65 protein-coding genes (2 of these 65 cut by a window edge) are annotated in these 54508 nt (G+C 65.1%); 51 read left to right on the forward strand and 14 right to left on the reverse strand.

Going from position 1 to position 54508, the window contains the following annotated elements; genetic code table 11:
* From PZ895_RS17905 to PZ895_RS17935, 7 genes are all read left to right on the forward strand, one after another.
* A protein-coding gene (locus PZ895_RS17905) for an amidohydrolase (protein ID WP_275840593.1) crosses the window boundary here: on the forward strand, nucleotides 1-22 show its final stretch. The gene continues 1613 nt to the left of window position 1, outside the view; 22 of the gene's 1635 nt are visible here — the last part of the coding sequence; its start codon lies off the left edge, out of view; the stop codon is at nucleotides 20-22.
* 92 nt (nucleotides 23-114) lie between these two features.
* Nucleotides 115-1212, forward strand: coding sequence for an ABC transporter ATP-binding protein (locus PZ895_RS17910; RefSeq protein WP_275840346.1), 1098 nt, complete (start codon nucleotides 115-117; stop codon nucleotides 1210-1212).
* A complete protein-coding gene (locus PZ895_RS17915; protein WP_275840347.1) occupies nucleotides 1209-2153 on the forward strand; it encodes an ABC transporter permease in 945 nt (314 codons plus the stop codon). The genes PZ895_RS17910 and PZ895_RS17915 overlap by 4 nt, the downstream gene beginning before the upstream one ends.
* Complete coding sequence (locus tag PZ895_RS17920; RefSeq protein WP_275840348.1) at nucleotides 2146-2952, forward strand: ABC transporter permease; 807 nt, start codon at nucleotides 2146-2148, stop codon at nucleotides 2950-2952. The genes PZ895_RS17915 and PZ895_RS17920 overlap by 8 nt, the downstream gene beginning before the upstream one ends.
* Nucleotides 2953-2980: 28 nt before the next feature.
* Nucleotides 2981-4018 (forward strand): extracellular solute-binding protein, encoded by a 1038-nt coding sequence (locus tag PZ895_RS17925; protein ID WP_275840349.1) that lies wholly within the window; start codon nucleotides 2981-2983, stop codon nucleotides 4016-4018.
* Nucleotides 4019-4369: 351 nt separating this feature from the next.
* Nucleotides 4370-5047 (forward strand): LuxR C-terminal-related transcriptional regulator, encoded by a 678-nt coding sequence (locus tag PZ895_RS17930; protein WP_275840350.1) that lies wholly within the window; start codon nucleotides 4370-4372, stop codon nucleotides 5045-5047.
* Nucleotides 5047-5760: a helix-turn-helix transcriptional regulator gene (locus tag PZ895_RS17935; RefSeq protein WP_275840351.1), complete on the forward strand. Its 714-nt coding sequence runs from the start codon at nucleotides 5047-5049 to the stop codon at nucleotides 5758-5760. The genes PZ895_RS17930 and PZ895_RS17935 overlap by 1 nt, the downstream gene beginning before the upstream one ends.
* Nucleotides 5761-5905: 145 nt before the next feature.
* Here the strand turns inward: PZ895_RS17935 and PZ895_RS17940 are convergent, their stop codons facing one another.
* Genes PZ895_RS17940 through motA form a run of 6 tightly spaced genes read right to left on the reverse strand, consistent with a single transcriptional unit; the run spans nucleotide 5906 to nucleotide 10795 of the window.
* Complete coding sequence (locus tag PZ895_RS17940) at nucleotides 5906-6346, reverse strand: hypothetical protein (RefSeq protein WP_275840352.1); 441 nt, start codon at nucleotides 6344-6346, stop codon at nucleotides 5906-5908.
* The gene (gene flhB, locus PZ895_RS17945) at nucleotides 6343-7434 is read right to left on the reverse strand and encodes a flagellar biosynthesis protein FlhB (protein ID WP_275840353.1); all 1092 of its coding nucleotides are present in this window, start codon (nucleotides 7432-7434) and stop codon (nucleotides 6343-6345) included. Before flhB ends, PZ895_RS17940 begins: the two co-directional genes overlap by 4 nt.
* A gap of 12 nt (nucleotides 7435-7446) precedes the next feature.
* Entirely contained in the window at nucleotides 7447-8499 is a 1053-nt protein-coding gene (locus PZ895_RS17950; RefSeq protein ID WP_275840354.1) for a flagellar motor switch protein FliG, read from the reverse strand.
* Nucleotides 8499-8924, reverse strand: a complete 426-nt coding sequence (fliN, locus tag PZ895_RS17955; protein ID WP_275840355.1) for a flagellar motor switch protein FliN — start codon at nucleotides 8922-8924, stop codon at nucleotides 8499-8501. The genes PZ895_RS17950 and fliN overlap by 1 nt, the downstream gene beginning before the upstream one ends.
* Before the next feature lie 20 nt (nucleotides 8925-8944).
* Nucleotides 8945-9886: a FliM/FliN family flagellar motor switch protein gene (locus tag PZ895_RS17960; RefSeq protein ID WP_275840356.1), complete on the reverse strand. Its 942-nt coding sequence runs from the start codon at nucleotides 9884-9886 to the stop codon at nucleotides 8945-8947.
* Between the two features lie 30 nt (nucleotides 9887-9916).
* Nucleotides 9917-10795: a flagellar motor stator protein MotA gene (gene motA, locus PZ895_RS17965; protein ID WP_275840357.1), complete on the reverse strand. Its 879-nt coding sequence runs from the start codon at nucleotides 10793-10795 to the stop codon at nucleotides 9917-9919.
* A gap of 138 nt (nucleotides 10796-10933) precedes the next feature.
* Here motA and PZ895_RS17970 point away from each other — a divergent pair, with 138 nt between their 5' ends.
* From PZ895_RS17970 to PZ895_RS18140, 35 genes are all read left to right on the forward strand, one after another.
* Entirely contained in the window at nucleotides 10934-12049 is a 1116-nt protein-coding gene (locus PZ895_RS17970; RefSeq protein ID WP_275840358.1) for a DUF1217 domain-containing protein, read from the forward strand.
* Between the two features lie 9 nt (nucleotides 12050-12058).
* Complete coding sequence (flgF, locus tag PZ895_RS17975; RefSeq protein ID WP_275840359.1) at nucleotides 12059-12778, forward strand: flagellar basal-body rod protein FlgF; 720 nt, start codon at nucleotides 12059-12061, stop codon at nucleotides 12776-12778.
* A 1-nt stretch (nucleotide 12779) separates the two neighbouring features.
* Nucleotides 12780-14144, forward strand: a complete 1365-nt coding sequence (fliI, locus tag PZ895_RS17980; RefSeq protein WP_275840360.1) for a flagellar protein export ATPase FliI — start codon at nucleotides 12780-12782, stop codon at nucleotides 14142-14144.
* Nucleotides 14125-14664, forward strand: a complete 540-nt coding sequence (locus PZ895_RS17985; protein WP_275840361.1) for a hypothetical protein — start codon at nucleotides 14125-14127, stop codon at nucleotides 14662-14664. The genes fliI and PZ895_RS17985 overlap by 20 nt, the downstream gene beginning before the upstream one ends.
* 63 nt (nucleotides 14665-14727) lie before the next feature.
* Complete coding sequence (flgB, locus tag PZ895_RS17990; RefSeq protein WP_275840362.1) at nucleotides 14728-15108, forward strand: flagellar basal body rod protein FlgB; 381 nt, start codon at nucleotides 14728-14730, stop codon at nucleotides 15106-15108.
* Between the two features lie 5 nt (nucleotides 15109-15113).
* A complete protein-coding gene (gene flgC, locus PZ895_RS17995) occupies nucleotides 15114-15530 on the forward strand; it encodes a flagellar basal body rod protein FlgC (RefSeq protein ID WP_275840363.1) in 417 nt (138 codons plus the stop codon).
* Complete coding sequence (locus PZ895_RS18000; protein WP_275840364.1) at nucleotides 15530-15841, forward strand: flagellar hook-basal body complex protein FliE; 312 nt, start codon at nucleotides 15530-15532, stop codon at nucleotides 15839-15841. The genes flgC and PZ895_RS18000 overlap by 1 nt, the downstream gene beginning before the upstream one ends.
* A gap of 14 nt (nucleotides 15842-15855) precedes the next feature.
* Nucleotides 15856-16644 (forward strand): flagellar basal-body rod protein FlgG, encoded by a 789-nt coding sequence (gene flgG, locus PZ895_RS18005; protein ID WP_275840365.1) that lies wholly within the window; start codon nucleotides 15856-15858, stop codon nucleotides 16642-16644.
* Nucleotides 16645-16650: 6 nt separating this feature from the next.
* Nucleotides 16651-17109 carry a flagellar basal body P-ring formation chaperone FlgA gene (flgA, locus tag PZ895_RS18010; RefSeq protein WP_275840366.1) on the forward strand — a complete coding sequence of 153 codons (459 nt, stop codon included), beginning with the start codon at nucleotides 16651-16653 and terminating at the stop codon, nucleotides 17107-17109.
* Entirely contained in the window at nucleotides 17109-18209 is a 1101-nt protein-coding gene (locus tag PZ895_RS18015; RefSeq protein WP_275840594.1) for a flagellar basal body P-ring protein FlgI, read from the forward strand. Before flgA ends, PZ895_RS18015 begins: the two co-directional genes overlap by 1 nt.
* A 17-nt stretch (nucleotides 18210-18226) precedes the next feature.
* The gene (locus PZ895_RS18020; protein WP_275840367.1) at nucleotides 18227-18715 is read left to right on the forward strand and encodes a MotE family protein; all 489 of its coding nucleotides are present in this window, start codon (nucleotides 18227-18229) and stop codon (nucleotides 18713-18715) included.
* Nucleotides 18715-19416 (forward strand): flagellar basal body L-ring protein FlgH, encoded by a 702-nt coding sequence (gene flgH / locus PZ895_RS18025; protein ID WP_275840595.1) that lies wholly within the window; start codon nucleotides 18715-18717, stop codon nucleotides 19414-19416. Before PZ895_RS18020 ends, flgH begins: the two co-directional genes overlap by 1 nt.
* A 12-nt stretch (nucleotides 19417-19428) precedes the next feature.
* The gene (locus PZ895_RS18030; RefSeq protein ID WP_275840368.1) at nucleotides 19429-19917 is read left to right on the forward strand and encodes a flagellar basal body-associated protein FliL; all 489 of its coding nucleotides are present in this window, start codon (nucleotides 19429-19431) and stop codon (nucleotides 19915-19917) included.
* Nucleotides 19914-20648 (forward strand): flagellar type III secretion system pore protein FliP, encoded by a 735-nt coding sequence (gene fliP, locus PZ895_RS18035; RefSeq protein ID WP_275840369.1) that lies wholly within the window; start codon nucleotides 19914-19916, stop codon nucleotides 20646-20648. The genes PZ895_RS18030 and fliP overlap by 4 nt, the downstream gene beginning before the upstream one ends.
* A gap of 357 nt (nucleotides 20649-21005) precedes the next feature.
* On the forward strand, nucleotides 21006-21785 hold the full coding sequence (locus tag PZ895_RS18040; RefSeq protein WP_275840370.1) for a flagellin: 780 nt from the start codon (nucleotides 21006-21008) through the stop codon (nucleotides 21783-21785).
* Nucleotides 21786-21957: 172 nt separating this feature from the next.
* The gene (gene fliF, locus PZ895_RS18045) at nucleotides 21958-23589 is read left to right on the forward strand and encodes a flagellar basal-body MS-ring/collar protein FliF (protein ID WP_275840371.1); all 1632 of its coding nucleotides are present in this window, start codon (nucleotides 21958-21960) and stop codon (nucleotides 23587-23589) included.
* Nucleotides 23589-24221, forward strand: coding sequence for a hypothetical protein (locus PZ895_RS18050; protein ID WP_275840372.1), 633 nt, complete (start codon nucleotides 23589-23591; stop codon nucleotides 24219-24221). Before fliF ends, PZ895_RS18050 begins: the two co-directional genes overlap by 1 nt.
* Nucleotides 24218-25459, forward strand: coding sequence for a MotB family protein (locus PZ895_RS18055; RefSeq protein ID WP_275840373.1), 1242 nt, complete (start codon nucleotides 24218-24220; stop codon nucleotides 25457-25459). The genes PZ895_RS18050 and PZ895_RS18055 overlap by 4 nt, the downstream gene beginning before the upstream one ends.
* Nucleotides 25456-26610: a chemotaxis protein gene (locus PZ895_RS18060; protein ID WP_275840374.1), complete on the forward strand. Its 1155-nt coding sequence runs from the start codon at nucleotides 25456-25458 to the stop codon at nucleotides 26608-26610. The genes PZ895_RS18055 and PZ895_RS18060 overlap by 4 nt, the downstream gene beginning before the upstream one ends.
* On the forward strand, nucleotides 26610-27953 hold the full coding sequence (locus PZ895_RS18065) for a flagellar hook-length control protein FliK (RefSeq protein WP_275840375.1): 1344 nt from the start codon (nucleotides 26610-26612) through the stop codon (nucleotides 27951-27953). Before PZ895_RS18060 ends, PZ895_RS18065 begins: the two co-directional genes overlap by 1 nt.
* Nucleotides 27913-28482, forward strand: a complete 570-nt coding sequence (locus tag PZ895_RS18070; protein ID WP_275840376.1) for a transglycosylase SLT domain-containing protein — start codon at nucleotides 27913-27915, stop codon at nucleotides 28480-28482. The genes PZ895_RS18065 and PZ895_RS18070 overlap by 41 nt, the downstream gene beginning before the upstream one ends.
* 116 nt (nucleotides 28483-28598) lie before the next feature.
* Nucleotides 28599-29267: a response regulator transcription factor gene (locus PZ895_RS18075; protein WP_275840377.1), complete on the forward strand. Its 669-nt coding sequence runs from the start codon at nucleotides 28599-28601 to the stop codon at nucleotides 29265-29267.
* 78 nt (nucleotides 29268-29345) lie between these two features.
* Nucleotides 29346-30599, forward strand: coding sequence for a flagellar hook protein FlgE (locus PZ895_RS18080; RefSeq protein WP_275840378.1), 1254 nt, complete (start codon nucleotides 29346-29348; stop codon nucleotides 30597-30599).
* 31 nt (nucleotides 30600-30630) lie between these two features.
* Nucleotides 30631-32025: a flagellar hook-associated protein FlgK gene (gene flgK, locus PZ895_RS18085; protein WP_275840379.1), complete on the forward strand. Its 1395-nt coding sequence runs from the start codon at nucleotides 30631-30633 to the stop codon at nucleotides 32023-32025.
* Nucleotides 32026-32029: 4 nt separating this feature from the next.
* A complete protein-coding gene (locus tag PZ895_RS18090; RefSeq protein WP_275840380.1) occupies nucleotides 32030-33061 on the forward strand; it encodes a flagellar hook-associated family protein in 1032 nt (343 codons plus the stop codon).
* 54 nt (nucleotides 33062-33115) lie between these two features.
* Nucleotides 33116-33463: a flagellar biosynthesis regulator FlaF gene (flaF, locus tag PZ895_RS18095; RefSeq protein ID WP_275840381.1), complete on the forward strand. Its 348-nt coding sequence runs from the start codon at nucleotides 33116-33118 to the stop codon at nucleotides 33461-33463.
* Nucleotides 33460-33903 carry a flagellar biosynthesis repressor FlbT gene (gene flbT, locus PZ895_RS18100; protein WP_275840382.1) on the forward strand — a complete coding sequence of 148 codons (444 nt, stop codon included), beginning with the start codon at nucleotides 33460-33462 and terminating at the stop codon, nucleotides 33901-33903. The genes flaF and flbT overlap by 4 nt, the downstream gene beginning before the upstream one ends.
* A gap of 4 nt (nucleotides 33904-33907) precedes the next feature.
* Complete coding sequence (flgD, locus tag PZ895_RS18105) at nucleotides 33908-34300, forward strand: flagellar hook assembly protein FlgD (RefSeq protein WP_275840383.1); 393 nt, start codon at nucleotides 33908-33910, stop codon at nucleotides 34298-34300.
* 18 nt (nucleotides 34301-34318) lie between these two features.
* Entirely contained in the window at nucleotides 34319-34585 is a 267-nt protein-coding gene (gene fliQ, locus PZ895_RS18110; RefSeq protein ID WP_275840384.1) for a flagellar biosynthesis protein FliQ, read from the forward strand.
* A 120-nt stretch (nucleotides 34586-34705) separates the two neighbouring features.
* Nucleotides 34706-36793 (forward strand): flagellar biosynthesis protein FlhA, encoded by a 2088-nt coding sequence (gene flhA, locus PZ895_RS18115; RefSeq protein ID WP_275840385.1) that lies wholly within the window; start codon nucleotides 34706-34708, stop codon nucleotides 36791-36793.
* A 6-nt stretch (nucleotides 36794-36799) separates the two neighbouring features.
* Nucleotides 36800-37558 carry a flagellar biosynthetic protein FliR gene (gene fliR, locus PZ895_RS18120; RefSeq protein WP_275840386.1) on the forward strand — a complete coding sequence of 253 codons (759 nt, stop codon included), beginning with the start codon at nucleotides 36800-36802 and terminating at the stop codon, nucleotides 37556-37558.
* A gap of 2 nt (nucleotides 37559-37560) precedes the next feature.
* Complete coding sequence (locus tag PZ895_RS18125) at nucleotides 37561-37947, forward strand: hypothetical protein (protein WP_275840387.1); 387 nt, start codon at nucleotides 37561-37563, stop codon at nucleotides 37945-37947.
* A 54-nt stretch (nucleotides 37948-38001) separates the two neighbouring features.
* Nucleotides 38002-38508, forward strand: coding sequence for a rod-binding protein (locus tag PZ895_RS18130; RefSeq protein WP_275840388.1), 507 nt, complete (start codon nucleotides 38002-38004; stop codon nucleotides 38506-38508).
* A gap of 28 nt (nucleotides 38509-38536) precedes the next feature.
* The gene (locus tag PZ895_RS18135; RefSeq protein ID WP_275840389.1) at nucleotides 38537-38953 is read left to right on the forward strand and encodes a hypothetical protein; all 417 of its coding nucleotides are present in this window, start codon (nucleotides 38537-38539) and stop codon (nucleotides 38951-38953) included.
* A complete protein-coding gene (locus tag PZ895_RS18140) occupies nucleotides 38950-39480 on the forward strand; it encodes a hypothetical protein (RefSeq protein ID WP_275840390.1) in 531 nt (176 codons plus the stop codon). Before PZ895_RS18135 ends, PZ895_RS18140 begins: the two co-directional genes overlap by 4 nt.
* Here PZ895_RS18140 and PZ895_RS18145 read toward each other — a convergent pair whose 3' ends face one another.
* Nucleotides 39481-40278, reverse strand: a complete 798-nt coding sequence (locus tag PZ895_RS18145) for a crotonase/enoyl-CoA hydratase family protein (protein WP_345803537.1) — start codon at nucleotides 40276-40278, stop codon at nucleotides 39481-39483.
* A gap of 154 nt (nucleotides 40279-40432) precedes the next feature.
* Between PZ895_RS18145 and PZ895_RS18150 the strand changes: the two genes are divergently transcribed.
* Genes PZ895_RS18150 through PZ895_RS18160 form a run of 3 tightly spaced genes read left to right on the forward strand, consistent with a single transcriptional unit; the run spans nucleotide 40433 to nucleotide 42416 of the window.
* Entirely contained in the window at nucleotides 40433-41452 is a 1020-nt protein-coding gene (locus PZ895_RS18150) for a TRAP transporter substrate-binding protein (protein WP_275840391.1), read from the forward strand.
* Nucleotides 41449-41910 (forward strand): DUF3237 domain-containing protein, encoded by a 462-nt coding sequence (locus PZ895_RS18155; RefSeq protein ID WP_275840392.1) that lies wholly within the window; start codon nucleotides 41449-41451, stop codon nucleotides 41908-41910. Before PZ895_RS18150 ends, PZ895_RS18155 begins: the two co-directional genes overlap by 4 nt.
* A complete protein-coding gene (locus tag PZ895_RS18160; protein WP_275840393.1) occupies nucleotides 41907-42416 on the forward strand; it encodes a MarR family winged helix-turn-helix transcriptional regulator in 510 nt (169 codons plus the stop codon). Before PZ895_RS18155 ends, PZ895_RS18160 begins: the two co-directional genes overlap by 4 nt.
* Here the strand turns inward: PZ895_RS18160 and PZ895_RS18165 are convergent.
* The 3 genes from PZ895_RS18165 to PZ895_RS18175 are packed head-to-tail and all read right to left on the reverse strand — an operon-like array spanning nucleotide 42413 to nucleotide 45976.
* Nucleotides 42413-42835, reverse strand: a complete 423-nt coding sequence (locus PZ895_RS18165; protein ID WP_275840394.1) for a thioesterase family protein — start codon at nucleotides 42833-42835, stop codon at nucleotides 42413-42415. The genes PZ895_RS18160 and PZ895_RS18165 overlap by 4 nt on opposite strands.
* 28 nt (nucleotides 42836-42863) lie before the next feature.
* On the reverse strand, nucleotides 42864-44105 hold the full coding sequence (locus PZ895_RS18170; RefSeq protein WP_275840395.1) for a thiolase family protein: 1242 nt from the start codon (nucleotides 44103-44105) through the stop codon (nucleotides 42864-42866).
* Nucleotides 44102-45976, reverse strand: coding sequence for a feruloyl-CoA synthase (locus PZ895_RS18175; RefSeq protein WP_275840396.1), 1875 nt, complete (start codon nucleotides 45974-45976; stop codon nucleotides 44102-44104). The genes PZ895_RS18170 and PZ895_RS18175 overlap by 4 nt, the downstream gene beginning before the upstream one ends.
* A gap of 147 nt (nucleotides 45977-46123) precedes the next feature.
* Between PZ895_RS18175 and PZ895_RS18180 the strand changes: the two genes are divergently transcribed.
* A complete protein-coding gene (locus PZ895_RS18180; protein WP_275840397.1) occupies nucleotides 46124-46402 on the forward strand; it encodes an SCP2 sterol-binding domain-containing protein in 279 nt (92 codons plus the stop codon).
* 51 nt (nucleotides 46403-46453) lie between these two features.
* Here PZ895_RS18180 and PZ895_RS18185 read toward each other — a convergent pair whose 3' ends face one another.
* Complete coding sequence (locus PZ895_RS18185; RefSeq protein ID WP_275840398.1) at nucleotides 46454-47017, reverse strand: N-acetyltransferase; 564 nt, start codon at nucleotides 47015-47017, stop codon at nucleotides 46454-46456.
* A 127-nt stretch (nucleotides 47018-47144) separates the two neighbouring features.
* Complete coding sequence (odc2, locus tag PZ895_RS18190) at nucleotides 47145-48278, reverse strand: ornithine/lysine decarboxylase (RefSeq protein WP_275840399.1); 1134 nt, start codon at nucleotides 48276-48278, stop codon at nucleotides 47145-47147.
* A 535-nt stretch (nucleotides 48279-48813) separates the two neighbouring features.
* Between odc2 and PZ895_RS18195 the strand changes: the two genes are divergently transcribed.
* The 4 genes from PZ895_RS18195 (at nucleotide 48814) to PZ895_RS18210 (ending at nucleotide 52720) form a co-directional block, all read left to right on the forward strand.
* Nucleotides 48814-49998 (forward strand): amidase, encoded by a 1185-nt coding sequence (locus tag PZ895_RS18195; RefSeq protein ID WP_275840400.1) that lies wholly within the window; start codon nucleotides 48814-48816, stop codon nucleotides 49996-49998.
* Nucleotides 49998-50897, forward strand: coding sequence for a LysR family transcriptional regulator (locus PZ895_RS18200; RefSeq protein WP_275840401.1), 900 nt, complete (start codon nucleotides 49998-50000; stop codon nucleotides 50895-50897). The genes PZ895_RS18195 and PZ895_RS18200 overlap by 1 nt, the downstream gene beginning before the upstream one ends.
* A gap of 78 nt (nucleotides 50898-50975) precedes the next feature.
* Entirely contained in the window at nucleotides 50976-51632 is a 657-nt protein-coding gene (locus tag PZ895_RS18205; protein ID WP_275840402.1) for a DUF1007 family protein, read from the forward strand.
* Nucleotides 51629-52720 carry a nickel/cobalt transporter gene (locus PZ895_RS18210; RefSeq protein WP_275840403.1) on the forward strand — a complete coding sequence of 364 codons (1092 nt, stop codon included), beginning with the start codon at nucleotides 51629-51631 and terminating at the stop codon, nucleotides 52718-52720. The genes PZ895_RS18205 and PZ895_RS18210 overlap by 4 nt, the downstream gene beginning before the upstream one ends.
* Here PZ895_RS18210 and PZ895_RS18215 read toward each other — a convergent pair.
* Both PZ895_RS18215 and PZ895_RS18220 read right to left on the reverse strand, forming a co-directional pair.
* Nucleotides 52710-52904 carry a hypothetical protein gene (locus tag PZ895_RS18215; protein ID WP_275840404.1) on the reverse strand — a complete coding sequence of 65 codons (195 nt, stop codon included), beginning with the start codon at nucleotides 52902-52904 and terminating at the stop codon, nucleotides 52710-52712. The two genes, PZ895_RS18210 and PZ895_RS18215, sit on opposite strands and share 11 nt — an antisense overlap.
* Nucleotides 52904-53590, reverse strand: a complete 687-nt coding sequence (locus tag PZ895_RS18220) for a GNAT family protein (RefSeq protein ID WP_275840405.1) — start codon at nucleotides 53588-53590, stop codon at nucleotides 52904-52906. The genes PZ895_RS18215 and PZ895_RS18220 overlap by 1 nt, the downstream gene beginning before the upstream one ends.
* Nucleotides 53591-53669: 79 nt before the next feature.
* Between PZ895_RS18220 and PZ895_RS18225 the strand changes: the two genes are divergently transcribed.
* Nucleotides 53670-54508: the 5' portion of a pyridoxal phosphate-dependent aminotransferase gene (locus PZ895_RS18225; protein WP_275840406.1), read on the forward strand. It continues 346 nt past the right edge of the window; the window shows 839 of its 1185 coding nt (coding positions 1-839); it begins with the start codon at nucleotides 53670-53672; the stop codon falls past the right edge of the window.

A 54508-nucleotide genomic window follows, 5' to 3' on the forward strand; every position in this document is an offset into this window, starting at 1 on the left:
CGCATCGACCACCTCCGGTTGAACGGGCAAAAATTCCCCAACTTCCTCATTTTTGGGGTGAATTCGAGTTCGAAACGGTTAGGCTAGAGCCATTCAACCGATACGGAGACGCGCTTGCCACCCTCAACGACCCGTTCGGACATCGAAGTCGAGAAGCTGAGCAAGATATTCGGTAGCGGCGACGATGCGGTTCGGGCGCTCGACGATGTCAGCCTGACCATACCGGAAAACGAGTTCTTCACGCTTCTGGGTCCATCGGGCTGCGGCAAGACCACGCTCCTGCGCATGATCGCCGGCTTCGAGCAGCCGACATCCGGCCGCATCAGGCTCGGCGGCTCGGACATCGCCGATCTGCCGCCCAACAAGCGGCCCGTCAACACCGTCTTCCAGTCCTACGCGCTCTTCCCGCACATGACGGTGGCGCAGAATATCGGCTTCGCGCTCAAGATGCTGGGCAAGCCGAAAGCCGAAATCGAGGCGACGGTTTCGGAAATGCTGAAACTGGTGAAGATGGAGCCGATGGCGAACCGCAGGCCGGCGCAGATTTCCGGCGGCCAGCAGCAGCGCGTGGCGCTGGCCCGCGCGCTTGCGCCGCGCCCACGCGTGCTTCTTCTCGACGAACCGCTTTCCGCGCTCGACCTGAAACTGCGCAAGGAAATGCAGGTCGAACTGAAGCGCCTTCAGGCCGAAACCGGCATCACCTTCATCTTCGTCACGCACGACCAGGAAGAGGCTTTGACCATGTCGGACCGCATTGCGGTCATGAGCGCGGGAAAGGTGCTCCAGGTCGGCCCGCCGCGCGAAATCTACAATCACCCGGCCGAGCGCTTCGTCGCCGACTTCATCGGCGACACCAACTTCATCGCGGGCAAGGTCGAGCGCGCGAACGGCCAGTCCGCAACGGTGCGGCTGTCGTCGGGCCAGGCGCTGGACGCCGGCCTGCCGAAAGGTCTGTCGCCGAGCGAAGGCGATCAGGTCACGCTGGTCGTGCGTCCCGAACACGCCAAGCTCGCCGCCGACGGCCCGCTCAAGGGCACGGTCGAGAACGCCGTCTATTTCGGCACCGACACGCATTTCCATGTCCGCCTCGACACGGGCGATCTCTTCATCCTGCGCAGCCAGAACGCGGCCATGCCCGCCGGCCTGCCCGACACCGGCGACGCCGTCTCGATCGCGATTCCCGAAGGCGCCGTCCAGGTGGTGCGCGGATGAGCGCGGTCGAACTGGCGCCGCACGGCGCGGACACGGCCAAGCCGAAGGCAGGGCGCGGCGACATCGCCTGGCGTTGGTGGCTCGTCGCGCCGGCGCTCGTCGTGCTGTTGCTCGCCGCCTCCGGGCCGCTTTTGATCGTGCTGGTCTATTCCTTCCTGGAGCCCGGCAATTTCGGCGGCGTGATCTGGAATTTTTCCACCGAAGGCTGGTTCCAGGTCTTCTTCACGCGCGACATTTTCGACGAGACGGTGGCGCCCGCCACCGCCCATCTCGACATCTTCTGGCGCTCGATCAAGCTGGCGCTCTATACGACCTTCTTCGCAGCCATCCTCGGCTTTCCGACGGCCTGGTTCATCGCCACGCGGGCGCCCGACGTGCGGCCGATCTGGCTCTTCCTCGTCACCATTCCGTTCTGGACCAATCTCGTCATCCGCACCTTCGCCATCCAGGAAGTCATCCGCAACGAGGGGCTGGTGAACAACGTGCTGCGCGGCCTGGGAATCATCTCCGCGCCGATCCAGATGCTCTACACCGATTTCGCCATCATGCTCGGCATGGCCTACGTCTTTCTGCCGCTGATGGTGCTGCCGCTCTATGCGAGCATGGAAAAGCTGGATTTCAAGCTGCTCGAGGCCGGCTACGATCTCTACGCCAGCCGCCTGCGCGTTCTCTGGCACATCGTCCTGCCACTGGTGAAGCCGGGCTTCATCGCCGGCTCCATCCTCGTTTTCATCCCCGCTATCGGCGCCTATGTGACGCCGCGCATCCTCGGCGGCGGGCGCAACCTGATGCTGGGCAATTTGATCGAGCTTCAGTTCGGCCAGGGCCGCAACTGGCCGCTCGGCTCGGCGCTCGCGCTGACGCTGCTCGTCATCGTCGTCTTTGCGCTGCTCTTCTACATCCGCTCGACTTCGCAGCCCGAGGGTCAGCGGCATGGGTAAGCGCAACTTCTCCATCGCCAGCCTGCCCGGCTTCGCGACGGTCGCGATGATCACCTTCGTCTTCCTTTATCTGCCGATCGTCACCCTCGTCGTCTATTCCTTCAACGAAGCCGCCTCGATGGCGCGCTGGGAGGGGTTTTCGCTGCGCTGGTACGAGGCGGCGCTGAACAACCGGCAGGTGCAGGACGTCTCCATCCGCTCGCTCGTCATCGCCGCGTGGGCGGCGACGCTGGCGACGATCCTCGCCACGATGGCCGCGCTCGCCACCACGCGAAACGAGCGCCGCTTTCCCGGCCAGACCATGGTCTATGCGCTGATCAACCAGCCGCTGATGGTGCCCGAAATCGTGACCGGCGTGGCGCTCCTGATCTTCTTCGCCATGATCAAGGTATCGACCGGCTATCAGGGCCTCGGCTATCTCGTCGCCGCGCACACGGCCTTTTGCATTCCCTTCGCCTATCTGCCGATCCGCGCGCGGCTGGAGACGATGGACCTGACGCTGGAGCGCGCCGCCGCAGACCTTTACGCCACGCCGTTCCAGTCATTTCGCCATGTGACGCTGCCGCTGCTCGTGCCGGGGATCATCGCCGGCTTCATGCTCGCCTTTGTCACCTCGCTCGACACCGTCGTCATCACCGAATTCATCAAATCAGCCGGACAGGATACGCTGCCGACCTACATGCTGGGTCAGATGCGCCGCGTCATCACGCCGGAGATGAACGCCATCTCCACGCTCTTCCTTCTCCTGTCCCTGATCGCCGTGACCGTCTTCTTCCTTTTGTCACGCAAGAAAGCCTGAAAACCGGAACCGAATGGGAGTGCCGAAGATGAGAACCACAGGACTGATATTGGCGGCAGGCGCGCTTGCCGCCTCGACCGCGCTCAGCGCCGCGCAGGATGGCGGCCAGCTCAACATCTACAATTGGGGCAACTATACGAGCCCCGAAATGATCGAGAAGTTCGAGGCCGAAACCGGCATCAACGTCACCGTTACCGATTTCGATTCCAACGACACCGCGCTGACCCGCATCCGCGCCGGCGGCCATGGCTTCGACATCGTCGTGCCGTCGAACAATTACGTCCCGATCTGGGTCGAGGCCGGGCTCCTGATGGAACTCGACCCGGAGGAAATTCCGAATATGGCGAACATCGCCGAGCGTTGGCGCGATGTCGAATGGGACCCGAACCGCACGCACACGATTCCGTGGCAGTGGGGCACGACCGGCGTCATCGTCAACACCTCCGTCTATGACGGCGACATCAACACCTCCGCCATCTTCCTCGACCCGCCGGACGAATTGAAGGGCAAGATCAACGTCATTCCCGAAATGACCGACGTGATGAACCTTGCCGTGCGCTATGTCGGCGGCGAACAGTGCTCGACCGACCGCGACGTCCTGCGCCAGGCGCGCGACAAGCTGATGGAGGCCAAGCAACACTGGATCGCGCTCGATTACGGCACGGTCGACGCCTATGCGGCCGGCGACATCGCCGCCGGCGTCTACTGGAACGGCGCCTCGATGCGCGCCCGACTCCAGAACGACGACCTTGCCTATGGCTATCCGAAGGAAGGCTATCCGGTCTGGATGGATTCGGCAGCGATCCTCGCCGATGCGCAGAACCCGGAAAACGCCAAGACATTCCTGAACTTCGTGCTCGAGCCCGAGAACGCCGCCATGATCTCCGAATTCGCGCGCTATGCGAACGGCGTCGAGGGCTCGGAAGAGTTCATGCCCGAGGACATGACCACGGCGCCCGAGATCGTCGTTCCTGCCGAACACGAGCCGGCCGGATATTTCTCCGTCACCTGCCCGGCCGAAACGCAGCAGATCTACACCCAGATCTGGACCGAACTTTTGCGCTAAGCCGTTCTTGCGTCTTGTCTTTTGAAAGCGCCGGCTTCCGAGCCGGCGCTTTTTCATGTGTTGCATGAAAGACTCACCCGTCCTCGCGGTCCGTGAACGCGCGAAACTTGTCGTGGCGAATCTTGACGCGAATCAAGCCTTTACGTAACTCTGTTGACAGGGACGAGTGGTGCTTTGCGATCGTTCAGCGCACCTGGCTTGGGTGACGGATCGCGCAAGGTCCCGCGGGGGCGACTTCGCTTTGTCGAGAGTTCAATGCGTTTTGCGACTGCCATGGCGACATGGCGGCGAGGGCTGGGTGCGTCCATGCGCTGGCCCGCCTGATATCGAATGGGACGACGACAGACCGCGATGACCGAAGCTTTCTCGACCTTTCGCACCGACCGCATCGCAGCTTCCGGCCTGCGTGAACTGGGCGTCCTGATGCGCGGCTTTGCGCGCCGCATCGGCGCCGATGCCTATCTGCTCTTCGAACACCGCCCGCAGACCGGCAGCGTCGGACTGATCGCCTGCGACTGGCCGTTCGACATGATCGCGGAAATCGGCTCGGACGGCCTCAATCGGCTCGCCGGGGCAGGAATCGCCTGCGCGCCAGGCGAGACCGCAAAGGCCATCGCGCTCGACGCACCCGCAATTCCCGAAGACGTTTCGCTTGCCGCGCGCGACAGCGGCTATTCGAGCCTCATCTGCCAGAGCCTTCCCGTCGGCGAGGCGCTTTTCATAGCCGTCTACTGCGCGGGCGACGACGGCGCATTGTGCGTCGAGGAAGCCGAACTTGCGCAGATGCGTTCCATCTACGCCATCTCGCAGCGGCTGAAGGCGAAGGCCGAGACCGCCTCGCCGCTCTCCGTGCGCGAAAAGGAGTGCCTGAGCTGGGTCGCCGAAGGCAAGACCACCGAGGAGGTCGCGATGATCCTCGGCGTCTCGGCCAACACCATCAATGCCTATATCGCCAAGGCGATCCAGAAGGTCGCGGCCACCAACCGCGCCATGGCGATCGCCACCGCGATCCGCTCCGGCATGATCTGATGCTCCAGGACGGCCCCGATCCGCATATCGCCGCAGACGGGATGGAACGCGAAGTCTCGCGCGCCTTCCTCGCCGTCGTCGAACGGGGTCGGGAACTTGCCGTGATGGTGGAGGCGAAGCGCTTCGCCATCGCCTTCGCCGCCTATCGTGACAGCCGCCTTTCGCTCCTGCCTTTCCTCGATTCGAGCTATCCCGGCCTCTCCGCCCTTTCGCGGGCGCTGACGGCGCCCGGCGAGAGCGCGGACCTTCAGCAGGCCGTGTCCCGCGCCCAGCCGACCATCTTTTCCGCCTCGCTCGAGCGTCCCGCCCTTCATGGCCAGGCTTGCGCGCCCGCACTTCCGGGCAATGAGACGAGCGTCGTCCTTCCCGTCCATGCGCCATGCGGGCGGCGCGGGCTCGTCGCACTCAGCGGCCCGGACATGAATGTCGGGGAGGAGCGCCTGATGCGCGCGCATCTGCGTGCCTTTTCGCTCTTCCGCGCCGCGTGCGACCTGCGCGCGCCCGAACCGCGCCTGCGCCACGGCCTGTCGAAACGCGACATCGAATGCCTGCGGCTGACCGCCGACGGACTGACCAGCGAGCAGATCGCCGACCGCCTCGGCCTGTCGGTGCATACGGCCAATCAGTATGTCGCCGCGGCCGCCGAAAAACTCGACGCGGTCAATCGGATGCACGCCGTCGCCAAGGCGCTGCGCGCCGGCATCATTTCCTAGGGTGTGTTGAAATTCGGGCCTGTGCGAGTCGAAAATGACAGCTTTCGAGAACCGGAGCGGAATGTACGTTCGGGTACATGAGCACCGGAAACGCAGGAAGCTGACATTTGCAGGCCGCTCAGGCTTGAATGTCGACGCATCCTGATCATCCAGCCTTGCGCAGCGGCTCGCTGGCTCTGAGGCGCGCATCGTCGAGGCTCGTCTTCAGCCGCATCGTGTTCAGGTCCGCATCGTCCGACGCATCGTCGAACGAGACATAGTTGAGTTCGACCGACGCCGTCTCGTCGGCCAGCGTCAGGGTGAAGAACACCTTGGCGCCGCGCGGGTGAAGTTCGAGATCGAGCGCGATGCGCGGCGGCAGCGTCCAGCAGGCATGAGCCTCGCCGCCATGGCCGAGCCTGAGCGTTCCGGGCATGAAATAGAGTTCCGCCGCCGAATCCACGAGGTCCGCCACGGAGGCGAACCGCTCCATGCGGATGAAGGCGATGTAGTCGGCGATGTCGACCAGGCGCAATTCGCTGACGACGTCGCGGATCGCATCGGCGACGATGATCTCGCGGGCTTCGGTGTGGGGCTGTTTTATCATTGTTGTCGGCTTCCCGCGGAAGGCTGCCCCTTCTGGCCGTAGACGATGCGGACCAGTTCGGCGACAGCCTGGTAGAATTCAGGCGGGATCACCTTATCGACCGAAACTTGCTTATACATGGAGCGGGCGAGATCGACATTCTCGAACACCGGCACGCCGTTCTCCTCGGCGATCTCGCGAATCTTCAGGGCGATCAGATCCTGCCCCTTGGCGACGACCGTCGGGGCGGCCATCTCGTCGCGCACATAGCGCAGCGCGATCGCATAGTGGGTGGGATTGGCGATGATCAGCGTCGCGGTCGGCACAGACGTCATCATGCGCTGGCGCGCGCGGTCGCGCTGCAACGAGCGCAGGCGCGACTTGACGATCGGATCGCCGTCCGTCTGCTTGATCTCGTCCTTGACCTCCTGCCGGGTCATCCTCAATTCCTGGCGCCAGTGGAAGCGCGACCACAGGAGATCGGCCGCCGCGATCACGACCATGATCAGGACGATCGAGACGACGATCTCGATGGCAACCTGCCGAATCGTGCTGGCGAAGACGTCGGGCGGCGTCAGCATCCCGTCGAGCAGCCGCGACTGCGCCTCGCGCATGGCGAAGACGACGAAGCCGCCGACGATGAAGATCTTGCCGAGCGACTTGCCGAACTCGACCCAGCCCTGCTGCCCGAAGAGCCTTTCCCAACCCTTCTTGAGCGAGATGCGCGAGAGTTTCGGCTGGATGCGGTCCGGCACCATTCGGGGCATGTTCTGCACGACCGAGGCGACGATCGCCGCCAGCATCATCAGGACCAGAAGGGCGACCAGCGCCTTCGCGATCTCCATCACGACGAGACGGTAGATGTTCACGGCATCGGGCTGGGTCGAAAGGCTCCATTCGTGGGGCCGTTCGAGGAAGATCGACAGAAAGGCGCCAAGCTGCATGAAGCCGCTCTGGGCAAAGAACATGAAGAAGGTCAGGATGGCAAGGAACGAGGCGACGGCCGAGATTTCCTTGGCGACAGGTATCTGTCCCTTGTCGAGGCTGTCCTGAATCTTCTTCTCGGTCGCCTCTTCTGTCTTGCTTTCCTTGTCCGCGCCCTCGCTCATCGCTCAGTGCGGTCAGGCCGCATTGTCGAGAACGGGCAACTCGACCAGTCCCTCGCCCGAAAGCTTGAGCGCGGTCGAGGCGATCGACTTGCGCGCATTCATGATCGCGTCGAGATTGACGTCCGCCGGCGCCGAAAGTTCGGATTCGATCATGCGCCGCGAGCGCGCGCCGATCGCCGACAGAGCCGCCTCGCGCAGCGCCGCATCGCATTCGCGTAGTGCCAGCGTCACGATCTCCGTCGACAGCCCGTCGAAGAGCGCCACGCGCGACTTCTGGTCCAGCTTGACGATGTCGTCGAAGGAGAAGAGCCGCGAGCGCAGCGCGGCGACGTCCGTCTGTCCCGATGCTTCGAGGTCCGACATGACCTCGTCGAGTTCGGATTTGTCGAGTTCGTTCAGCAGGCTTGCGACCCGCGCCTGCGCCACGCCGACATTCTTCGACTTCGACTGTTCGGCGATCCGGTTCTGCAACTGGCCTTCGATCAGCTTGTGGGCGGCCGGCTGGACGGTGTTGAGCGCCAGCATCCGCCGGATGATGTCGCTGCGCTCGGCCTTGCCGAAAGTCAGCACCACCTTGGCTGCGGCCGGCGGCTTCATGGAGGTCAGCACGACGGCGATCGTCTGAGGGTGCTCGTCGGCGAGCAGGAGATTGACCTTCGCGGGCTCCATGTCGTCGAGCTTCGACCAGATGGTGGGCGCGGCGTCGGCGATGACGCCCGGCTTGCCCCGCCCCATGATGACATCGACCTCGTCCTGCGAGAACGTATCGTTCAGGAGGCTGTTCATCTTGTCGCTGGAATCGAGCAGGCCCGCGCCCTCGGTGAACTCGCCCTCGAATTCGGCCACGATGCGTTCGAGTTCGCCTTGCGAGATCGTCTGCAACATCCGCGCGGCCTCGATCAGTGCCTTCAATTCCTCCTGCTTGAAGAACTTGAGAAGCTTGCCGGCCGAGGGCTTGCCCATGGCGACGAGAATGGCGGCGGCCTTCTGCGCCTTGGACAGCCCTTGCGTTGCCGCATGGGCGGAACTGCGCGGATCCTCTGCGGGGGCGTTGGCGTGTTTCATCAGCCTTGCTTGGTCGTGTCCACGATCTGGGTGAGCTTCACCCCGAAGCGCGACGGATCGTCTTCCAGAACGGTGATCTCGCCCGACGCGATCTTGCGGCCGTTGACGACGATGTCGACCGGCTCGCCGATGCGCCGGTCGAGCGCGACGGTGGAGCCCTTCTGCAACGCCATCAGCTCGGAAACCGGCATCTCGGTCGAGCCGAGCACGATCTGCACGTCGACGGGGATGTTCATGATGATCGAATTGCCGGCCGGCTCGCCAAGATCGGCCGCCGATGCGGGCTTGGCGCCGCCCGCGATCTTTCCGGTGTCGGCTGCTGCGGCGCCTTCGCTTTCGTTGAGCACGCCGCGCAGTTCCTCGATCGCGCGGTTGAGCTGCTCTTCCTCGATGTCTTCGGGCTTCGTCGCCTGCGCCTTGGTCATGTCGTCCCCAGTCAAGTCCTTCAGCCCGAGATCAGGCCGTCCATGAATTCCTTGCCCGCATCATAGGGATGACGGACGCGGACGGTGAAGTGATTCCCGAGCTTCCCGAACTCGCATACGAATACTGTCTTGCGCCGGGCTGACAGGCGCGTATTGGCCTGCGCATCCTGCGGAAATTCGATCACCTGCCCGACGCGCAGCCCTGTCAGCTCGGAAAGCGTCATTTTCGACAGCGGGATCGTCGCTTCCAGCGCGACGCTGGAGCGCATCACCTCCTCGCCGAACCGCGCCTTCCAGGCGCCGGGTGTAGCCGCGCCCGGTGCGGCGGCCTGCGCGGCATCGCCGCGATGCATCAGGAGCACGCGCTGCGGCATGGTCACGCTGAGCGTTCCGAAGCCGGCGGAAGACGAGAGCTTGAAGGTGATCTTGACCCCCGGACCGTCGCGCAGCACCAGCTTGCCGAGTTCCGCCCCGCTCGTGGGCGTTCCTACCGGAAAGCGCAGGTCCAGCGCGCGTTCGCCCGATCCGTTGAAGGCTTTGGCGACGCTTTCGAACAGCGAAGCGACCAGTTCGAGTTCGATGGGCGAAGGCTTGCGCGTGATCGGTTCGGCCGGAAGGTCCGGATCGCCGCCGAAGACGGCGCCGACGAGAAGCCCGACGAGATCGGCTCCGGCCAGGATCGCCAGCGCATCGGGCGAGGATTTCGACGGCACGATCGACATCGCCTCGAACTGCGGGCGCTTGGGCCGTGCCTCGCCGAAACGGACGACTTCGACGGCCTCGACTTCCATCTCCAGCGGGAAGGAGATCAGTTCCTCGATATCGCTCAAAATCCGGGGGATAACCCGCGTGCCAAGCGCCTGCGCCGCATCCGCCACGCGCTGCGGTTCGCCCGTTTCGCCGACGAGACGTTCGACGATCGGGCTGCGCACGGGCGCTGGCGACGTTTGAGCAGGCGACATTACTGGACCTTGACGAGAATCACTTGGCGATTAGGCAGCCTTTTTGGCCGCTTCGCCACCCATATTCAAAGTGCTTTGCTCCACTGCGTCGATCGTCGGGCGGTCATAGGCGGAAATCGTCTTGCGGCCGAATTCGAGCGCGACCTGCGGCAGCGAGCCGTTCATGTAGGCGAGCAGCGTCTGCTTGACGATGATGTAGAGCCTGTTCTTCTTCTCGCGCACCACCTTGATCTTGGCGGCGACCGGCGCAACGACCGCGTAGTTCAGGAAGATGCCGAGGAACGTGCCGACGAGGGCCGCGCCGACGAGGCCGCCGAGGATTTCCGGCGACTGGTCGATGGCCCCCATTGCCTTGATGACGCCGAGCACGGCCGCGACGATGCCGAGCGCCGGAAACGCGTCGCCGACCACGGTCAGCGCATGGTAGGATTTCAGCTTGTCGTGGCGGATGGTGTGGATTTCCTCGTCCATCAGCGCCTCGATCTCGAACGGGCGCGCGTTGCCGATGATGATGATGCGGCAATAGTCGCAGATGAAATTCGTCAGGTCCTTGTTCTTGATGACTGTCGGATAGGCCTGGAAGATCGCCGATTCTTCCGGGTTGTCGATATGCGCCTCGACCTCGTTGCGCGATTTGGTCTTCAACTCGCGCATCAGGGAATGCAGCACGCCGAGAACTTCGAGATAGTCCTGTTCCTTCGGCACCGCGCCCTTGATCGCCTCCATGGTCGCCTTGCCGGCGTCCTTCACGGTGGAAAGAGGATTGGCGATCAGGAAGGTGCCGACGCCGGCGCCGCCGATGATGACCAGTTCCCAGGGCTGGTAAAGCACCTCGAGATGGCCGCCCATGGCCATGTAGCCGCCCAACACGCACCCGAAGATGACAACGAAACCAATGAGAATGCCCACGACGATCCTTCCCGTGCCAAGACCGCTTCTCCTCTAGCGCCTGCGCCTTGCGCGAGGCTTGAACGGCGGCGCTGCCAGCTTCGCGCAAGCCGTTCGCGCTATGGGGCGGGTAGTTTGTGATGGCGAGAGGATTCGGCCGTGATCGGGACGCTTGCGACCTACCAGAACATCGTGCGCAATCTCGACCGCTCTCTGGCGCGCATCGAGGCGCAGCCGATGGTGCAGCGCGAGACCGAGCACTACCTGGCCAATATCGGCAAGATCACGAGCGTCGAGGAGTTCGTCGACGATTTTCGCCTCTTCAACTACGCGATGAAGGCGTTCGGCCTTCAGGACATGGCCTACGCCAAGGCGTTCATGGTCAAGGTGCTCGAGGAAGGCGTCGCCGATCCCGATTCCTTCGCCAACAAGCTGACCGACAAGCGTTATGCCGAGTTTGCCAAAGCCTTCGATTTCGCCAGGCACGGCGCAGGCGCGACGACCTACAATCCCGCCCAGGCCGGCGCGATGGAACTCTATGCGATCGCCGCCAAGCGCGACCTGATCCCCGCCGAGACGCAGAAAGCCGAGACCGCCTATTACCTCCAGACCATCCCGGCCATTACCTCGGCCGACGGACTCATCGCCAACCAGCGCGTCTATGACTACGCGATCCGTGCCTACGGGCTCGAGGAGCGTGCCGGCGATGCCGATTTCATCCGCCGGCTGCTTGCCGGCGGCGTCGAGGGCGTGGACGCGCTTGCGAAGGACGAAGCCGAAAAGCCGAAGCTTCTCGCTTTCGTGCAGGCATACAATTTCGCCGAATATGGCGCGAGCGCCACGACCTTCACCAAGGCCGGCGACCTTGCCGTCGACAGCTATATGCGCCAGACGCTGGAGGAGGATGCCGGCACGCAGAACGAAGGCGTTCGTTTGGCACTCTACTTTGAGCGCAAGGCCGGCGGCATCTCCAACTGGTACGAAGTATTGGGCGACAGGGCGCTGGCGCAGGTCGTGCGCGGCGCACTCGGGCTTCCCGATGCGTTCGCCCAAGCCGACATCGACAAGCAGGTCAAGTTCTTCGAAAGCCGCCTCGACATCGAGGACTTCAAGAACCCCGAAGCGCTCGGCAAGTTCCTCGCCCGCTTCGCCGCCATGTGGGAAATGAACAATCCGTCGAGCGGGGCGAGCAATCCGGCCCTGGTGCTTTTCCAGCAGCCCGAATTCGGCATCTCGCAGGACATCCTTCTCACACTTGCCCGAATGAAAAGCTGAGGATCGCCCGTGCAGCCCGGACTTTACGTCGCCCTTTCATCGCAGGTCGCGCTCGAACGCCGCCTCACCACCATCGCCGACAATGTCGCCAATGCCGGCACGGTCGGCTTCCGCGCCACGGGCGTCAAGTTCGAGGATCTCGTCTCCGGCATGGGCAAGGGCGCGATGTCGTTCGTGTCGACCGGCGAGACCTATTTGTCGACCACATCTGGAGGCATGAAGGAAACGGGCAATCCGCTCGACATGGCGGTCAAGGGCGATGCCTGGTTCGGCATCCAGACGCCGCAGGGACTGATCATGACCCGCGATGGCCGCTTTACCATCCAGCCGAACGGCCAGCTCGTCTCGATCGAAGGCCATCCGGTCGTCGATGCCGGCGGCGCCGAAATCATTCTCGACCCGCAGGCCGGACCGCCCGTCGTCTCCGCCGACGGCATCATCCGCCAGGGCGGCAATCTCGTCGGCGGCATCGGCCTGTTCGAATTCAACCCGGGCGCGGATTTCGTCCGCTACGGCAATTCCGGCGTCGTCCCGCCGGTCGAGCCGCAGCCCGTCGTCGACCGCATCGATGTCGGCGTGATGCAGGGCTTCGTGGAAAATTCCAACGTCGATCCGGTTCTTGAAATGACTCGGCTGATCCAGGTCCAGCGTGCCTTCGAGAACATGGCGGCACTGACCCGCAACAGCGAAACGACGCTCGACGAAGCGGTGAAGGCGCTGGGCTCGTAAGATGAGATCGACGCCGGTCCCGACCGCGCTCGAAGCGCTCGAACGGCTGCATCTGCGCTTTGCCGATGCGGACGGGCTCGTGCGCACCGGCGGCCGCGTGACCGAGGTCACCGCAACCCACATCATGGTCGACGGGCTGACGCGCACCGCGCGTCTTGGCGATGTGGTGGAACTGCGTTCCCGCGCCGGGCTGAAGCTTGGCGAGGTCGTCCAGATCGCCTCGTCCGGCGTCATGGTCTCCCCCTTCGACCGCTCCGCCGATGCGGGTGTCGGCGAGACGGTGACGATCGTCGGGTCGCTCGGACTTGCCCCGGACGACTCCTGGCACGGCCGCGCCATCGACGCGCTCTGCCGACCGATCGACGGCTTAGGTCCCCTTGCGCCGGGCACGGCCGACACGGCACGGTCCGCGCCGGCGGCCATGTCGCGCCAGCGCGTCGACACCCCGTTTCGCACCGGCGTCAAGGTCATCGATATCTTCACCCCGCTTTGCTACGGCCAGCGCATGGGCGTCTTCGCCGGCTCCGGCGTCGGCAAGTCGACGCTGCTCGCCATGCTCGCCAATGCCGACGCCTTCGACACGGTCGTCGTGGCGCTGATCGGCGAGCGCGGACGCGAGGTCCGCGAATTTCTCGAGGACACGATCGGCAAGGCGATCCGCAAGACGGTCGCCATCGTCTCGACCAGCGACGAGAGCGCGATGATGCGCCGGCGCGCGCCCGAGACGGCGATGAGCGTCGCCGAATATTTCCGCGCCCGCGGCGACCGGGTGCTGCTCGTCCTCGACTCCATCACGCGCTACGCCCATGCGTTGCGCGAGGTCGCGATCGCCGCCGGCGAGCCGCCCGTCGCGCGCGGCTATCCCGCCTCCGTCTTCACCGACCTGCCCAAGCTTCTCGAACGTGCCGGCCCCGGCCCCGCCGGCGAAGGCTCGATCACCGCCATCCTGTCCGTGCTGATCGACGGCGACGACCACAACGATCCCGTCGCCGACGCGACGCGCGGCATTCTCGACGGCCATGTCGTCCTCGAACGCACCATCGCCGAGCAGGGCCGCTATCCGCCCGTCGATCCGCTGGCCTCGATCTCGCGCCTGAGCTCGAAGGCATGGTCGACGGAGGAGCGCAAGCTGGTCACCATGCTGAAGGCGCTGATCGCCCGCTTCGAGGACACGCGCGACATCCGCCTTCTCGGCGGCTACCAGCCCGGCGCCGACCACGAGCTCGACCAGGCCGTGCGTCAGGTGCCGCTCGTCTATGCCGCGCTCGCCCAGTCCCCGCATGACGGCCCCTCGCGCGACCCGTTCGCCGATCTGGCCGTCGGCCTGAAGCCCAAGGAGCAACCCGTTGCGCCCGCTGCAAACTGATCCCCACGACACGGCCTGGAAGCGGTTCCTGCACCGGCGCGGGCTGACCAAGGGCGACATCGTCATCACGGCGGGCGGACTCGGCCTTGCCTTCGCCTGCGCCATCTTCCCCTGGTACGTGTTTTTCAACCAGGAGAGTTTCGGCCCCCCCGAGATGCGCTTTTCGGGCAACATGACGCCCGGTCGCCCGGACCCGTCGACGGTCCAGCCGCCGCTGGTCATGGCACCGATGACGCCCGACGAGTTCCCGGTGATGGAACTCGACCTCTTCGCCACCGGCACGCCCGGTGCCGACGAGCCGCGCGAAGCGATCGCCGAACAGCCCTTCCCCGGCGAACTGCCTGTCTACCGCCTCGTCCACGTCGCCAATGGCCGCGCCATGATCGAGGACGATGGCGGTCTCTTCGTCGTTCAGCCCGGCTCGTCCCTGCCCGATGCGACGACCGTCGCCTCGATCGAACAACGTGATGGAAACTGGGTGCTCGTCAACTCGAACGGCTCGGTCTTTACGGTCGAGTAACCATCCGCAAGGCTGACGCAAGACTGGCCCGCTAGGTTCCCCGTCAAGATCGAGGAACATGTCATGCAACCAGTCAACCTGTTCTCGCTGGCTTCCGAACAGGCCAAGTGGCTTTCGGTTCGTCAGGCGACCGTCTCGGGCAACATCGCCAATGTGAACACGCCGGGCTATGCGTCGAAGGACGTCGAGCCGTTCGAACAGGTGCTGTCGAACACGCGCGTCTCGTTGCAGCAGACGCATGTCAATCACGTCTCGCTCGGCGCCACGGCCCAGGATTTCCAGATCCGCGAAAACGAGGTCTCCGGCGCCGAACTGCCGTCGAAGAACACGGTCGCGATCGAGGAAGAACTGATGAAGGCGGGTGAAATCCGCCGCGGGCTGGAGCTCAATACGGGCATCGTGAAGGCGTTCCACCGCATGTATCTGATGACGACGCGAGGCTGACGCAGATGGACCCGCTTCTCACTTCCATGAAAGTCGCCGCCTCTGGGCTCGGCGCGCAGTCCGAACGCCTGCGCATCGTTTCGGAAAACATGGCGAACGCCCAGTCGACCGCGTCGACGCCCGGCGCCGATCCGTTCCAGCGCAAGACGATCACCTTCGCCGCCGAACTCGACCGCGCCTCGGGCGGTTCCTTCGTCAACGTCACCTCGATCGCCAGGGACCAGACCGCCTTCCCGCTCGAATATCTGCCGGGACACGAGGCGGCGGACGCGAACGGCTATGTGCGGATGCCCAACGTCAACATGCTGATCGAAATGGCCGACATGCGCGAGGCCAATCGCGGCTATGACGCCAATTTGCAGGTCATCAAGCAGGCCCGCGAACTGATTTCCATGACAATCGACCTGATGCGGAGCACCTGATGCTGACAGCCATTCCCGGCCTCCTGAACGCGCAAGGGCCGGCCAGGCCCTTCGAGGCTTCCTTCGCGCAGCCCACGCAGGCGGCCTCCATCGGACAGAGCTTCGCCGACGCGCTCGGCGACACGGCCATGGCGACCATCGGCAAGCTTCAGAACGCCGAGCAGGCTTCCTTCAAGGGAATGCAGGGCGGCCTCGAAACGCGTGAGGTGGTCGACGCAGTCATGAGCGCCGAACAATCGCTCCAGGCGGCCATCGCGATCCGCGACAAGATCGTGAGTTCCTACCTCGAAATCAGCCGTATGCAGATCTGACGGAGAAGACCTGAATGAAAGCGCTCGCCATCGCGGCTACGGGGATGACGGCCCAGCAGGCCAATCTCGAAGTCATCGCCAACAACATCGCCAATCTGAACACGACCGGCTTCAAGCGCGCCCGCGCCGAATTCACCGATCTTCTCTATCAGGTCGACCGCCTGCAAGGCGTGCCCGCGCGCGCCGATACGGGCATCGTGCCGGAAGGCGCGAGCTTCGGGCTCGGCGTCAAGCTCGCTGCCGTGCGCAACGTCCACATGCAGGGTGCGCTCGCCACCACCGGCAACACGCACGACCTCGCCATTCAGGGCGGCGGCTGGTTCGAGATCGAGGGGCCGGACGGAGAAGTCCTCTACACCCGCGCCGGCGCATTCAACCTCAACGCCGAGGGCGAAGTGGTGACGGTGCAGGGGATGCGCGTCCTGCCCAACATCGTCGTTCCCGAAAACGCGCTCGACTTCACGGTCAACGGCTCGGGTCAGGTCTTCGCGCGCATTCCCGGCCAGGACGAGCCGGCCGATCTCGGCCAGTTGAACCTCGTCGCCTTCGCCAACGATGCCGGTCTCGCGCCGCTCGGCGACAACCTCTTCCGCCAGACCGCCGCTTCGGGCGACCCGGTGCAGGGCCTGCCCGGCATCGACGGCCTCGGCACGATCGCGCAAGGGTATCTGGAAAGCTCCAACGTCGATCCGGTTCGCGAAATCACCGAACTGATCAGCGCCCAGCGCGGCTACGAGATGAATTCCAAGGTCATCACCACCGCCGACCAGATGGCGGCCACCGTTTCGCAGAACATGAGGTAGGACGCCATGTCGCGTCGCTTGATCGGCATCGCCTTCGCTGCTCTGGCCTTTCTCGCACCGGCTTTCGCCGCTGCGCAGGAAACGGTCGTGGTGCCGACGCGCGTCATCTATCCGGGCCAGGAGATCGGCTTCGACCTGCTCGAAGTCGTGCCGCTGCGCCGGCAATTGCCCAATCCGTCGATCTATGCGCTCGAGATGGAACAGTTCGCCGGCAAGGTTGCGCGCAACACGCTGCTCCCCGGCCGCATGGTCGCGGTCGCCGCGCTGCGCGACACCTATGTGGTCGAGGCCGGCAAGCCGGTCGAGATGCAGTTCGTGCAGGGTCCCCTGATCATTTCGGTCACCGGCGTGCCGCTCCAGCCGGGTTCGGCCGGCGACGTCGTGCGCGTCCGCAATCTGGATTCCGGCGCGGTCGTCTCCGGTGTCGTGATGGCCGACGGCACCGTCCGGGTCTCCGCATTATGATGCGGTTCTGGATCTTCGTCATCGCAGCCGTCGCGGCCTTCGCCCTGCCGGCCGGCGCGACCTCGCGCATCAAGGATGTCGCAACGCTGCAAAGCGCGCGCGACAACCAACTCGTCGGCTACGGCCTCGTCATCGGTCTGCAAGGCTCCGGCGACAGTCTGCGCAACTCGCCCTTCACCGAACAGTCGATCCGCGCGATGCTCGAAAATCTCGGCATCGCCTCGCAGGGCTCGGCGGCGCGCTCGCGCAATGTCGCGGCCGTCATCGTCACCGCCAATCTGCCCGCCTTCGTCCAGTCGGGCGCGCGCATCGACGTCAACGTCTCGTCGATGGGCGATGCGGCTTCGTTGCAGGGCGGCACGCTGGTCATGACCCCGCTGCGCGCGCCCGACGGCGACATCTATGCCGTCGCGCAGGGCGGAATCATCGTCTCCGGCTTCACCGCGCAGGGCGCGGCCGAAACGCTGACGCAAGGCGTGCCCACCGCCGGCCGCGTGCCGAACGGCGCCATCGTGGAGCGGCAGGTGCCCGGCTCCTTCAACGGCGACGCGACTCTGACGTTGCAATTGCGCAATCCCGATTTCTCGACCGCCGTGCGCATCACCGACGCGATCAACACTTATGCCCGCCAGCGCTTCGGCACGGCCGTCGCGTCCGAGCAGGACGCGCGCACGGTGCTGATCACGCGGCCCGCCAACATCTCGACGGCGCGCTTTTACGCCGAGATCGAGAACCTCGCCGTCCAGTCCGACACGCCCGCCCGCGTGGTGGTTGACGAGCGCACCGGCACCATCGTCATCGGCCAGGATGTTCGGATCGCCCGCGTTGCGATCAGCCACGGGTCGCTGACCGTGCGGATCACCGAGATGCCGCAGGTGGTCCAGCCCGACCCCTTTACCGATGGCCAGACCGCGATCGAGGACTTCACCCAGATCGAGGCTGAGCGGCCCGACGCGCAGGTCGCGCTTCTGGACGGGCCGAACCTCGAAGCGCTGGTCGCCGGTCTGAACCGCCTCGGCGTCAAGCCGGACGGCATCATCTCAATCCTCCAGGGCATCAAGACCGCCGGCGCGCTTCAGGCCGAGCTGGTCGTGCAATAGGCCGCGCGATGACACATATGACCCTCTCCCAGACATTGCGGCTTGCCGCGGTCGCCGGCTGCCTTTCCGTCCTCGCCGGCCCCGCCGCCACGCAGGAAACGCCGGTCACGTCCAACGATGTCGAGCGCTTCTGCACCAACATCGCCGATGCCGCGCGCGACCAGCGCTATGCGCTCCAGGCGCAGGAACTGCGCAATCTCCAGGCCGAGGTCGATGCCCGCATCGCAGCGCTGGAGGAAAAGCGTGCCGAATACGAGGAGTGGCTGGCACGTCGCGAGACGTTCCTGTCCAAGGCGCGCGACAATGTCGTCGACATCTACGGCCGGATGCGCCCGGACGCGGCCGCCGAAAGGCTGACCGAACTCGGGCCGGAGCTAGCCGCCGGCATCCTGATGAAGCTCGACGCCCGTAAGGCCGGCATCATCATGAATGAAATGGAAACGAAGGCCGCCGCCGGCGTCACGTCGATCATGGCGAGCGCCGCGCGCGAGAAGGACCCGTCATGATGGCCCGCAACGGCATTGCCGTCCTTACCCTCCTCATCCTCGCCGGCTGCTCGCAGACCGCCGAACTCGGCCGCGAGCCGAAGCTGACGCCGGTCGGCTACGGTGTCGTCTCCGGCACGAAGCAGACCATGACCTACCCCAATCCCGAAGCGCCGCAGGTGCGTCGCAACTCGCTCTGGGACGACCGCCAGAGCCGGCTCTTCACCGATGCCCGCGCGCTCGACAATGGCGACATCCTGACGGTTCTGATCTCGATCAACGACCGCGCCGCCCTCAACAATGAATCAGATCGCCGGCGCACCTCGGCCCGCTCCATGGGCCTGTCCGGTAACGCGTCGTTCGAAGGAGCATCCACCGGCGGGGGGCTCGACCTGACGGCTTCGGGCAACAGCCAGAGCCTTGGCCGGGGCTCGACCGAACGCTCCGAACAGATCAACATGCGCGTCGCCGCCGTCGTCACCGACGTCCTGCCGAACGGCAATCTCCTGATCATGGGCTCGCAGGAAGTGCGCGTGAACGCGGAACTGCGCATCCTCACCATCGCCGGCATCGTGCGCCCGTCGGATATCGGAGCCGAAAACACCATTTCCTATGAGCGCATCGCCGAGGCCCGCGTCTCCTATGGCGGACGCGGCCGTCTTTCCGAGGTCCAGCAGCCGACCTGGGGGCAGCAGGTCGTCGACACCGTGCTGCCCTTCTAGGAGATCGCAACCATGGCCGCAGCGATCGAAGACAAGACGGGCGAGAAGAAGAAGGGTGGCTCCGTCGTCGTGACGGGCGTCGTCTTTCTCGTGCTGACGGCAGGTGCCGTCGGCGCAGGCTGGTTCCTCGGCGACATGCTGGGGTCCGAGGCGCGCGCCGCCAAGGCCGAAGCTGCCGAAACGATCGCCGGCGCCGAGGCGGGCGCGCACGAATCGAGCCTCGCCCTCCTGCCGCTGCCCGCCATCACCACCGCGCTCGCCGCCCCCGCCGACGTCTGGGCCCGACTCGAAACCACGCTCCTCTTCGAGGAAAAGGTCGACGAACTCGTCGGCGAAGCCGTCCATCAGGACATCCTCGCCTTCCTGCGCACGATCAAGCCGCACCAGATCGAGGGTGCCTCGGGGTATCGCCACTTCAAGGCCGATCTCGACGACATCGCCCGCATCCGCTCCGACGGCAAGATAAAGGGCGTCCTGATTAGGACGCTGCTCTTCGAATGAAATTTCTCGTCTACGCGATCGCCTTTTTCTGGCTGACGGGATCGGCCGGCGCACAGACGCTCGACCTCGGCGCCTTGACCGGCCAGACGGACGGCTCGACGGTCGGCACGATCATCCAGCTCTTCGGCATATTGACGGTTCTCTCCGTCGCGCCGGGCATCCTGATCATGGTGACGAGCTTCACCCGCTTCGTCATCGCGCTGTCGATCCTGCGCGCCGGCATGGGCCTGCCCTCGACGCCGGCGAATTTGATCCTGATCTCGCTGTCGCTCTTCATGACCTTCTACGTCATGTCGCCGACCTTCGACCGCGCGTGGCAGAACGGCCTCCAACCGCTCATCAACAACGAAATCAGTGAAGAGGAAGCGGTCACCGAGATCGCGGAGCCGTTCCGCGCCTTCATGCTGCGCAACGTGCGCGACCAGGACCTCGCGCTTTTCGCAGACCTTGCCGCCGAGCGCGGCCAGGCGATCGCCGAGGGCGAGGCGGTCGACATGCGCATCCTCGTCCCGGCCTTCCTGATCTCGGAAATCCGGCGCGGCTTCGAGATCGGCTTCCTCATCGTCCTGCCTTTCCTCGTCATCGACCTCATCGTCGCGACCATCACCATGGCGATGGGCATGATGATGCTCCCCCCCACCGTCGTGGCCCTGCCCTTCAAGATCCTGTTCTTCGTCCTGATCGACGGCTGGAACCTGCTCGTCGGCAGTCTGGTCAGGTCGATCGCCTGAAGTTCTTCCTGAAGTGACCCCCACCCTTTATCCCTCCCCACAAGGGGGAGGGTGGGCATCCACGTCGAGTCCACTCTTCAAACTGGATGAAGCATTGAAGGGTCAGACTCAACGCCGACGGCTCCCTCCCCCCTTGTGGGGAGGGATAAAGGGTGGGGGTCCGGCTCAAAAAGCCCCATCCTTTTGAAAATAAACAACCTGTGAAACACCTCGTTAAGACCTCGTCCCTATGAATCACGAGGCACGACGGACTGACGCTCATTGAGGGGATGTCACAGGCATGATGCCGCTCCGTCGCACCGGTTCTGAAGCCCGGTATGTCCCGTAGAGTTTTCCGTACACACAGGGGCAATTATCATGTCGAGCCTTCTCACCAACACCTCCGCAATGACCGCTCTCCAGACGTTGCAGAGCACCAACAAGAATCTCGCGACGACGCAGAACCGCATCGCCACCGGCGAGCGCGTTTCGACCGCATCCGACAACGCGGCCTACTGGTCGATCGCCACGGGCATGAAGGCGCAGAGCGGTGCGCTTTCGGCCGTCAAGGACTCGCTCGGCTTCGGCGCCGCCGTCGTCGACACCGCAGTCACCGGTCTCGAAGAGGGCATCAAGCTCGCCGAACAGATCATGCAGAAATACGTCGCCCGCGAACAGGACGGCGTCGACACGGCTGCGATCGACGCGGAAATCGTCGAACTGAAGGCGCAGATGGTCTCGATCGCCACCTCGTCCGACTTCGAAGGCCAGAACCTGATCTCGGCCGGCGGTGCAGCCGTCAACATCGTGAGTTCTTATACCGCTGCCGGTGGCGTCACGACCGTTACGGTTGCTGCCTACGATCTCGAAGGCGAAAGCGCCACGATGCTCGACGCTGCATCCTCGCAGACGGCCCTCGACGCCATGCGCGCCGCTGCCGCCACGATGGGCGCCTCCAAGGCCCGCATCGACTCGCAGCTCGAGTTCACCGGCAAGCTTATGGACGCCATCGACCGCGGCGTGGGCGTCCTGGTCGACGCCGACATGAACGCCGAATCGGCCCGCCTCTCGGCTCTGCAGACGCAGCAGCAGCTCGGCATCCAGGCGCTGTCGATCGCCAACCAGAACTCGCAGTCGATCCTGTCGCTCTTCCGTTAATCGGAACGCACAGTCTGACTTCATGGATCGGGCCGCGCATGTCGCGGCCCGATTTCATTTTCGCACAAGCTTGAATGCCTAAGGTCTGCGCAACCCGCAGCATGTCGCCCGAAAGTGGTCGCCGGTTTCGGGACGACGACATGCGACGATGCATTGCCGGAGCGCGAAGCCTTTGCCTGAACAGTTCAAGACCCTTCTCGACAATCTGCGCGCCTTCGGCCCGCAAAAGCTTGCCATCATGGGCGGTGTCGGCGCCTTCGTCGTGGCGACCGTCATCGGCGCGTCGATCTGGTTGAACAAGCCGAGCTACGAGACGCTCTATGTCGGCCTCGACCGGGGTGACATCAACCAGATCGGCATGGTGCTGGGCGAGAACGGGATCGATTTCGACGTCGCCAGCGACGGCACCACAGTCATGGTGCCGGTCGGGCGCACCGGCCCGGCGCGGATGCTGCTCGCCGAACGCGGCCTGCCGACCTCGACCAATGCCGGCTATGAGCTTTTCGACAATGTCGGCTCCTTCGGCCTGACCTCCTTCATGCAGCAGGTCACGCGGGTTCGCGCGCTCGAAGGCGAGATCGCCCGCACCATCCAGTCGATCGCCGGCGTCAAGGCGGCGCGCGTTCACATCGTCATGTCGGAGCGCGCCAACTTCCGCCGCGAGGAACAGCGTCCGTCGGCTTCCGTCGTCATCCGCACGGCGGGCAGCGACGCTACGCAGGCCGCGATGTCGATCCGGCACATGGTCGCCTCGGCCGTTCCGGGTTTGTCCGTCGAGGACGTGACCGTCCTTGATTCCGCCGGCACCCTGCTTGCGGCCGGCGACGACCCGAACAACATGGCGCTGACCCGCGCGATGGGCGTCGAGCGTTCGGTCGAGGCGCAGGTCGAGGACAATATCCGCCGCGCGCTTTCGCCCTATCTCGGCTACGACAATTTCCGCGCTTCGGTGAAGGCGGAGGTCAACACCGACAGCCAGCAGATCGAGGAAACGATCTTCGATCCCGAAAGCCGCGTCGAGCGCTCGATGCAGGTGGTGCGCTCCAACGACCAGTCGAACCAGCGCGAGGCCACCCAGGCGGCATCCGTCCAGCAGAACCTGCCCGAGGAGCAGGCCGCGCCCGGCGCCGGTCCCGAATCCTCCGAACAGCGCGAGCGCCGCGAGGAAACGACCAATTACGAGATCAATTCCAAGCGCATCGCCACCGTCTCGAACGGCTACACCGTCTCCAAGATGTCGATCGCCGTCGTCGTCAATCAGGCCCGCCTCGCTTCCGTCATCGGCGAGAATGCGACGCCCGAGCAGATCGAGATGCGGATCGCCGAAATCCGCAACGTGGTTGCCTCCGCCACCGGTTTTTCCGAAATGCGCGGCGACGTCATCACCGTCTCCGCCGTCGAGTTCATGGACGGGCTCGAAGGCGCCGATCCGGTTGCCCAAAGCTGGCTGGAATCCGCCGGCCGCCACACCGGCACGATGATCAATGCGCTCGCCTTCGTCATCGTCGTCTTCCTCGTCTCCTGGTTCGGCCTGCGTCCGATGACGGCCGCGCTGACGCGTCCGCAGGAAGCCATCCCCGGCCCCTCATTCGACGAGGTGCAGAATAGCCTGCCCGCGCCGGCCGACGCTGCGCAGGCGGAAGCCTCGCAGGCCCTCCCCGGCCCCGCGGCCAACAACGTCACCGACGATCTGCGCCGCAAGCTGAAGCCCAATCCGCAGGAGCGTCTGGCGCGCATGGTCGATCTGAACGAGGAACGCACCGCCCTCATCCTGCGCAAATGGGCGCATAAGGAAGCCGCCTGATGCGCACGCAGGCGCTTTCCGACGCGCTGCCCGATTTCGGCGCGGCCGCCATTTCGCCGCGCGCGCCCAGACCCGCGCGCGCACAAGCCTTGCCCGAGCCGCGAGGCTCTGCCACCAGCGACGCCGAATGGCAGGCACGGCTCGACCGCGCCGTCGCCGACACCGAGACGCGCATGGCAGCTTACATGCAGGAACGCCACGAGGCCGAACTCGAACGCCTTGCCGAAACCCATCGCGAGGAAATGGAAAGCCTGTCACAGGATTTCGCATCGACCATGGGCGCGACGATTTCCGCCCGCCTCCAGGAACTCGAGGACCGGGTGGTCGACCTGACCGCGACCGCCGCTGCGCGCCTCCTCTCGGGTGTCCTGTCCGACGAACTCGGCCGCAGGTCCGTGGCGCGCATGGCGGCGGTGATGCGGTCCGCGCTCGAGGACCGCGACGCGGTCAAGATCACCGTGCGCGGCCCCGCATCGCTTTACGAGCCGCTGCGCCGGGCCATGGGCGCGTCCGCCGACCGGATGCGCTTCGTCGAGACGCCTGGCGCGGACCTCTCCGTCTCGATCGACGAGACCGTCTACGAAACGCGGCTTGCCGAATGGTCCGGCGCGCTGTCCGAGGTGATCGCATGACTATGCCCGACGGCGACGAGTCCAAGCGCGAGATCATCATCGTCAAGCGCCGCGGCGGCGACGACGATCACGGCCACCATGGCGGCGTGTGGAAGATCGCCTTCGCCGATTTCATGACCGCCATGATGTGCTTCTTCCTGGTGATGTGGCTCGTCAACGCCACCACCGAGGAGACGAAGGCCGCCGTCGCCAGCTATTTCAATCCGATGCGTCTGGCCGATCCCATTCCCAGCACGCAGCAGCAGGAAACGCCCTCCGGCGGCTCGAGCCAGGAGAGCGTCGAGGGCACCGCCGGCTGGCAGAACGAGAACCCGGCCGGCGACCGCAGCGCCATGGCGGGCCCGTCGCAGGAGGGCAGCGCGCCCGGCCAGCGCGACCAGACCGAAACCAGCGACGCGCATCTTTTCGCCGACCCCTTCGCGGTCCTGGCCGAGATCGCCCAGCAGACCGCGACGATGCAGAACATCTCCGCGCGCGGCGATGGCGGCGCTCAGACCTCGGGTCCGGCGACCGGCGCGCAAGGCGGCGAATCCTATCGCGATCCGTTCGCGCCCGACTTCTGGTCCGAGCAGGTGGCGATCCCGCCGCTTCCCGACGCCGAACCGCTCGTTCTAGAGGAAGCGACCCCGCCCGTGCCGCAGGCCCCCGCCATCGTCGAGGCGCCCGCCGGAGAGGAACTGGAAGGCCAGGAGGTCGCCGCACTTGCAGCCCCGGCGCCGGAATCTCCGCAAGCCGTCAGCCCGGAGGCTGCCAAAGCCGAACCGCAGGACGACGCCGCAGAACGCATCGCCGAGACGCTGCGCTCTGACCTTGCCGAAGCCTTCGGCGAGCACAGCAGGCTCAATGAATCGATCACCGTCACGCCGGTCGACAGGGGCATCCTGATCTCGCTCACCGACGATCTCGAATACGGCATGTTCCAGGTCGGATCGGCCGTGCCCGTCGGCCAGCTCGTGCGCGCGATGGAAAAGGTCGGTGCCGCGCTCGACCAGCGGCCCGGCAAGGTCTCCGTCATGGGCCATACCGACGGTCGCCCCTTCCGCAGCGCCGAATACGACAACTGGCGCCTGTCCACGGCCCGCGCCCACGCCGCCTACTACATGCTGGTGCGCGGCGGGCTGGACGAGACACGCATCGGCGAGGTGGCCGGCTATGCCGACCGTCAGTTGAAGAATGCCGCCGACCCGTTCGACGGGCTCAACCGCCGGATCGAGATTCTGCTCGAGGTCGAGGGATGAGAACCGCGCTCGCGAAGCTCGGGATCGCACTTGCGCTGAGCGGCCCCCTCGGCGGCGGGGCGGCGGCGAGTTCGGCACTCCAGCCCTTCCAGATGATCCGGTCGCTGCAACTGGTGCAGGACCGCATCGCCAATGGCGACCACGCGGCCCTGCCGATGCAGCGCAAGCTTCTGGAGATGATCGACGCGCGGATGCGCAATGCGACGCCGGAAGATCTTGGCGATCCGCGCAATCTCTCGGCGCTCCTGATCTACGCCATGAGCGGCGGCAATCCGGTCACGCTCGATCTCGCACTGTCGAAACTGGATGCCGGAAACCCGGCCAAGCCGCTCGCCGACGCCCTGCGCGCCTATCTCGGCGGCGATTTCCAGTCGGCACGAACGGTGCTCGCAACCATCGCGCCCGAGACGCTGGGCGACCACGCACCCTTCGTCGCGCTGGTCAAGGGAACGGTTCTGTCGAACGACGAGCCGGATGCCGCCCTTGCCGATCTCGACACCGCGCGGCTGCTCGCACCCGGCACGCTGGTCGAGGAAGCCGCGCTGCGCCGCGCGCTGCTGATCGCCGTCAGCGCGTCGAGGCCGGACGTCTTCGCCCGCACCTCCTCCGCCTATGTGCGCCGCTTCCTGCGCTCGCCTTATGCAAGCCAGTTCGCCGAAGCCTTCGTCTCGGGCCTCGCGGCGATGCACGCCAGCCTCGATGCCGGCGAGATGGCCGAGATTCTCGCCTGGATGACGCCCGAGCAGGCCGAGACCATCGCGTTGCGCATGTCGCGCCAGGCGGCGATCGCCAACGATCCGGTGATGATCGCCTTCGCCGCGCGCCTTGCCGAAGGCGACAAGGAACAGGACCCCCGCGCGCTCCTTTATTCGAGCCTTGGCGGCGTTGCCTCGCCCGATGTCGCGGACACGCTGTCGACCCTGCGTGCCATCGACCGCTCGCGGTTGTCGCAGGGGGATCGCGCGCTGCTCGACGCGGCGACCGACATCGCCCGGACGGTCGTCGACCGCCCGAAACCCGCTTCAACCACATCTTCGCCCCCCATTCCGGCGGCGATGGATGCCGTCGAACCAAGCGAAACCGACAGTTATATCACCTCGACCCGCGCCAAACTGGATGCGATCGATCGGCTTCTGGAGGATTCCCAGTGATGCGTGCCATCGACATGGCCGGCGTGCAGGCAGCGCCAGGTCGCCCACCCCTGGGCAAGGAAGATGCTTCCGAAGCGAAGAACGCCTTCGGCGACTTTCTGGACCGCGATGCGAGCTCCGGCAGGGCAAATGGAGCCGCGATGCGGGACATGGCCGGCGAGGCCGCGCTTCGGTCCGCGCACCCTGCCGAGGAAAAGGTCGAGGAGTTCATCCCGATGGCCGCATCGAACCGGCTCAATCCCGAAAGGTCCGGCCGGAACTCGTCCGACGAGGCCGGACGCGAGGTTTCGAACGCCGCTGCCCGCCCGGCGTCCGGCAGCGATGCCGCCGGTCACGACGACATGCGGATTCAACCCGCCGGCCGCGCCCGCATCGACTGGCTCGCACTGACGATGCCGAAGGGCGAGGATGCACCTGCGGCCGAGCCCGCCGAACCGACGGTCGAAGACGCCGAACCCGCTCCCCCCGCCGACGATGCCCTTCCCACCGCGTCGCAGAAGGTGGCGGAGGCGGTCCCCGATGCCCGGCTGGCCGCTTCCGGGCTGCGGCGCGACGAGCGCGCAATGGACGACCGCGAGCGGCCGTCGATCCGCACGGAGGCTTCGCGCGGCAGCGCAGCCGACGCGCCCCCACGCCTGTCGATGTCGCAAACGCCGGCCAATTCCACCGAGACTGCCGCGCCCACCCCGCGCGATCCCGCGGCGCGCGATGCCGCCGCCAGATCGACGAACGCTCCGCTGCCTGCCCGCCAGCCATTCGCCTCGACGTCCGCCGAACAGGCGCCCGACATGTCGGCACGGCCCGTCGCAACCTTGTCCGTCCAGACGGTCCCCGCTTTCGCGGCTGGCTTGCAAGGCCCTTCGCAAACCGTGCTCGGAGCGATCCGCGACGAGGTGCCGGAGCTTGCCCGGCCCGCGGCAGCGATTGCCGGTCAGCCCCGGACGGCCGAGCCGATGCGCGTCCTGAAAATCCAGCTTCACCCGCTGGAACTGGGTGTCGTTACGGCGCGCCTGTCGTTGCAGGGGGGCGAAATGCGCGTCGAACTTCAGACGGAAACCCGCGAGGCGGCCTCCAGGCTGGCAGTGGATTCCAACGAGATCGCCAAGGCGCTGCGCGGGCTGGGCATCGAAATCGACCGCGTAACGGTCACGCAGCAGCCATCCGGCAACATGCAGCCGCACGGGCAGCAGGCCGGTTCCGAACGCAGCGGCGAGCGATTTGCGAATGAAGGCGACGCGGGCGGCCGTCAGAGCGGTCAGCGCGGCGCCGACAATGGTGCGGGCGGTTTCGAGGGAGAGCGTAATGCGGGCGACAGCCAAGGCAGCCGCGGCGTTTACATTTAGCCTCCTTGCCGGCTTGCTTCCTGCCGCCCCTGCATTCGCCAATGTCTGCGAAGCCGAGATCCTGCGCGCCGCCGACCGCTATGCCATCCCCGCCGGCATCCTCTACGCCGTCGGCCTGACCGAAACCGGCCGCAAGGGTTCGATGCAGCCCTATGCTATGAACATCGAGGGCAAGGCCGTCTTCGCGGCATCGGCATCCGACGCCATCCGCCGTTTCAAGGACGCGAAGGCCGGCGGCGCGCGTCTCATCGATCTTGGCTGTATGCAGATCAACCATCGCTGGCATGGGGAGAAGTTCGCCTCGGTCGGCCAGATGCTGGAGCCCGCGCGCAATGTCGACTATGCCGCGCGGTTCCTCGTCGAACTCAAGGCGCGGCACGAGAGCTGGTCGATGGCGGTCGCGCGCTACCATGCCGGCCCCGACAACGACCCCGCCCAGAAGCGCTATGTGTGCCGCGTGATCGCCAATATGGTCGCCACCGGATTCGGCCGCTGGACCCCGGAAGCGAGGCAGTTCTGCGGCCCCTGATCCCGACAGGAATCGAATCCCCAATTCTGACCTACAAGAATTCGAGGTTGTGCCCGATTCGCATGAAGCGTTAACCATAACGCACGAGATTGATTAACTGATTCGGAGGGCGGCCGATGATCGTGATCGTGGACGAGCGCGACCTTGTGAAGGACGGCTACCACTCACTCTTCAACCGGGAAGGCGTGGCGAGCGTGGGCTTTGGCGCACGCGAGTTCGGCGAGTGGGTCGAAAGCGCGGCCGACGAGGATATCGGCGCGGTGCGTGCGGTTCTCCTCGGCGATTGCGACACCGAGATCGCGTCGCCGGCCCGCATTCGCGACCGGACGAGCGCGCCGGTCATCGCCCTTTCCGAACAGCCCTCGCTGGAAAACACGCTGAAGCTCTTCGAAGCCGGCGTCGACGACGTGGTGAGGAAGCCGATCCACATCCGCGAGATCCTGGCCCGCATCGCGGCAATCCGCCGCCGCGCGCAGGACGAGGCGACCTTCACCGATATCGGCCAGTTGCGCATCTTCCTCGACGGCCGCGATCCGCAGGTCGCCGGCCAGCCCCTGCCGCTCCCGCGCCGCGAGCGCCGCATCCTGGAATATCTGGCGTGCAATGGCGGCCGCCGGGTCACCAAGACGCAGATCTTCAACGCGATCTACGGCGTCTTCGACGAGGAAGTCGAGGAGAACGTCGTGGAAAGCCACATCTCGAAGCTTCGCAAGAAACTGCGCGAGAAGCTGGGCGCGGACCCGATCGATTCCAAGCGCTTCCTTGGCTACCAGCTGGTTGCCTGAGCCGGGCGTCCTCCAGTCTCGCGCAAGCCATCGGGCTTATGCTGGCTCAAGGCAGATCGTGAACCTCGGGAGACCGGAATGAGCCTTTACGGAATGATGCGCACGGGCGTGTCGGGTATGAATGCGCAATCGAACCGTCTGGGCACGGTGGCGGACAACATCGCCAACTCCGGCACCATGGGCTACAAGCGCGCCTATACGGAATTCTCGGCCCTGATCCTGCCGAGCGAGAACGGCACCTATTCGTCGGGCGCGGTCAAGACGACGGTGCGCAACTCGATCGCCGACCAGGGGCTGCTCCAGTTCACCTCGTCCACCACCGACATCGCGATCCAGGGCGACGGCTTCTTCCTCGTGCAGAACGCAGCGGGCGACCAGTTCATGACCCGCGCCGGCTCCTTCGTGCCCGATGCGCAGGGACGCCTCGTCAACGCCGCCGGCTTCTACCTTCTCGGCACCACCAACATGGCGGCCGGCCTGACGCCGGACGACTTGCAGGTCGTCTCGATCTCGTCGACCGGCCTCACGGCTTCGCCTTCGACCGAAGGCGCGTTCTCGCCAAACCTGCCTGCCTTGGCCGACGTCGTTCCCGCCGGCTCCCGTGCGAGCGACAACGTCGCCGGCGCCCAGTTCAGCGGCAAGACCTCGATGACCGTCTATACGGGCCTCGGCGAGGAGCGCATCATCGATCTCTACTTCACCAAGGTCGGTCCGAGCGAATGGGAAGTCTCGGCCTATGACGCCAGCACGGCGGACCCGACGAACGGCGGCTTCCCCTATTCGACAGGCCCGCTGAACGACGTCACGCAGACGATCGAATTCAGCACCGTCAACGGCGCGATTCTCGATCCGGCCAACGCCAACGTCCAGTTCAACATTCCCAATGGCGGACCGTTCACCCTGTCGCTCGCCGGCACCCAGTCGCTTGCCGCCGACTACACCGCCCGCGCCCCTGCCGTTAACGGCAGCGGCACTGGCGGATTCGATCAGATTTCGATCGACCTCGACGGCATGGTCTCCGCACTGAACAAGAACGGTTCGGTCATCAACCTCTTCCGCATCCCGATCGCCACCGTCACCAGCCCTGACCGCCTGACGACCCTGCCCGGCAACGTCTATCAGGCCAATAACGGCTCGGGCGGCATGACGATCGGCGTCGCGACCACCTCGAACTTCGGCGAAATCGTCGCCGGCGCGCTCGAAGGCTCCAATGTCGACATCGCCGAAGAGCTGACGAGCATGATCGAATCGCAGCGCAACTACACCGCAAATTCGAAAGTCTTCCAGACGGGCGCAGACCTTCTGGATGTCCTGGTCAACCTGAAGCGTTAGGACCGGGCGTCGTGCCCGGCTGAAGTGGGAAATGTCACTATCGTCTGTCCTGAATACCGCACAGTCGTCGCTGACCAACACGTCACGGCAGACGAGCGTCGTTTCCCGCAACATCACAAACGCCTACAACACCGACTACACCCGGCGTCAGGCGGTGCTCGCAAGCACCGCCCCCGGCGCGCGGGTCGTCTCGATTACCCGCGCGGCCGACGCAGCCCTGATGCGCCAGAACGCGGACGCCTTGTCCGTCTGGCACGCGCAGAACACACTGATGACCGGATTCGAGCGGCTGAGCCTTTCGGTCAACGGCGTTGACAACGCCACCTCGCCGGCCATGCGCATGGGCGAGTTGCAGATGGCCTTGCAGACCTACTCGGCCTCGCCCGGTGATCGCAGCCTCGCGGTCAATGTCGTCAATTCGGCCGGCGACATGGTGCGTTCGCTGAATGGCGGCACGTCCGCGATCCAGCAACTGCGCACGGATGCGGACGTCGAGATCAAGCAGTCGGTCGACAGGCTGAACTCGCTTCTGGCCGATCTCGAAAAGATCAACACCGACGTCATGACCGCGACGCGGCTGGGCCGCGATGCGTCGGAATCGCTCGACCTGCGCGACGGCATCGTCAAGCAGATCTCAGAACTCGTCCCCATCACCACGCAGTTGCGCGGCGACAGCGACATGGTGATCTTCACGAAGGACGGCGTCACCTTGTTCGAAACCGTCGCCCGCAAGGCGACCTTCCAGGCTTCGCCCCTGCTGCTTGCCGGCCAGCCGGGCAACCAGGTCTATATCGACGGCGTGCCGCTTGCCGCCGGCCAGGGCGGCGACACCGATGCGGGCGGCACCATCGCCGGCCTGCTCCAGCTTCGCGACACGGTTGCGCCGCAGATGCAGAACCAGCTCGACGAGATCGCGCGTGCGCTCGTCGACGCTTTCCGCCAGGCGAGCGGTGACGACGGCCTGTTCACCTGGGCCGATCCCGCCGGAGAACTGCGCGCCTCGACGATCGTGGTCAACGACCTCTACAAGACGAACCCGACGGCGGTTCGGGACGGCACGGGCGGAACGCTCAATCCCGATGGCAATGCCGGCTTCACCGGCGAGATCGCACGCCTGCTCGACGGTTTCGACGCCAGCCGCACCTTCGATCCCGCCGGTGGGATCGAGGGAGCCACCACGCTGTCCACCTACGCCACCGCCTCGATCTCCTGGCTCGAAAGCCTGCGTCAGCTTTCCTCGGTCGCCGCCGAGAAAAAGAGCGCGACGCTCGCCCGCACGTCCGAGGCGCTGTCCAACAAGACCGGCGTCAACATCGACGACGAACTCGCCAAGCTTCTCGAACTCGAACAGTCCTATGCGGCCTCTGCCAAACTGATGCAGGTCGCCAACGATATGCTGTCCACGCTGATGGCGACGGTTAGGTAGTCCCATGAAGGCGATGTCCGTTTCCTCCAACGCGGTCAGCCAGGCGCTTCGCCTGCAAATGGCGCGCGCCCAGGCCGAGATGATCCGGGCCGAGAAGGAAGTCACCACCGGCCAGGTCGCCGACCGGGGGCTGCATCTTGGCGTGCGCACCGGCCAGTCCGTCTCGCTCGACCGCGACATCGCGCGGCTGGAGAATATCAAGAGCACCAACGGCATCGCCACCGCCCGTCTCGAAGCCACGCAGGATGCGCTGGGCGAGACGCGCGAAGTTGCCGAACAGATGCTGGGCATGTTGATGACCATGCTCAACGGCGCCCTCGAGCCCGCGGTCCCGCGCACGCAGGCCCGGTCGATGCTCGAAACCATGAACGCGGTGATCAACACCACCGTGGGCGGCGATTACATCTTTGCCGGCACCAATACCGACGTGCGTCCGCTGGCCGATTTCACCGACCCCGCATCGACTGCGCGCGCCCATTTCGACGACGTCGCAGTCAATGCCGGCCTCACCGATCCGATCGACGCCGCGCAAATGGCGGCCTTCCTCGGCAATCTCGAAACCGAGATGCTCGGCGCCGGCCCCGAATGGGGGCTCAACTGGTCCGGCGCCACCGACGCCACGATCCAGAGCCGCATCGCCCTCGGCGAAACCGCGCAGACCTCCGTTTCGGCCAATGAGAGCGGCATCCGAAAGCTCGCCATGGCATCGGCGATCATCTTCGGTCTCGTTGACCGCGACATGGACGCGGATGCCTATCGCCTCTTGACCGAGAAGGCGGTCGAGCTGACCTCGGAGGGGATCAACGACATCACGGCCGTGCAGTCGCAGGTCGGTCTCGTTCAGGGTCGCGTGTCGCAGGCCAATGATCGTCTCACACTCCAGGCGGACCTGTTCAAGCGCACGCAGATCGACATGGTCGGCGTCGACCCGTTCGAAGCCAGCACGCGGCTGACCTCGCTTCTGGCGCAAGTCGAGACGTCCTACGCCCTGACCGCCCGCATCCAGCAGCTTTCGCTGCTCAAGTTCATGTCCTGATGACCCCATGGGCTCGAACGACACCCTCACCCGCATAGAAAGATCGGCCTGCTGATGTACCAATTCGCCTACGCTGACATTCAGACAGATTCCGTCGCGGATGCGCGGGACCGCGAAAAGCAGGTGCTCGCCCGATCGATCGACCTCCTGGTCGAAGCCCGCGACGCCGGCCCGCGCTCGATGAAGTCCATCGAGGCGATCTATTTCATGAACCGCGTCTGGACCTCTTTCATCGAGGATCTGGGCTCGGCCGAAAATGCGCTTCCCAAGGAATTGCGCGCCAACCTCATCTCCATCGGCCTGTGGCTGTTGCGCGAGGGCGAGGAAATCCGCCAGGGCCGCTCGGACAATTTCGACGGCCTGATCGAGATCTCGGAAATCATCCGGGACGGCCTGCAATGAAGAACACCCTGAAGATCACGCTCAAGCCCGGCGAAAAGATCTACGTCAACGGCGCCGTGATCCGGACCGACCGCAAGGTCTCGCTCGAATTCATGAACGACGTGCAGTTTCTTCTCGAAAACCACGTCATGCAGCCCGAAGCGGCGGTGACGCCCTTGCGGCAGCTCTATTTCATCGTCCAGATCATGCTGATCAGCCCGCGGGAGACGGACGACGCGCGCGCCATGTTCCGCAAGTCGCTGCCGCGCCTGATCGACTCCTTCTCCTCCGACGCCATCAAGGCCGATCTGAAGCAGATCGACCAACTCGTGGCGGAGGGTCAGGTCTACGAGGCGATGAAGATGCTGCGCGGCCTGTTCCCGCGCGAGGACAACATCCTCGGCGCCACGCCCTTGCGGCCGCGCCCCGCACCCGAACCCCAATTGCTCGCCGGAGAATGACGCCATGAACGTTGCAGCCCTTTCCAGCGCCGGCCAGGCGAGCCAGACCAGCGCTGCCAGCGCCGCCACGGTAGACTACGAATCCTTCCTGAAACTCCTCGTCGCGCAGATGAAGAACCAGGATCCGACCGCGCCGATGGAATCGACCGAATACGTCGCCCAGCTCGCCACCTTCAGCCAGGTCGAGCAACAGGTGCAGATGAACAGGAAGCTCGACGACATTCTCCAGGCATCCGCCCTGTCGCAGGCGAGCGGGCTGATCGGCCGCGAAGTCGTCAGCCATGACGGTTCGGTCAGCGGCAAGGTCAAGGAAATCAAGCTCTTTTCCGACGGCGTCGTCGCCGTGCTGGAATCCGGCGGCCAGATCCCCATTCTGCCCGGCGTGACCATCCGCTGAACCGGGACGACCCTTCGAATGAATGAGGCCGACGCCCTCGATATCGTCCAGTACGCGGTCTGGGTGGTGCTCGTCGCGTCGAGCCCGGCCGTCGTCGTGGGCATGGCGGTCGGCGTCGGCATCGCCCTCGTCCAGGCGCTGACGCAGGTCCAGGAAATCACCTTGACCTTCGTCCCGAAGATCGTCGCGATCCTCCTGACCGTCGCCCTCACCGGCCCCTTCGTCGGCGCCCAGATTTCTTCTTTCTCCACGGTCATCTTCCAGCGCATCGAAAGCGGCTTCTGACGGGTTTCTCCTGAAGTGACCCCCACCCGTCCGAACGCCCGCACCTTTCGCGCAAGCTTCATCCTCTAGCGTCCTCCCATTCCGGTCGCGTCGCGGCCGCATCTGGCATGGACGAACCTTATGGCGATGAACGAAGCAATGGGCGCGGCGCCGGTCCGCAACAACGGCCGCGACATCGGCTTCGCCTTCGGCATCATCGTCATCCTCGCCGTCCTTTTCCTGCCGATCCCGGCCTTCCTCATCGATCTCGGGCTCGCCTTTTCCATCGCGGTTTCCGTCCTCGTCCTGATGGTGGCGCTGTGGATTCAGCGCCCGCTGGAATTTTCAGCCTTTCCGACCGTCCTCCTGATCGTCACCATGCTGCGCCTGTCGCTGAACATCGCGACGACGCGCGTCATCTTGAGCCACGGCAATGAAGGAACCAACGCGGCCGGCCACGTCATCGGCGGCTTCGCCAATCTCGTCATGGCCGGCGATTTCGTCATCGGCCTGATCGTCTTCCTGATCCTGATCGTGGTGAACTTCATCGTCATCACCAAGGGCGCGACGCGCATCGCCGAGGTCGGCGCGCGCTTCACCCTCGACGCCATCCCCGGCAAGCAGATGTCGATCGACGCCGATCTTTCGGCCGGCCTCATCAACGAGAAGGAAGCCCAGCTTCGTCGCCGCGAACTGGAGGAGGAATCGTCCTTCTTCGGTTCCATGGACGGCGCCTCGAAATTCGTGCGCGGCGATGCCATCGCCGGCCTGATCATCACCGCGATCAACATCGTCGGCGGCATCGCCATCGGCTATGCCCGCCACGACATGCAGATCGGCGAGGCGGCCGACGTCTTCGTCAAGCTGTCGGTCGGCGATGGTCTGGTCACGCAGATTCCCGCGCTGATCGTCTCGCTCGCCGCCGGCCTGCTCGTCTCCAAGGGCGGCACGCGCGGCTCGACCGACAAGGCGGTCTTCGGCCAGCTCGGCGCCTATCCGCGCGCGCTGTTCGTCGCCGCAATCCTTCTTTTCACGCTCGGCCTGATGCCCGGCCTGCCCTTGCTGCCCTTCGCCTTCCTCGGAACTGCGCTTGCCACGCTCGCCTATGTCATCCCCCGCCAGCGCCAGCGCGACAAGGACGCCGCCAAGGCGATCGAAGCGAAAAATCAGGCGGACCGGGACGAGGAGGAAAAGCAGTCGGTCAAGTCGTCGTTGCGCACCGCAGAGGTCGAACTGCTGATCGGCAAGCAGCTCTCGACCAAGCTCCTGACCTCGCATCAGGAACTCGCCTTCCGCATGGGCAAGATGCGCAAGAAGTTCGCCGCCCAGTACGGCTTCGTCGTCCCGGAAGTGAAGCTGACCGACGATTTCTCGATCCCGCCGAAAAGCTACCAGATCAAGATTCACGGCACGGTCGTCGCCGAATACCAGATGCGGGTCGGCGAACTGATGGTGCTGGTCGGCACGGGCGACCTGCCGCAGCTTCCCGGCGAGGAGGTGCGCGAGCCCGCCTTCGGAATGCGCGCCTTCTCGGTGCCCGAAATGTTCGCCGAGGACGTCAAGCGCGAGAAGCTGACCGGCGTCGACAACATGTCGGTCCTGCTCACACACCTTTCCGAGGTCATCCGCAACAACCTGCCGCAGCTTTTGTCTTACAAGGACATGAAGGCGCTGCTCGACCGTCAGGACCCCGAATACAAGAAGCTCGCCGACGAGATCTGCACCACGCACATCACCTATCCGGGTCTCCAGGCCGTGCTCAAGCTTCTGCTTGCCGAGCGCATCTCGATCCGCAACCTGCATCTGATCATCGAGGCCATCGCCGAGATCGCGCCCCATGTGCGCCGCACCGAGCAGATCGTCGAGCATGTGCGCATCCGCATGGCGCAGCAGATCTGCGGCGACCTGGCCGAAGGCGGCGTGCTCAAGGTCATGCGTCTCGGCAACCGCTGGGACCTCGCCTTCCATCAGAGCCTCAAGCGCGATGCCAAGGGCGAGGTGCGCGAGTTCGACATCGATCCGCGCCAGCTCGAGGAGTTCGGCGACCAGGCATCGAAGGCGATCCGCGAGCAGATGGAAAAGGGCGAGCGCTTCGTCGTCGTCGCCGCGCCCGAAGCCCGCCCCTATGTCCGCATGATCGTCGAACGCCTGTTCTCCACCCTGCCCGTCCTCTCCCATGTGGAGATCGCGCGCGGCGTCGAGATCAAGGTGCTCGGCTCGGTTTCCTAGGCCGATATGGAATTACCGGCCTCCCTCGACGCCATCGTCATCGCCGCCTTCCTGGCGTTCTGCCGGATCGGCGCGTGCTTCATGCTGATGCCGGGCCTGTCGAGCATCCGCGTTCCGGTGCAGATCAGGCTCTTCGTGGCCGTCGCGGTAACGTTCGCGCTGCTTGCGCATCTGTGGGATTTTCTCGTCCCGTTCGTTTCCTCCCGGCCGGATGCGCTCCTGCTCCTGATCGTCTCGGAAGTCCTGATCGGCGCCCTGATCGGCCTTCTGGCGCGGCTCTATCTTCTTGCCGTCCAGTTCATCGGCTCGGCGATGGGCATGATGTCGGGCTTCAACGCGATGGGCGGCACCGTCATCGAGGAGCCGGACCCGCAAGGCGCGCTCGGCGCGATCATCTCCCTGTCGGTCCTGCTGCTGCTGTTCGTCTTCAACTTCCATCACGAGATCATCCGCGCGCTGGTCGACAGCTACAGCGTCGCGCCGATCCAGACGCTCTACAATCCCGCCTCCGCACTGGCCGACATGTCGGACACCCTGTCGGAAGCATTCATGGTCATGCTGCGGCTCGGCTCGCCCTTCATCGCCTATGCGATCCTGGTCAATTTCGCCATCGGGCTGGTCAACAAGCTGACCCCGCAGATTCCGATCTACTTCGTGTCGCTGCCCTTCGTTCTGGCCGGCGGCCTGATTCTCGCCTGGTTCGCCATCGGCCCCTTCCTGTCGCTGGCGGTCGACGGCTTTCTTCCATCCACGATTGCGAGATAGCCATGTCGCGCCGCACCGACCGCCTGACCAAGGTCCTCGTCCTTCAGGAAAAGCTCAAGGAGCTTCACGAAACCCGCCAGGCGATGCACGCGGCCAATGCGCATTTCGCGGCAAGGGAGGCGGAAGACGTCGTCGAGGCGTTCAACGCCGAAGGCTCGCTGTCGAGCGTCTTTCCCGAGATCTACCATGCCCGCATCGCCGCGGCGACCGCCGCCAAGCAGCAGCATCTGGCCAACGCCCATGTCGAGGGCCTGCGCGTCGCCAAGGCGTCCGCGCGCGTCGATGCGGTGGGACGCGCGGTGACGGTTTCGCGCCGCGCCGACGAGCGCTTCGCCGAGGAGCGTGACCGGACCGAAGCGCTCTCGCGGCAGCCGGCTAAACCGAAGTAAGGCTGCCACAAGCTTCCTGAACGATAGTCCATCGAGACCGAATGGAGGATTTTCTTGGCCATCAGCCCGCCTGTCGACATCGTGCTGGACGTTGCGCGCGCCGCAAGCGCCGATGACGTCGCTGCCGCCCGCGAGCGTCTCACCGCGCGCGCCACATCGACGGCGGCGCCGGGCTTCGAGATCGCCGCGCCGGCCGCACCGTTCCCGGCTAGGGAGGCGAACGCCACGCCCGAGGTGTTCAGGAAGTTCGAGGCGATGATGTTGCAAAGCTTCATCCAGTCGATGCTGCCGCAGGAAAGCGAAGCGGTGTTCGGAAAGGGCCTGGCCGGCGACATGTGGCGCTCGATGATGGCCGAGCAGATCGCCGGCGTCATGGCCGACAGTGGCGGCATCGGCGTCGCCGACCGCATCCTGAAGAATTACTACGGGCGCGGCGAGGACCAGGCCACGCTCGATGCAGCCGGACGTTCGCTGGTCACGCAATCGATCCTGCACGAGGCCCAGCGCATGGCGTTGCAGCCGGGCCGGAGCGAGGCAGACACGTCCCTGTTCGACAGTTGAGCACTTTGCGACGGTTTTAGGATTGCCAATGATGACGCGTTTTTCAGCACCAGCCCTTCAAACCACGGCGACGCGGGCGCGCGCCGGCTCCGCGCCGGCCGATCTCGGCACCATCCTCGCCCGCATTGAAGAGGCGATCGAGACCGAGACCACCGGCATCCGCACCGACATGAATTTCGACATCGCCGCCTCGAACGCGCGCAAGAGCCGTCACCTCTACGATCTGACGCGCGCGATCCGGGGGCAGGACGACGCGGCGCTGATCGCCTCCTTCCGGCCCGAGATCGAGCGCCTGCGCGACAAGCTCGCCGTCAATCAGGGCGTCATCGTCGCCCATCTCGAAGCCGTGACCGAAGTCGCGACGCTGGTCAAGACCGCGTTGCAGGATGCCGAGGCCGACGGCACCTATTCGCAGGCCGAATTTGCGGAAGCAAAGCGCGGATGATCAAGCTCGTCGCCGCCGCCGTCTGGATCGCCGCCGCCACCGCCGGCTCCGTCTTCTACGCCTTCCAGCAGGCCGGCGAAGTCGAGGCGGCCGCCCCCGCCACCGAGGCCGGCGCCTTCGGCGGGCTCGATTATGTGCGGCTCAACGTCGTCTCCGTGCCGCAACTGAAGAACGGCGAGGTCGAAGGCTATTTCCTCGCCCGCCTCGTCTTCACCGCCCCCGCCGAGCGGCTGAAAAAGCTCGTCATTCCGGCCGACGCGATGCTGACCGACGCCGTCTACACGAAACTCTACGCCGACCCCTCCGTCGATTTCTCGCAGGTCGAAGCGCTGGACGTCGACGCCTTCCGGGCCGGCCTGCGTGATGCGGTCAACGCGAAGATCGGTGAGGACCTGATCGCGGAAGTGCTGATCGAGCAGGTCGATTTCCTGTCGAAGGCCGACATCCGCCGCGCCAGTTTCCGCGGCTGGGACAGCGCCGCCGCCGCCCAGTCCGCGCCGAAGAAGGCGGATGGCGGCGGGCATTGACTATCTGAAATTCGGCTTGCGCTTCTCCAGAAACGCCATCAGCCCTTCCTTCGCGTCCGCCCCCGTCTGCGACAGCGCCGCCGACAGGCTCTCCGCATAAAGCCCATCGGCCTGCGACATGTCGTTGATGCGCGCGATGGACTGGATGATGAGATAGTTCACCAGCGAGGCATTGTCGGCGATGTCATTGGCAAGGGAGAAAGCCTTGGCCAGCCCTTCGCCTTCGCCGACGAGATAATGCGCCAGCCCCAGCCGCTCGCCCTCTTCGGCCGTATAGAGCCGGCCCGTCAGCATCATCTCGGTCATCCGGTCCGGCCCGATGATGCGCCCGACCCGAACGGTCGCGCCGCCGCCGACGAAGATGCCGCGCTTGCCCTCGGGCAACTGGAACCTTGCCGAAGGCTCGGCGACCCGCACATGCGTTGCCGCCGCGATCTCGAGCCCGCCGCCCATCACCGCCCCGGTCAGGACCGAGACGACCGGCACGCCCGAAAGCTGGATCTTGTCCATGATCGCGTGCCAGCCGCGCGAATGGCGCAGCACCTCCGCCGCCTCGCGCTCGGACTGTTCGGCAAGGTCGAGCCCGGCCGAAAAATGCCCGCCCTCGCCCGAAAGCACGATCGCCCGCACCCCCTGCTGTACGTTCGAAAAGAAGGCGTCGAGCGCGGCCAGCGTCGCATCGTTGATCGCATTGCGCTTGGCCGGGCGGTTGAAGGCCAGATGCGCGATCCGCCCGTCGATCTTGACGCGCAGCACGTCGTCCGTTCCGCCCCTCGACGCACCTGTCATCGCATTCATGTCGCTTTTCCCTCGCCGGCGGCCCATCCCCGCCCTTTTTCGCTTGAATTAATTGTTCTGTATCATAACAATCTATTTTCGTTCAAGCTGGCGGGGAGGAAACCGGCCGCTTGTCACGGCAAACCTGTCTGGCCAATCTGTCTGGGAGGACATCATGAAGCTCGTCAAGACCGCAATTCTGGCCGCGTTCGTCGGCACGTCGACCGGCGCCCATGCGCAGGAAGAGGTGAATCTTCGCCTTGCCCACTGGTTGCCGCCGACCCATCCGGTTCAGGAAATCGCCATGACCGACTGGATTCAGTCGATCACGGAAGCCTCGGAAGGGCGCATCGGCATCACGATCTTCCCGTCGAGCCAGCTCGGCGCGCCGGCCGACCACTATGACATGACGCGCGACGGCATCGCCGACATCGGCTACGTCAATCCCGGCTACAATGCCGGCCGCTTCCCGATCTACGGCCTGGCCGAAATCCCCTTCCACGTCTCCGATTCCAAGCGCGGCGCGGTCGCCCTGCACGAATGGTACGACCCGATCGCCGAAACCGAGATGTCGGAGGTCTATTTCTGCCTCATCAACCCGCACGATCCCGGCACGATCCACTCGAAGACCGAGATCAGGGTGCCCGAGGACATTCGCGGCAAGAACATCCGCCCGGCGCACGCCACGATGGCCAAATTCGTCGCCCGTCTCGGCGGCACGTCGATCCAGGTTTCCGCGCCCGAGGCGCGCGAGGCGATCGCCCGCGGCACCGCCGACGCGATGACCTTCCCGTGGAACTCGATCTACATCTTCGGCATCGATTCGGAGACCAAGTACCATCTCGACATGCCGTTCTATATTTCCTCGCAGATGCTGCTTTTTAACAAGTCGGTCTATGACGGCCTTTCGGAGGAAAATCGCGCCGTGATCGACGATCACTGCACGCCCGAATGGTCCGGCCGCTTCTCGGAAGGCTGGGTCGACAACGAGGCTTCCGGCCGCGACAAGATGATCGCCGACGACAGCCACACGCTCTATGAGCCAACGGCAGAGGAAATCCAGCTCTGGCGCGACGCCGCCGCGCCTCTCCTCGACGACTGGCGCGCGGAAGTCACCGCTGTCGGCGCCAATCCGGACGAGCTTTACGAGGGCTACCGCGAGGCGCTGACCCGGCACGACGCGCTCTACGAATGACGGAGGGGCTGCGCCTCGCACATCTGTGCGACCTGAAGGTCGAGCTTGCGGCACCCGTCGAGCTCGGCCTTTCCCCGCGCGGGCGCCGCCGCATGATCCCGATCGTCGGCGGCACCGTGACGGGGACGCGCCTTTCCGGCCGCATCCTGAACCTCGGCGCGGACTGGCAGACGGTCTTCGCCGACGGTTCGGCCGAACTCGACACGCGCTATGCGATGGAGACGCATGACGGCGCGATGATCGACATCCGCAATTTCGGCTATCGGCACGGTCCCCCCGACGTGCTGGACGCGCTCGGCAGGGGCGAAAACGTCGATCCGACGCGCTACTATATGCGCACGCAGCCCCGATTCGAGACCGGTGACGCCCGTTACGCCTGGCTCAACCGCACGATCTTCGTCGGATCTGGAGCACGCGAGGCCGACTGCGTGAAGATCGCGTTCTACGAGGTGCTATGAGCGAGACCGTGACGAAACTGCCCGGCGCTGCGAAACGAGGCCGCCCGCGCCTCGACGAGCTGACGGCGTCCGACATCGAGTCCATCCCGGCGCTCGAGACGATCATCGGATACCGGCTGCGCCGGGCGCAGCTCTACGTCTTCCAAGACTTCATCGAGAATTTCACGCGCATGAAGCTGCGGCCGGCCGAATTCTCGGTCCTCTCCGTGATGGCGCGCCGTCCGGGCCTCAAACAGACCGAGATCGCCGAGGAACTGGGGATCAAGCGCGCCAATTTCGTCGCCCTGATGGACGGCCTCGAAACGCGCGGTCTTGCCGAACGGCGCAAGGCCGACACGGACAAGCGCTCGCACTCCCTCCACCTGACCCCCGAAGGCGTTAAGTTCGTGCGCAAGATGATGGCAGTCTGGACCGCACATGAGGAAAGGCTGGTCGAAAAGCTCGGCGGCCCGGAAGAGCGCGACAGGCTGATCGAACTGCTGGACCGCATCGTCGCGCCCGACTAACTCTGCGAAAGCGCCGCAACCACCTCGTCCGGCATGGCGACAGCCTTGATGCGTGACGGATCGTCCGGGTCCCTGCCCGTCCACACCCGCGTCTCATGCGCCTCGACGGCGATCTTCCCGCCCTTCAGCACGCGGTGCGCGATGTCGAAGCTCGACCGGCGGATGTCCCTGATCGTGCTCTCGATGGCGACGATGTCGCCATAGCGCGACGGAATCGAGAACTTTGCGCCGGTATCGACCATCGGAATGCCGACGATGCCGAATTTCTTCGTCCACGCGATCTTCTTCATGCCGAGCCCCTTTTCGAGCAGATAGGCGGTGGACGCGTCGAACATGGCGAAATAGCGCGGATAAAAGACGATCCCGGCGGCATCGCAATCGCCCCATTCGACTTCCACGTCGCGGGTGTTGGTGAGCATTTGTAATTCCTTTACTTGGTGGGTCGCCCTAAGCCACATTCTCCACCAGCACCGCAATCCCCTGCCCGCCGCCGATACACGCCGACGCGATGCCGTATCGCAAACCGCTGCGCTGCAACTCCCGCCCCACCGTCGTCGTGATCCGCACGCCCGTCGCGCCCAGCGGATGGCCGATGGCGATCGCGCCGCCATTGACGTTGGTCTTTTCCTCGTCCAGCCCCAGTTCGCGAATGCAAGCCATGATCTGGGCGCCGAAGGCTTCGTTGATCTCGATCCGGTCGATCTGGTCGAGCGTCAATCCGGCCTCCTCCAGCACCGCCCGGATCGCCGGCACTGGGCCAATGCCCATGATGTGCGGCGGCACGCCGACAGATGCGCCGGCAACGATGCGCGCGATCGGCCGGATGCCGTTCTTTTCCGCCTGCCGCTTCGAGCCGACCAGCGAAGCCGCCGCGCCATCCACCACGGCCGACGAATTGCCGCCGGTCTGGACGCCGCCGAAGGCGGGACGGATCTTCGCCAGCGCCTCGTAGGGCGAGACGCGGATGTGGCTGTCCGCCGTCACCGCCTCGACCTTGCGCGGCAGGCGAATCCAGCGGTCGTTGAAGCCGTCGGCCGAAAACGTCTCGCTCGTCACCTCCACGATCTCGCCGGCGAGGAAGCCGCTCTCCTGCGCCTTCACCGCGCGGGCGAAGGAGCGCTCGGCGAAGCGGTCCACTTCCTCGCGGGTGATCTGGTAGTCGCGGGCAAGGTTCTCCGCCGTGTCCCCCATCGTGCAGGAACAGGCTGGATCGAGCAGCGCTTCCCAGAGAAAATCCTTGAACGCCACCTGGCCTAGTCTGAAGCCGTTGCGGTGCGTGTAGGCGGCGACGGGATTGCGGCTCATCGATTCCGCGCCCGCGCAAAGCACCACGCCCGCCCGCTCCTGCTCCACCATGTCGGCCGCCTGAAGGATCACCTCAATGCCGGTGCCGCAGATGCGCTGGACGAGATGTGCCGGCCGGTCGACCGGAACGCCGGCATAGAGCCCGATATGGCGTGGCGTCATGTAGGCGTCGAACGAAGCCTGCGCCATCGAGCCGGCGATCGTCGTGTCGATCTCGTCCGGCGAAATGCCCGTCTTCTCGATCACCGCCCGCGCGGCCTTGATGCCGAGGTCGATCGGCGACACCTCGGCGAATGCGCCGGTATAGTCGACGAAGGGCGTGCGGATGCCGTCATAGAGCCAGGCATCCTCGAAGGAATAGCGAAGTCCGCGATGCTGAATCATGAGGCTGCCTTTCGGTTGGCGATGAGGACATGGGCGGGCGACGGCTCGGCGTAAAGATCGTCGACCAGCCCTGCCCGCGCGGCCATCACGGCGCGCTGGTTGATCGAGCCCTTGTCGGTCACTTCATGCTTGTCGATCGAGGGAGTCGTGTCGAGGATGATGGCGCGGGCAACGAGATTGGAGCTGCCCGTCGACTTCGCAGCCAGCGCGTCGAGCCGCTTCTGGATTTCCGCGCGAACGGCCGGATGGTGCGCGACTGTCGCCTCGTCCGCACCGTCAAGCGAAGCGTCCAGCTTGCGCGCGGCGTCGAAGTCCAGCAGCAGCAGCGCGCCGATATGGTTGGCGTTGAGCCCGGTCAGCACCACGTCGCGCACATAAGGCGCGCAAGCCGAGATCAGTCCCCCGCGCACGCCAGCCATATTGACCCAGGTCCCGGTCGACAGCTTGAAATCCTCCGACACGCGCCCGTCGAACAGGAACCCCTTGTTGACGTCGTTCGGGTCGACGAATTTCAGCGCATCGCCGATCTTGTAATACCCGTCCTCGTCGAAGCACTCGGCCGTCTTGTCCGGCTGGCGCCAGTAGCCCGGCGTGATGCTCGGACCCTTCAGGCGCAGTTCCAGCTTTTCGCCGTCCGGGATCAGCTTCAGTTCCAGCCCCGGCGCAGGCAGCCCCACCTCGCCCGGCCGCCCGACCGGCCAGGTCGTGGTCGAGGCGAAGGGCGCGGTCTCCGTCGAGCCGTAGCCGGTGACGGTCATGATCTTGTGGCCCGTCGTCTCGACCGCGAGCCGTTCGAGCGCATCCCAGACATGCTGGGCAAGCCCCGCGCCGGCATATTGCAGAAGCTCCACCTTCGAGAAGAACGTCTCGCGCAGCCTGTCGTTCTTCGACAGATGCTCGGCCAGCATTTCGAAGCCCTTCGGCACGTTGAAATAGAGCGTCGGCGCGACCTCTTCCAGATTGCGCACCGTCTTCAATATTCCTGCCGGCGTCGGATTGCCGTCATCGATGTAAAGCGTCCCGCCATTGTGGAGCGCGATGCCGAAATTGTGGTTGCCGCCGGCCGTGTGGTTCCACGGCAGCCAGTCGACCATCACCGGCGGCTTGTCTTTCAGGAAGGCGAGCGCCGTGGCGATCATCACCTGATTGCAGGCCATCATGCGATGCGTGTTGATCACCGCCTTCGGCATTCCCGTCGAGCCGGAGGTAAACAGGAATTTCGCGATCGTATCGCCTGACAATGCCGCATCGGCGGTTTCAACCGCTTCGGTTGCCTTGGTCGCCAAGAGAGCGTCGAACCCTGTCGCCTCTTGTCCTTCCGGCGCATCGCGCGCGACGACGAGTTCCATGTCCGGCGCCATCACCGCGTCGAGCGCCTTGGCGAACGGCGCCCCATCTGCCGCGAACACCAGCCCCGGCGTCAACAGCGAGAAGATATGCTTCAGCTTGGCATGGTCGCTGGAGACCAGCGAATAGGCCGGCGATACCGGCGCATAGGCGATCCCCGCCATCATCGCGCCGAGCGCCATCAGCCCGTGCTCGATCGAATTGCCCGAAAGGATCACGACCGGCCGCTCGGTCGAGAGATCGCGGTCGATCAGCGCCTGCGCGATCGACCGGGTTTTTTCCAGAACCTGCGCATAGGTCAGCCTGCGCCATTCGCCATCGGGACCATGGTCGGCGAGGAAGACGCGATCGGGCGCGGCTTGCGCCCAGTGGCGCAACCGGTCGATCAGCGAGCGGGGATAGGGGTCGAGCGCGGCCTTGGCGCGCACGCGGATCACATTGCCTCCCGGCCCCTCGCGGCTCATCTCCGCCGCCAGTTCGCCCATGTTCACCGGGCGCAGGCCCGGCATCGAAACGATCGGCATCGGTGTCCTCCGGTTATTGTTATGCGTGATAACAATAACCGTCCCTGCCTGCAAGATGGTCTTGGTTTTCACCGATTGTCGTTGACGTAAACGTCAATCGACTGCTACGCATCGGATCAATCCAGCCATTCCTAGAGGAGTTTCGAAATGGACACGGAAGCGATTGCCGCCAAGATGCGCGACAAGGTTGCCACCTCCGGCTTCGACCGTTCGGTCAAGTTCGACATGGGCGACGAGGTCATCGTGATCGACGGCCAGAACGTGTCGACCACCGACGCGCCGGCAGACTGCACGATCAGGATCTCGAAGGAGAATTTCGAGGAACTGATCGCCGGCGAACTCAACCCGACCGCTGCCTTCATGACCGGCAAGATCAAGGTCGAGGGCGACATGTCCGTCGCCATGCAACTCAGCCAGTTGATCTGACTGACGTCCCTCCCAGGACTTGAAAAGGCGGCCGACGACGGGCCGCCTTTTTCATGCGGCCTTGCGGACCCGCTCGCGCACGGACTTGCGGCCGGCTGGCGCCAGCGTCCCCCGCGCGCCGTCGAGCGCGCCTTCGACAAGCTCCAGCGCCAGGAACCGGTGCCGCTCAAAGGGACCGGGCATGGCGAGTTCCCCGGTCTTGTCCGCCGAAAAGCCGAACCGCTCATAATAGGCCGCGTCGCCGACGAGCAGGATCGCGCCATGGCCGAGCCGCTTGGCCTCTCCGACCGCATGGCGCATCAGCGCCGATCCGATGCCGGCCGATTTGGCGGCGGGATCGACCGCAAGCGGGCCAAGCAGAAGCGCGCGGCGTTCATCTGCGACGACATCCCACAACCTCACCGTCCCGACGACCCCGCCCGCCGCATCGCGCGCGACAAACGCCAGCCCCTGCGAGGGCAATCGCCCGCGGCGCAGCTTCTCCGACGATTTCTTCTTCCACCGCGGCCCCATGGCCCGGTCGAGCAGCGCATCGCGCGCGGGAATCTCGCCTGCCATCTCTGCGGCGATCGCAAACGGCACACCCGGCGCGAAATTATCCCGCTGAAATTCCATCTCCACGATCCTTCACGAGCGGAGGTCTGTTCCACAAGCGAGCCTGCCGGCGATGTCCCGCCGACAGGATGATCCGAGGCGACCGAAGCCGCCTCAGATCACGTAGGCCGAGCGGACCTTGGTCCGCTCAAATCACGTAGGAACGCAGCGGCTCGAAGCCGTTGAAGGCGACCGAGGCGTAGGTCGTGGTGTAGGCGCCGGTACCCTCGATCAGCACCTCGTCGCCGATCGTCAGCGTCAGGGGCAGCGGATAAGGCATCTTCTCGTACATCACGTCGGCCGAATCGCAGGTCGGGCCGGCGAGCACGCAGGGCGCCTTTTCGTCACCGTCGCGTGTCGTGACGATGGGGTAGCGGATCGCCTCGTCCATCGTCTCGGCGAGACCGCCGAACTTGCCGATGTCGAGGAACACCCAGCGCACATTGTCGTTGTCGGCCTTCTTGGAGATCAGCACGACTTCCGATTTGATGGTGCCGGCATTGCCGACCATGCCGCGGCCCGGCTCGATGATCGTCTCGGGCAGGCGGTTGCCGAAATGCTTCGACAGCGACTGGAAGATCGCCTGGCCGTAGGCCTGCGCGGTCGGCACGTCCTTCAAATAACGGGTCGGGAAACCGCCTCCCATATTGACCATCTTCAGGAGAATGCCTTCCTCGGCAAGGCGCGCGAAGACGGACTTGGCATCGCCGAGCGCCTTGTCCCAGGCGCCGAGATCGGTCTGCTGCGAGCCGACATGGAACGAGACGCCATAGGCGACGAGGCCGAGCCGGTTGGCGTGGCGCAGAACGTCGACGGCCATGGCCGGCACGCAGCCGAACTTGCGCGACAGCGGCCACTCGGCGCCTTCGCCGTCGGTCAGGACGCGGCAGAACACGCGCGCCCCTGGCGCGGCGCGGGCGACCTTCTCCACTTCCTCGACGCTGTCGACGGCGTAGAGGTCGATGCCGAGTTCGTGGGCGCGCGCGATGTCGCGCTCCTTCTTGATCGTGTTGCCGAAGGAGATGCGGTCGGGCGTCGCGCCGGCGTCGAGCGCCATCTCGATCTCGGCGACCGAGGCGGTGTCGAAGGACGAGCCGAGGCCGGCCAGAAGGCGCAGGATTTCCGGCGCCGGGTTGGCCTTGACGGCATAGTAGATCTTGGATTCCGGCAGCGCCTTTTCAAACGCATGGAAATTGTCCGCGACGACGTCGAGGTCGACGACGAGGCAGGGGCCCGAAGGACGGCGGGTGGCGAGGAAATCGAGAACGCGCTGCGTGGCCATGTTGGTCTCCAGTCGCGGCGAAAGCCGCTTCGTCAAAGGCTCGGAGCGTCGGCGCGCGGCCATCGGCTCCGAATGGACAAAGGCGTGATGCGGCGTGTCACGGTCCGACCGGTGGAGACACCGGACCTTGAACATGCGCTTCGCGCGGCGATGAGCGAACGCCGTCTGCGGCGAAAGCTTGCTTTGTCTGCCTCAGCTTTGGAGAATGCCTCCGCACTGCCGGCAATGAGGGTGTGCCTCTTTGAGTACCCCGGTCTTTGGACAACCGGGAAAACACCAGAAAGGCCCGCACCGTCGTTGCTTCAAGATGTCCTCGGACTGGCGGTTGGCCGACAGACCGACTGGAGGGGTTAGTTCCAGGTACCTTACCGGTTCCCTCACCATTCGAGGGTCGGCGGACACCCACAGGCACGTGCGACTTTGGGCAAGGCGCATATAGGCAAGATCATCGATTCGTTCAATGAAAAACTGCATCCGCCTTGAAAAACCGGCCGCACTGAACGACGTTGCGGTTAACGTCAAACGAGACTGAACGATGACCTCGACACGCGACGATCTGAACGCCTTCCTCGACTATCCGCAAATCGAAGTGCCGCACGCCGCGACCGGCCCGCTCGCTGGCCTGACGCTCGGCGTCAAGGATATCTTCGACGTCGCCGGCCACCCGACCGGCGGCGGCAATCCGCAGTTTCCCGGCGCCTCGAAGCCCGCCACGGCCACCGCGCCCTCGGTTCAGAAGCTGCTCGACGCCGGGGCGGCCTATGTCGGCAAGACGCAGACCGAGGAACTGACCTTCTCGCTGATCGGCCAGAACGTTCACTTCCCCCACCCGGTCAATCCGAAGGCGCGCGATCGCGTCACCGGCGGCTCGTCGTCGGGCTCGGCAGCGGCCGTCGCCGGCGGCCTGTGCGACATCGCGACGGCATCGGACACCGGCGGCTCCGTGCGCGGCCCGGCCAGCTTTTGCGGCCTGATCGGCCTGCGCGCGACGCATGGCCTGCTCTCGCTCGAAAAGACGATGCCGCTCGCCCCCAGCCTCGACGTTTTCGGCTGGTATGCCAGGGACGCCGCGACCTATGAGAAGGTCGCGGATGTCATGCTTGGCGAAGCGCCCGCCACGCTGCCGAAACTCCGCCCGCTGCGCCTCGCCGCCTTCGACGCGCTCGTCATCGGCCCCGACGAGGCCGCCGAATATGCCCGCATGATCGCCATCGTCGAATCGGTTCTCGGCGAGATACGCCAAGCCCCCTCACTCTCCTTTTCGGCCGACGACCTCTACTGGATGTTCCGCCGCATCCAGGCCTACGAGGCGTGGGCCGTCCATGGCGATTTCGTCTCCAGGACCGAAAACATGGACCCCGCCGTGCGCGCCCGCTTCGAATTCGGTAAGACGCTCGGCTGCGAGGTTGCAGCCGAGGAGACGCGAAAGCGCAACGCTTTCCGCGCCGAATTCGAAGCGCTCCTCGGCGCGGACGGACTTCTGATCCTGCCGACCATGCCCGGCGCCGCGCCGCAAAGCGCATCCACCGGCGACGAACTCCTCGATTACCGCGAGCGCGCGCTGCGGCTCCTGTGCCTTTCCGGCCTTTCCGGCCTGCCGCAGATCACGCTCCCCCTCGGCACCGTCCACGGTGCGCCCTTCGGCATCTCGCTCATCGGTCCGCGCAATTGCGACCGTTCCCTCGTCGCGCTCGCCACCCGCATCATGGACGGCATTTGATGGACACCCTCACCCGTATGCGCGCCTTCATCGACGTGGTGGAGGCGGAAGGGTTCTCGGCCGCCGCGCGCAAGATCGGCCGCTCCAAGGCGCTCTTGTCGAAATATGTCCGCGAACTGGAGGACGAGCTCGGCGCGCTGCTCCTGAACCGCACCACGCGGCAATTCTCGCTGACCGAAGCCGGCCACACCTATTTCAAACGCGCCTCGGAACTTGTCCGCGAGATCGACAGCCTGGCCGAGACGGTGCGCGAATCCTCCGGCGACGTGAAGGGCCGCATCAAGCTGACCGCGCCGCGCACCTTCGGCGACGCGGCGATCGGCCGATCCCTTGTCGATTTCGCCAAGGCCCATCCCGACATCACGCTCGAAATCCATCTCGACGACCGCTTCGTCGATCTCGTCGAAGAGGGCTTCGACCTTGCAATCCGCATCACGCGGCTCGAGGATTCCTCGATGATCGCGCGCCGGCTTTCGCCCTTCCGGATCCGCATTTGCGCCGCGCCCGAACTTCTGGAGCGCGTTGGAACACCCATGCAGCCTTCCGAACTCGCCAGGCTGCCCTGCATCATCGACACCAATGGCCGCTGGCTGTCCAACTGGCCGTTCCGGCGCAACAATGGCGAGATGATGAGCGTCTCCGTTTCCGGTCCGATCGAGGTCAACAGCCCGCTCGCCACGCGCGCCGCGGCCGTTGCCGGCCTCGGCTTCGCACCCCTGCCCGATTTCATCGCCGCGCCGGCGCTGGCGAGCGGCGAACTCGTCTCGGTCCTCGACGAGTCCGTCCCGCGCGACGGCGGCATCTATGCCGTCTACCCGCACCGTCGCTATCTGCCCGCCAAGATCCGCGTCTTCGTCGACTTCCTTGCGCAATGGTTCAAGGAGCACGAACGCGGCTGATCGCGCAATCCCGATTGGGCTCCCAAATCTTGCCGCGATTCTGCTAGAGTCTCGCCGTGCAAATCACCGAGGGGCCTGATGGCGATCCGCATCCGATCATTCCTGCTGGGCGCTTGCGCGCTCTGTGCCACGGCGGCGCCTGCGCTCGCCCATCCCCACGTCTTCGCCGAAGCCCGGCTGGAGATCGCCACCAAGGACGAGCAGGTCAAGGCACTGCGCCATGTCTGGCGTTTCGACGACCTTTTCTCCTCGACCGTCATCTTCGAGTTCGACCAGAACAAGGATCTGAAGCTCGACGCCCAGGAACTCGAAATGGTCGGTTCCGTCATCCTCGAATCGCTGGCCGAGTTCGGCTATTTCCAGTTCGTGACCGCCAATGGCAAGGACATCGCGATGAACCCGCCGGAGCGGATCGTCGCGATGCTGGAAGACCAGCAACTGATCATCCTGTTCGAATCGACGCCCGAGGAAGCGATCGCCCTCGATGGCAATCTCCATTTCGGTGTCTACGACCCGACCTTCTACACCGCGATCGACTTTTACGACGACGCCAATCTCGTCGTCGCCGACATGCCGGACAATTGCGGCAAGGAAGTCGTGCGCCCCGACCCCGACGAAGCGTTGGCGATGAACCAGCAGTCGCTGACGGAAGCTTTCTTCAACGAACCTGGCGGCGTCGACTATTCGAAACTCTTCGCCACGCGCCTTGAAATCTCCTGCGGAGCGGCCGGATGATGCAGCTTTCCAGACGCACGATGCGCGTCGTCTTCGTCGCGGTTGCGCTCGTCTATGTCGCGACCCATTTCCTGGGCCACGCCCATGCGCAAAGTTCGCTCGGCATCGGCGCGGCGGAAGTCGCTGCCCCTTCGACGGGCCTCTTCGCCGGAACGCTGAACTGGATCAACGCGCAGCAGCAGGATTTCTACCGCTCGCTGACCGGTGCGCTGCGCGCCATGCGCGACGGCGGCTCGGGCATCTGGCTCCTCGCCGGACTTTCCTTCGCCTATGGCATTTTCCATGCCGCCGGCCCCGGCCACGGCAAGGCGGTCATCTCGTCCTACATGCTGGCGAACGAGGTCGCGCTGCGGCGCGGTGTCATGCTGTCCTTCGTCTCGGCCATGCTGCAAGCCGTCACCGCCATCGCCGTCATGGGCGCGGTCTATCTCATGCTGCGCGGCACCGCCGTCTCGATGACCGACGCGACGCGCTTCCTCGAGATCGCCAGCTTCGCCCTCGTCGCCGCCTTCGGGGCCTGGCTGTTGTGGAAGAAGGCCGGCCCGCCCCTCGCCGGCCTTATCTGGGGCCGCCCCGTGCGCGCATTGTCGGCCGCGGTCCACGACCATGCGCACGCGCACCATCACGATCACGGCCAAGCCTGCACGCATGACCACCATCACGACCACGCGCACAGCCACGCGCATGACCATGCCCCCGCGCATGACGCCGTCTGTTCGACCTGCGGCCATTCCCACGCGCCCGATCCGGCGCTCCTGTCGGGCGACCGCTTCGACTGGAAGACGGCATGGGCGGCGATCGTCGCGGTCGGACTGCGTCCCTGCACGGGCGCGCTCGTCGTTTTATCCTTCGCCTTCCTGAACGGTCTTTGGCTCGGCGGCTTCCTCTCGGTCTTCGCCATGGCGATCGGCACGGCCATCACCGTCTCGATCCTCGCCACGATGGCCGTCCTCGCCAAGAATTGGGCCGTCGCCTTCGCCGGCGACGGGCGCACCGGCAACCGCGTTCACATGACGATCGAAATCGCCGGCGCCGCCTTCGTCTTCTTCCTGGGCGTCACGCTGCTGACGGCGAGCCTCAGCGTCTGAACCGCCCGCGCAGCCAGAAGATCATGAAGAAGGCGACGAGAAACAGCCCCGCCACCGCGCCGGCGAGCCAGGGAGAGACCTCGATCGCCGCCAGCATGATCGCCGGCATGAAATAGGCGACGAGTCCAACGCCAGCCAGAATGACCGCCGCTGCGATCGCCGAATTCCTGGTGTCCCGATCCATCACTCGCTCTTTGCTGCCGCGAAGTCTTCCAGCTTCTTTTTCTGTCGGCCGTCGCGGTCGAAATTTTCTGGCGTGAGCCACGCTTCGAAGGCCGCGCGCCGGGCCGGCCAGTCGCCGTCGAGCATCGCATACCAGGCCGTGTCGCGGTTCTCGCCCTTGATCACCATGTGCTGGCGAAAGACGCCTTCATAGTCGAAGCCGAAGCGACGCGCTGCGCGGCGCGATGCCACGTTGCGGTCGTTGCACTTCCATTCAAAGCGGCGATAGCCGAGTTCGTCGAAGAGGTGGCGCGCGAAAATATAGATCGTCTCGGTCGCCATCCGGCTCTTCGCCATCTGCGGCCCCCAATAGATGTGACCGACCTCCGCCACCCCGTTCGACCGGTCGATCCGCATCAGCGCCATGCGCCCTTTTGCCCGCCCGTCCGACTTGTCCACGCAGGCGAAGAACATCGGGTCGGGCGAGGCCTGGAACCGGTCGAGCCACGGTTGCAGCGCGGCGCGGTCAGCCGGCGGCACGTCGGAAAGATAACGCATCCGCTCGGCCGCATCGGGTACGCTCGATGCCGCGAAGAGCTGGTCGCCATGATCGTCGGCATTGAGCGGCTCCAGCCGCACATAGCGCCCCTCATGCGCCTGGCGCGGCGGCATCGGCCGCGCCGTCCATCCGCTCATCTCCTGCGCCATTGCCCTCTCCCCCTTTGACTTTGCCGTCCAGCGCTCCCACAAACGGACCCGATCCGCAAGACGGGAGGATTGATCCAGAATGCTTCAGACGATTGCCGCTTTCGACCGCATCGGGGAGGAGAACGCCTTCGCCGTTCTGGCGCGCGCGACCGAACTCGCCCAGTCCGGCAGGGACATTGTCAATCTGGGCATCGGCCAGCCCGATTTCCGCACGCCCGACCACATCGTCGAGGCGGCGATCAAGGCGCTGCACGACGGCCATCACGGCTACACGCCGGCGACCGGCCTTCTCGCCACCCGCGAAGCCGTCGCCCGCCGCACGCTGGCGACGGCCGGCGTCGAGATCTCGCCCGAAAGCGTGATGATCATGCCCGGCGGCAAGCCGACCATGTTCGCCGCGATCCTGATGTTCGGCGAGCCGGGCGCGGAAATCCTCTACCCCGATCCGGGCTTCCCCATCTACAAATCGATGATCGACTTCACCGGCGCGAAAGCGGTCCCGGTCCCGATCCGCGAGGAAAACGGCTTCGCCTTTTCGGCCGAGGAAACGCTGGCGCTCATCACGCCCAAGACGCGGCTCCTGATCCTCAATTCTCCCGCCAACCCGACCGGCGGCGTCACCCCGCGCGCCGAGATCGAAAAGCTCGTCGCCGGCCTCGCCGATCATCCGCATGTCGCGGTCATGTCCGACGAGATCTACGACGTCATGACCTATGACGGCGAAACCGCGACCTCGCTTCTTCAGTTTCCCGAAATTCGCCACCGGCTGATCGTGCTCAACGGCTGGTCGAAGACCTGGGCGATGACCGGCTGGCGCATGGGCTGGTCGATCTGGCCCGAAACGCTTTATGGCAAAGTGCGCAAGCTCGCCGTCAATTGCTGGTCCTGCGTCAACGCGCCGTCGCAATATGCCGGCAT

This window comes from Mesorhizobium sp. YIM 152430 (genome assembly GCF_029210365.1).
In the GTDB taxonomy this organism is placed as follows: domain Bacteria; phylum Pseudomonadota; class Alphaproteobacteria; order Rhizobiales; family Rhizobiaceae; genus Aliihoeflea.

Coding starts and splice junctions, on each gene's coding strand:
- PZ895_RS18070 (WP_275840376.1), top strand. CDS start 27,913: ATGCGGGCGACAGCCAAGGCAGCCGCGGCGTTTACATTTAGCCTCCTT.
- PZ895_RS17925 (WP_275840349.1), top strand. CDS start 2,981: ATGAGAACCACAGGACTGATATTGGCGGCAGGCGCGCTTGCCGCCTCG.
- PZ895_RS18205 (WP_275840402.1), top strand. CDS start 50,976: ATGGCGATCCGCATCCGATCATTCCTGCTGGGCGCTTGCGCGCTCTGT.
- fliR (WP_275840386.1), top strand. CDS start 36,800: ATGGAATTACCGGCCTCCCTCGACGCCATCGTCATCGCCGCCTTCCTG.
- PZ895_RS18215 (WP_275840404.1), bottom strand. CDS start 52,904: ATGGATCGGGACACCAGGAATTCGGCGATCGCAGCGGCGGTCATTCTG.
- flhB (WP_275840353.1), bottom strand. CDS start 7,434: ATGAGCGAGGGCGCGGACAAGGAAAGCAAGACAGAAGAGGCGACCGAG.
- PZ895_RS18175 (WP_275840396.1), bottom strand. CDS start 45,976: ATGCCGATCGTTTCGATGCCGGGCCTGCGCCCGGTGAACATGGGCGAA.
- PZ895_RS18125 (WP_275840387.1), top strand. CDS start 37,561: ATGTCGCGCCGCACCGACCGCCTGACCAAGGTCCTCGTCCTTCAGGAA.
- flgD (WP_275840383.1), top strand. CDS start 33,908: ATGAACGTTGCAGCCCTTTCCAGCGCCGGCCAGGCGAGCCAGACCAGC.
- flgG (WP_275840365.1), top strand. CDS start 15,856: ATGAAAGCGCTCGCCATCGCGGCTACGGGGATGACGGCCCAGCAGGCC.
- fliN (WP_275840355.1), bottom strand. CDS start 8,924: ATGACCAAGGCGCAGGCGACGAAGCCCGAAGACATCGAGGAAGAGCAG.
- PZ895_RS17930 (WP_275840350.1), top strand. CDS start 4,370: ATGACCGAAGCTTTCTCGACCTTTCGCACCGACCGCATCGCAGCTTCC.
- PZ895_RS17920 (WP_275840348.1), top strand. CDS start 2,146: ATGGGTAAGCGCAACTTCTCCATCGCCAGCCTGCCCGGCTTCGCGACG.
- PZ895_RS18210 (WP_275840403.1), top strand. CDS start 51,629: ATGATGCAGCTTTCCAGACGCACGATGCGCGTCGTCTTCGTCGCGGTT.
- PZ895_RS18185 (WP_275840398.1), bottom strand. CDS start 47,017: ATGGAATTTCAGCGGGATAATTTCGCGCCGGGTGTGCCGTTTGCGATC.
- PZ895_RS17935 (WP_275840351.1), top strand. CDS start 5,047: ATGCTCCAGGACGGCCCCGATCCGCATATCGCCGCAGACGGGATGGAA.
- PZ895_RS18155 (WP_275840392.1), top strand. CDS start 41,449: ATGACGGAGGGGCTGCGCCTCGCACATCTGTGCGACCTGAAGGTCGAG.
- flgB (WP_275840362.1), top strand. CDS start 14,728: ATGCAACCAGTCAACCTGTTCTCGCTGGCTTCCGAACAGGCCAAGTGG.
- PZ895_RS18180 (WP_275840397.1), top strand. CDS start 46,124: ATGGACACGGAAGCGATTGCCGCCAAGATGCGCGACAAGGTTGCCACC.
- flbT (WP_275840382.1), top strand. CDS start 33,460: ATGAAGAACACCCTGAAGATCACGCTCAAGCCCGGCGAAAAGATCTAC.
- PZ895_RS18015 (WP_275840594.1), top strand. CDS start 17,109: ATGCGGTTCTGGATCTTCGTCATCGCAGCCGTCGCGGCCTTCGCCCTG.
- PZ895_RS18020 (WP_275840367.1), top strand. CDS start 18,227: ATGACCCTCTCCCAGACATTGCGGCTTGCCGCGGTCGCCGGCTGCCTT.
- PZ895_RS18090 (WP_275840380.1), top strand. CDS start 32,030: ATGAAGGCGATGTCCGTTTCCTCCAACGCGGTCAGCCAGGCGCTTCGC.
- flgA (WP_275840366.1), top strand. CDS start 16,651: ATGTCGCGTCGCTTGATCGGCATCGCCTTCGCTGCTCTGGCCTTTCTC.
- PZ895_RS18060 (WP_275840374.1), top strand. CDS start 25,456: ATGAGAACCGCGCTCGCGAAGCTCGGGATCGCACTTGCGCTGAGCGGC.
- PZ895_RS18055 (WP_275840373.1), top strand. CDS start 24,218: ATGACTATGCCCGACGGCGACGAGTCCAAGCGCGAGATCATCATCGTC.
- PZ895_RS18170 (WP_275840395.1), bottom strand. CDS start 44,105: ATGATTCAGCATCGCGGACTTCGCTATTCCTTCGAGGATGCCTGGCTC.
- PZ895_RS18075 (WP_275840377.1), top strand. CDS start 28,599: ATGATCGTGATCGTGGACGAGCGCGACCTTGTGAAGGACGGCTACCAC.
- PZ895_RS18165 (WP_275840394.1), bottom strand. CDS start 42,835: ATGCTCACCAACACCCGCGACGTGGAAGTCGAATGGGGCGATTGCGAT.
- odc2 (WP_275840399.1), bottom strand. CDS start 48,278: ATGGCCACGCAGCGCGTTCTCGATTTCCTCGCCACCCGCCGTCCTTCG.
- PZ895_RS18160 (WP_275840393.1), top strand. CDS start 41,907: ATGAGCGAGACCGTGACGAAACTGCCCGGCGCTGCGAAACGAGGCCGC.
- PZ895_RS17915 (WP_275840347.1), top strand. CDS start 1,209: ATGAGCGCGGTCGAACTGGCGCCGCACGGCGCGGACACGGCCAAGCCG.
- PZ895_RS18195 (WP_275840400.1), top strand. CDS start 48,814: ATGACCTCGACACGCGACGATCTGAACGCCTTCCTCGACTATCCGCAA.
- flgH (WP_275840595.1), top strand. CDS start 18,715: ATGGCCCGCAACGGCATTGCCGTCCTTACCCTCCTCATCCTCGCCGGC.
- flaF (WP_275840381.1), top strand. CDS start 33,116: ATGTACCAATTCGCCTACGCTGACATTCAGACAGATTCCGTCGCGGAT.
- flgC (WP_275840363.1), top strand. CDS start 15,114: ATGGACCCGCTTCTCACTTCCATGAAAGTCGCCGCCTCTGGGCTCGGC.
- PZ895_RS18050 (WP_275840372.1), top strand. CDS start 23,589: ATGCGCACGCAGGCGCTTTCCGACGCGCTGCCCGATTTCGGCGCGGCC.
- PZ895_RS17960 (WP_275840356.1), bottom strand. CDS start 9,886: ATGTCGCCTGCTCAAACGTCGCCAGCGCCCGTGCGCAGCCCGATCGTC.
- PZ895_RS18140 (WP_275840390.1), top strand. CDS start 38,950: ATGATCAAGCTCGTCGCCGCCGCCGTCTGGATCGCCGCCGCCACCGCC.
- PZ895_RS18135 (WP_275840389.1), top strand. CDS start 38,537: ATGATGACGCGTTTTTCAGCACCAGCCCTTCAAACCACGGCGACGCGG.
- PZ895_RS18220 (WP_275840405.1), bottom strand. CDS start 53,590: ATGGCGCAGGAGATGAGCGGATGGACGGCGCGGCCGATGCCGCCGCGC.
- fliQ (WP_275840384.1), top strand. CDS start 34,319: ATGAATGAGGCCGACGCCCTCGATATCGTCCAGTACGCGGTCTGGGTG.
- fliI (WP_275840360.1), top strand. CDS start 12,780: ATGAGATCGACGCCGGTCCCGACCGCGCTCGAAGCGCTCGAACGGCTG.
- PZ895_RS18030 (WP_275840368.1), top strand. CDS start 19,429: ATGGCCGCAGCGATCGAAGACAAGACGGGCGAGAAGAAGAAGGGTGGC.
- PZ895_RS17940 (WP_275840352.1), bottom strand. CDS start 6,346: ATGATAAAACAGCCCCACACCGAAGCCCGCGAGATCATCGTCGCCGAT.
- PZ895_RS18040 (WP_275840370.1), top strand. CDS start 21,006: ATGTCGAGCCTTCTCACCAACACCTCCGCAATGACCGCTCTCCAGACG.
- flgK (WP_275840379.1), top strand. CDS start 30,631: ATGTCACTATCGTCTGTCCTGAATACCGCACAGTCGTCGCTGACCAAC.
- PZ895_RS18145 (WP_345803537.1), bottom strand. CDS start 40,278: ATGAATGCGATGACAGGTGCGTCGAGGGGCGGAACGGACGACGTGCTG.
- flhA (WP_275840385.1), top strand. CDS start 34,706: ATGGCGATGAACGAAGCAATGGGCGCGGCGCCGGTCCGCAACAACGGC.
- PZ895_RS18000 (WP_275840364.1), top strand. CDS start 15,530: ATGCTGACAGCCATTCCCGGCCTCCTGAACGCGCAAGGGCCGGCCAGG.
- PZ895_RS18150 (WP_275840391.1), top strand. CDS start 40,433: ATGAAGCTCGTCAAGACCGCAATTCTGGCCGCGTTCGTCGGCACGTCG.
- PZ895_RS17950 (WP_275840354.1), bottom strand. CDS start 8,499: ATGAAACACGCCAACGCCCCCGCAGAGGATCCGCGCAGTTCCGCCCAT.
- PZ895_RS18065 (WP_275840375.1), top strand. CDS start 26,610: ATGCGTGCCATCGACATGGCCGGCGTGCAGGCAGCGCCAGGTCGCCCA.
- fliP (WP_275840369.1), top strand. CDS start 19,914: ATGAAATTTCTCGTCTACGCGATCGCCTTTTTCTGGCTGACGGGATCG.
- PZ895_RS18200 (WP_275840401.1), top strand. CDS start 49,998: ATGGACACCCTCACCCGTATGCGCGCCTTCATCGACGTGGTGGAGGCG.
- PZ895_RS18080 (WP_275840378.1), top strand. CDS start 29,346: ATGAGCCTTTACGGAATGATGCGCACGGGCGTGTCGGGTATGAATGCG.